Source organism: Paenibacillus sp. J2TS4, from assembly GCF_018403245.1.
Classification (GTDB): domain Bacteria; phylum Bacillota; class Bacilli; order Paenibacillales; family NBRC-103111; genus Paenibacillus_L.
In genome coordinates, this window is sequence record NZ_BOSH01000003.1 from 575,496 (window position 1) to 633,166 (window position 57,671).

Consider the following 57,671-nt stretch of genomic DNA (forward strand, 5'->3'; position numbering starts at 1 on the left):
CGCTTTTTTCATTTTTGGCAAAAGTTGAATATCCATGGAAAATACTTTCAGGAGGGTTTATTATGAAAACTACAATTTATATGGTGAGACATGCGGAATCCCCGTATATATTCGGACAGGAGCAAACGAGAGGGTTGTCTGAAGAAGGTTTGGCTGCCGCCAGAAAAGTAGCCGACATTTTAGAGGGAATGGAAGTTGACTACATTATTTCTAGTAATTATGCAAGAGCCGTTCAGACGGTTCAGAATTTGGCCGAGAGAAAAGGGCTTCCCGTTATAGAATATGAACAATTAAGAGAAAGAGCCATCAAAGGACTGGAATATGAGGCGGAGTGGGAAGATTTGGTGAAGGCGATTGAAAAATCATTCGTTGATCCGGATTTTGCATTAGAAGGGGGAGAAACGACGAGGGAAACTCAACAAAGGGCCATCCCGATTATCAAGAAGCTCCTTAAAGAACACCGCGGCAAAAATATCGTGATCGGTACTCATGGAAACATCATGACCATCATTATGAATTATTACAATAAAGACTTTGGATTTGACTTTTGGAACCGCACTTCAAAGCCAGACATCTATAAGATGACCTTCAGCGATAATCAATTAGACAGCGTTGAAAAGATCTGGGATTAGCGATTTGTTTACTGGAGGCTATCCGAGCGGGCGGGACGGAAAGCTTAATCATCAAGGGTAAAGGAGGGTTCAGATGTCCTGGGAGATTAGACCGTATCAGCCAAAGGATCAGGAGGCGGTCCAAAGGCTGCATTGGGCAGGTCTTAATCAATTCAACGCAAGGCTGGAGGGCCCTGATTTAGATCAAGATCTGGAAAACATCGAGAAGATTTACATAAATAACAACGGGGATTTTATAGTAGGACTCATGGATAATCGGGTAGTATGTATGGGGGCTTTGCGCAAATTTACGGAAACCGTTGCAGAAATCAAGAGAATCCGGGTCGATCAGGAATTTCAGAGAAAAGGGCTTGGGCAGAAGATTTTATCCGCATTGGAAAAATCGGCAAAAGAAAAAGGCTACCGGAAACTTAGGTTAGATACGACAAGCAAGCAACGCCCGGCTCAAATATTGTTCGAAAGAAACGGTTACCAGGTGACCGTTCGGAAACGATGGGACGATCTGGAAATCATATTTTATGAGAAGGAACTTGAATAAGGATGAGATAGAATCATCTTATAAAAATGAATCGGATACTGCAAGAGCTGAACGACGAGAGAAGAGAGGTTATTATCAACTTAAAGAGAGAATTAATGGAAACGAAGCAATACGGCAACCTTTTTTTTCAGCGTTGATATTTATGAAGGGGTAATAAAACAAGGTATCCGTTCGAAAGATGATTTTTTGAGCTGGCATCACTCAAGTGGAGCAAATGAAATGGGATAGGATAACTTCTCTTTGTTAACAAAAAAAGTACGATATATATACACGGCACTAAAGATTTCAAAGCTCATGAAGTGGAGAAAGAAAGATGCTTCCAGGGCGAGTTTTGGCTTTGTATTCCTACCATCCGAAGGCCCATCCAATAAATAAGGAATCTGTTGTTTCGGGGTCCCCGAAAAGTACCTGGAATCGCTTCGAAGCCCATCTTCACTTTTTGGGGAGATAGTTTAGATGTTTGAAGCTTCGGAGGCACTTTCCTTCGGAACGGAATGATCGCTTTCTTTAGTGCCACTTATATAGTATATGATTTTCTGTGTCAGGGGGAATAAAATGGCTTCAAATTGGGAGAAAAGGTTCATGAAAGCAGCATTGGAGTTCGCTGAGGAGTCTAAGTGTGCGGCTAAGAAGGTCGCGTGTATTTTAGTTAAGGACAATTCGATTATAGGAATTGGGGTTAATGGATCTGCTCCGAAGGCCGTTAATTGCTGCGATATTTTCAAGAAAATAGATGGGAAATGGTTCAGGGCATTAGATCTGCCCAATAACCAAAATACGTTAAAAGATGGATTTGTGGAAGGTAAAAAATATTGGAAGCTTTGTGAGAATCAGAGGGAGCATTTTGAGTGGTCTTCTGAGTATGAGACACATGCGGAGATCAACGCCTTGCCCAGGGCTGGTACTAGAGCCAGAGGAGCTTCGGCTTACATAACTCATTCGCCATGTTTGGACTGTGTTAAGGCTCTGGGCGCTTTTGGAATTGCCAAGGTCTATTATTATAAAGAATTCGACAACTTCCAGAGAGCTGAGCAGACTCTTGCACGTTACGGAGCCACCATAGAGCAGTTAGTCCTATAAATGGTGCACTACTGATTTAATGGAAATTCTCAGAAAGTAGGTCGTTATAAATGAAAGGTGCTGTATTGTTCGATCTTGATAACACTTTAGTCAATAGAAAGCTGGCCTTTCGCGAATATAGTGAGAGATTAATGGATCGATACCTGATCGTTAGCAGTCCTGAAGAAAGAGAGAGTATCCTTGATTACATACGTGAAGCAGACCGGGATGGTTACAGGCGAAAGGCGGAGTTGTACAACGAGCTTCTGGAACAATTCAACTGGAAGAAGGAAACGAGTCTGGATGAACTGCTGGATTTCTGGAGTTCAGAATTTTATAAATGTACGATATTGATGGAAGGAGCGCTAGAGGTTATTCATCATCTTAAAGAGAAGCAAATCAAGCTAGGTATAATTACTAACGGCGCCGTCTATTCTCAACATGCCAAAATTGATCAGGTCGGTTTGCGCAAGTATTTTGATACGATTGTCGTCTCCGATGAAGTCAAGCTTAAAAAGCCGGATCCGCAAATATTTGAGCTGGCCCTGGAGCGATTAAATGTGGAAGCTGAGCATAGTTTTTATATTGGCGATCATTCCATTAATGATGTTGCGGGAGCGGAGGATGCAGGGCTTACAGCTATATGGTTCGAAGGGTTTCGCGAATGGGAAGTGGATGCACGCAAGCCGCAATATCGGATTGGTCATTTAAAAGAATTAATCGATGTCTTTGAACAGATTGGTTTGTAGTACCATGGCGGGAACGGAGGTCATACAAGACTAGGGATCGGACAATTAAAGGGATGTAATGCAATAGTGCAGTCGACGAGTGACTTTTGGCCCCATTTCGACAGATCTACTGCAAATATACAGTACATTCGGCCATTTAGGGCCGAAAATGGATGGATCGGAAGATTTGACTGTAGAATTGCAGTCGATGACTCTAAAGGAGCGGATTCCTGCCAAAAGTAATGTAGGAATGCAGTCAAATGCCGGCGATGCTCGTAAGCTTGAACATATGCTTAACGACCGCGGGTCACCGTACTTTGTCGGACCGAGGCCTTGCAGAAGGGGGACGGGACGCTGGCATTATCAAGCGGAGAGACTCTATCTATCGGGCTCTGTGTCTGGACGCTTGATCAGCTGCCCAACCCGATGCTGTGCAGGGTTGGTTGCCGCTCACTCCGGATGGCCAGTGAGGGTGGATGTTTGTTACCGGGTCCAGGGAGCACAAGGTGAAGTAATATAGTCCTCTTCTTCATGTCCAGTTAATGAGCATGTCTCATTATTAAGGCCTGTGGCCCCACTCCTTCAAGTGGGGCCACAGGCATTTGGTTCTCGGGTGGAGCTCTATTCCCATCCTCGGACACTCCGAAATTAGTCCTGTGGAGCTGAGGTCTTTTTAATAAATAAGGAAAGCAGCAGAGCCAGGATAGCGAAGCCAAGGCCGACCACGAAGGAATTATGAATCCCCGAGAGCAGGGATTCGGCCATTTGGACCGGCGTAGGCTCGGCAGTCAAGCGGCCAAGAAAGGCTTGTTGTCCGGAAGCCATAATACTGATGAACAGGGCAACGCCAATCGCTCCGGATATTTGCTGCAGTGTGTTTAATACGGCCGTTCCATGGGGATACATCCGGCGGGGCAGCTGGTTCAGCCCGTTCGTCTGTGCCGGCATCATAATCATGGCGATGGCGATCATAAGCAGGACATGCAGCACGATCAGGGTCGTCGATGTCGTATCTATAGAGATTCGGGTAAACAGCCACATAATGATTAACAGCAGGCAGGTCCCGGGAATCACCAAAGCACGCGGTCCGAATTTATCAAACAGGCGGCCTGTAATTGGAGAAATAAACCCGTTAAGCAAGCCGCCGGGAAGTAGAACGAGTCCGGCTGCGAATGTCGTCATCGCGAACACACCCTGCATTAGAAAAGGAAGCAGCAGCATAGTTGAAAACATCGTCATCATAGCAATGATGAGCAGAACGGTCGTCAAGGTGAACATCGGAAATTTGAAAACGCGCAGGTCAAGCATAGGTTCTTTCGAATTAATTTGTCTGATGACAAATAACAACAGAGAAATGCCTCCAATAATTAGAGGGAGGTAAACCTGCGGGCTGGACCAGGTCAACTCACTTTTACCCGCGTTGCTGAACCCGAACACAATGCCTCCAAAACCGAGAGTAGAAAGCAGGATCGACAGGACGTCCACTTTCGGCTTGGTGACGGGCGTTACATTTTTCAAGAAAATATATGAAACAATAATAGATAAGAAGGCAAAGGGAAGCACCAGAAAAAATAACCAGCGCCATTCCGCCACTTGCAGGATCAACCCCGAAAGCGTGGGACCGATGGCCGGGGCAAACATAATGACCAGCCCAATACTGCCCATAGCCGCTCCGCGCTTCTCCGGAGGATATAGCACCAAAATCGTGTTCATTAGTACGGGCAGCATGAGACCGGCTCCGCCCGCCTGAAGCAAACGGCCAATTAATAATACTTCAAAACCAGGGGCGATTCCGCATATTAATGTTCCTACAGTAAACAGGATCATGGCGCCCAGGAACATCTGCCTCGTCGTAAACCATTGGACCAGCAGAGCGGATACAGGAATTAACACACCGACGACTAACATGTAACCGGTAGCCAGCCACTGCAGGGTGGAGGCGGATACGTCCAACGAGATTTCCAATTGCGGCAGGGCGATATTCAACAGAGTCTCATTTAAAATCGAAAAAAAGGCGCCGATAATTAACGATATCAGAATCGGGAGTTTCTTAATCTGTTGAAGTTCATTCACTTCCGAGCTTGCTGATGAAGCAGCAGTATTCACTCTCTCTCATCCAATCCATATTTTATTTTTTGTTATAAGGGCGTTCTTTAAAGCGAGCTTTCTTCAGCGGCAGGGGGAAGACACTTTATTTTGCAATAATATTCATCAAATTGTCAACCTCTAGCAGAGAATAGCCTGCATGGGCCATCTGTACTGCAGGATCCCGGTGCTATAATAGACCGCAGCACTTCCAGCCACTGCGGATACGCCAATAAAAGGCAACCGCAGCTCCCAAGGAGAAGCTCCATGTAAGCGATAATAGAATCGGGCCTGACGCACCCCGATTATCGCTATGCATCGAGTCGTCCGCCATCGCCGCAATAAAAAGTTTTCAAAGAGCAACCTGTACAAGTTCATTTTATATTAGCACATATGTTCTGTTTTTGCCAAGCAAAAAGGCTAGTCATCTCATGATTAAAAATCACAAATTGATAATTATATTTGATGACGCTGCGTCACCTTCAATGAATAACTATCATCTATAAAAACTTTGTCAGCTGCGCCTGAAGCTTCCTCAATTAAAAGAGCGACCTGCCAATCAGATCGCAGATCGCTCTAATTACAAAGCTTTTATTCCACACGAATTCGGAGCCCGGGGTAGGCATCACTTAGCTCGTTGGCTTTCGCTCCAATCTCCGCTTTGTTCAACCGGCCGGCAAACAGCTCGGCTTCAGGCTTGAACGTGACGCTCGTGCCGGTCTCATTCGTCTCGCCAACTGTCATCAGTCCGGATTGCGGAATGCCGTGCCGATACTCTTGCCGATAAATTCCGCCATCTCGCCGGATCTCAACGCTTAGCGTGCGCGACAGCGCATTGACTACCGCGATGCTGATTCCTTTCTCCGCCCCGGGAGCGAAGAACGAAAGCTCGGGATCGCTGAATAGGTCGAGCTTGGTCATGACGGATTGCACCTCCGGCTGGCCGGTTTGTGGCAGCAGTCGGGTTGGAATTCCCCGGCCGTTATCTGCAACGGTTGCGCTGCCATCATCATGCAAGTAAATGCCCATCTCGCTGCAGTAGCCCGCCTGATGCTCCAGGATCGTATTGCTGACGACGGCCCACAGAAGCTGATGGGGATCGTATCCTTCCTTCGTGGCAGCCCCCAAATAGTTATGAGCCTCATTGCGCGCTTCGGTCATATCGATGTAATCGCTTGTGTCGATTAAATCTGCAACGGCCGACAGCAGAAACAGAACCGGAAACCGGCGGTGATCCGCAATCGTATAACGCCCGCCACGCTCTTCCTGCATCAGCAAATCGGCCCCGGTCAAAGCCTTTAAATGATGATACAGCTGTCCGGTTGTCCCCATGTTCAGCCGTTCCACAAGCTCCGCTCCGGTAAGAGGGCCGTTCCATACCTCCAGAAGCAGATCCAGCCTCTGCTTGTGTCCAAGCGCGGAAAGCACCTTAGCCGCCTTACCTCTGTTGAGGCCGAGCAGTTCATCGAATGGTCTTTGCTGCGGCTCACACCGGATCGTCTGATCCTCGCTGCGGTAAAAGCCCGAGAAGTAAATCGCGCCTGATTCCGCGCTGCCTTCCTGCAAAGGCGCATTCTGCTGCGAGCGGTCGATCCCTCTTGCGGACGCACCTGTGAACGCAGATTTTTCCCCCAGTCCAGCCATATTCCGGACCAACCTTTCGAGCTCCGCCATGCTTGCCTTCAAAGCATCCAACTCAGCGCCATAGTTTCGATCCATCGATACACACTCTCCTTAAGGCTTGAATTAAACACGCTGGAGAATTGTTTAATATTTAATTACGTAATTACGTGTTTGCGCATATTTTACTCTAAATTGGCATGGTTGTAAATGGAAATTTGCTTTCAAGCTCATGAAAGTGTACACGTTTTGTGAATGCACAATTCTCCTGCCGGCGTTACACCATTTTGGCAACAAAGAAGGGGATTAAGGGAAAATATAGAAAACTATCTATGCAGTTTTAATCAAAGTTAATATGTAAACGGAGGTTGGGATAACGATGAAATTGTTTATGTCCGCAGATATGGAAGGCATTACGGGATTAATAGATCCGACGTTTATCGATTCAAGCAAGCAGAACTATACTCGAGGTCAGCATTTGATGACCGATGAAGCGAATCATGTAATTACTGCGGCATTTCAAGCCGGCTGCAAGGATGTGATCGTCAATGACAGTCATTCCAAGATGAACAATTTGCTTATTGAACATCTTCACCCGGAAGCGAAGCTGATTTCTGGGGATGTCAAGCCGTTTTCAATGATGCAAGGGCTGGATGCCAGCTTTGATGCTGCAGTATTCATCGGCTACCACGCGCGAGCTTCCATGCAAGGGGTTCTTAGCCACACCATGATATTCGGCGTCCGTCATATGTACATAAATGATGTCGCGATCGGTGAATTTGGATTTAATGCTTATTTGGCGGGTTATTACGGTGTGCCTGTCGTTATGGTCGCAGGGGACGATAAAATCGCTGCAGAAGCGGAGGCGCTTATTCCAGGCATAACGACGGCTGTTGTTAAGGAACAAGTTTCGCGTACGGCAGCGCTCTGCCTGACTCCGCACAAAAGCGGTCAGCTGCTGCGCGAGAAAACGGCGCATGCTTTGCAAAATATAGCGAAGGTGAAGCCGCTCACCCCTCCGGATCATCCGCTGCTCCGGATCGAGTTTGCGAACTACGGTCAGGCGGAATGGGCGCATCTGCTTCCGGGAACTCACATAGAGGAGGGGACCACGGTCGTCACCTATCCCGCGAAGGATATATTGGAAGCCTACAAGGCGATGGTCGTCATGACGGAGCTGGCGATGAAAACACGATTTTGTTGAAATTTTTGTTGAAATGATTACTGACCGGTGAAAAAAATGCCAAAAGCTTGCAAAAATGCAGGCTAGCAGGAGGATACTGCAATGATAATACGAACGGTATCGTTATGTTTAATACGGAAGGAGGACCGGATTCTGGTTGAGCAGACGTTCGATGAAGCGGTGAAGAAAACCTTTTACAGACCGATTGGAGGGACCGTAGAATTCGGAGAAAACAGCAAACAGACGGTCATAAGAGAAGTTAGGGAAGAAATCTATGCGGAAATAAACGAACCGGAATTGGCATTTGTCATTGAAAATATTTATAAATACATGGATCAAATTGGACATGAAATTGACTTTATATATGAAGCGGAGTTAGTAGATAAGAATTTATATGAGAAGGAGGAAATCGACGGGATCGAAGGAAATAGTAAGTACAAGGCGGTATGGAAGCCAATAGAGGGCTTTGTGGATAACAAGCTGGAGAAGCTTGTGCCGGACGGATTGTTGGATTTACTGTTAGAACGTGATAGGGGAAGAACGAGCCGAGTTAAGCACAACAGAACTACTTGAGTCTTTGCGTATATAGGAGGAAGGATTTGACAACGGTCCAATTGGTAAAACCTATAATGAAGCTGGAAATCAATAAAGTCCTCGTAGTATGTGATTCAAATAATATTGCCTCCAAGAAAGTCATCCTTAAGAACGGAGGCATTCCAGATGAGGACTATATAGAAGAGGACGGCAGCGTTATAAACCGATTTTGGATAGAACCTTAAGGATTCGGCAGAGGGAGTCCATCCGAAAAATCATGGAGAAAGGAAAGTGCGCAGCATGGACAATAACCAAATTTATCTGGATAGCATCCAGAAACAGTTTGAGTACTACAAAGCATTGGGAGAAAAGGCGATCGATCAAGTAGAGGCGGAGCAATTATTTGTTACTTTTAACGAGGATACTAACAGTATAGCTACCCTGGTGAAGCACTTATGGGGGAATATGCTGTCCAGATGGACGGATTTTTTAACGACGGACGGGGAAAAAGCTTGGCGGGACCGAGATGCGGAATTTGAAAATGACATCCAGACGAAAGAAGAGCTCATGCAGAAATGGAACGAAGGTTGGGATTGTCTGTTTAACGCACTGCATTCTATCGAACCCGATCAATTATCCCAAATCATCTATATACGAAATGAAGGACATACTGTTATGGAGGCTATTAACAGGCAGCTCGCGCATTATCCCTATCACATTGGACAAATCATTTATGCCGCTAAGCTGCTGAAAAAAGAGGAGTGGAACAGTTTATCGGTTCCCAGGAATGGCTCGCAAAAATACAATAGCGAAAAATTTTCCAAAAAACGTTCTATCAAAAATTTTACAGACGATGAACTAAAAAAACTGAAATAAAACTAAAATGGTCGGTGGAATTACGTTTCAATAAAAGCATGATGTGCTAAATCGTCAAGTTTAGGAGATTATATGAAATTAACAACACACAAGAAATTTGTGCTGATCGATATCGCTTTAATAGCCCTATGCGTATGTTTTTTTATTCTGTACGGGAGCCGCTTTGCAGTTGTCTTTTTTTGCGCTCTCAGTCTCGGTTTTATCATTTTAAGAAGAATTGATTTTAAAAAGCATGTGGGATTAAGAAGAATCGTTGTCGCCTGCTTCATCATTTTTGGCGTTTCTTTTGTCATTATTGAGGGATGCGTCATATCCGAGATGGGAGCAAAGGCAGACCGGGTTTCGAATGCGGATTATGTGATTGTACTAGGCTCGGGTCTCAAAGGGGTGGACTTGTCAACCACCCTGAGGCAAAGACTCGACGCGAGTGTTAGCTACGTCAGTCAGAACACGCACGTTCCCGTTATTGTTTCGGGCGGTCAGGGACCAGGAGAACATATTCCAGAAGCGGTTGCCATGAGAGACTACTTGCTCAGCCTTGGCATCTCCGAAGATAGGATCGTGCTGGAAAGCCAGTCTACCAGTACTAAAGAAAACCTGTTATTCTCAAAATCGATCATACATGAGAACGGAATAGAAAATCCGAAGATCGTCATTGTGACAAGCGATTATCATATGTTTAGAGCGAAAATGCTGGCTAGAAAAGCAGGATTTGAAGCCTATGGAATATCCAGCCCGTCGCCTGTTCATCTTAAGCCGATTAATATGATTCGAGAGTACTTTGCCATGATTAAAGCATTGTTATAAACCAGTAACGATAAGGAGCCGCTTGTATGAAAAAAATATGGGCTGGAGGAATCCTCTTATTTAATGGAGTTATTTTATTTTTGGGAATATATATACCGGCAGCCATCTATGCTTCCCGATTAACAGGCTGGACAACACCTCCCGGAAGGCTGGGCACCGCTTTAGGTGAAATGGGCGGGACCATACCGTTCGTATGTTCTATCCTGATGATGATTCTAGGAATCATCTTCATTCTATGGGAAAGCTTTAGTCGCGGAATAAGCCATATAGTTAACCCTGCTTCTTCCCAGGAACCGCCGAGTGAAGTCCGCAGCACAGATAATCCGGCTAATTAATAACCATGAAAGCAGAGTGGGATAAATGAGACAGTAGGAAGTTGGTTGTGATACCAAGTATTCTGCCACGGAAAAGATAGTTCAATAAACTGCCTACCCATTGGTTACAAAAATAGCAATCGATAAGAAATCTGTTGTCAGGTCATGTGCTAAAATCAAAGCAATGGATGAACTAAGAGGTGATTTCAATGAAAATTACTACAAAAAACATTTTTGTCAATTTGCCGGTCAAGGATTTGCAGAAGTCGATCGATTTCTTTACGGCGGTAGGCTTTGAATTTAATGCCCAATTTACTGATGATAAGGCAACTTGCATGGTGATCCACGATAATATTTTTGCGATGCTGCTGGTGGAAAACCGCTTTAAAGATTTCACCAAGAAAGAAATTGTGGATGCCACGAAGAGCACGGAAGTAATAATCGCTTTATCGGCTGAAAGCCGGGAACAGGTGGATGCAATTGTCAATAGGGCTCTGGCCGCTGGCGGAAAGCCTTCCAACGATCCGATGGACCATGGCTTTATGTACGCATGGAGCTTCCAGGATATCGACGGTCATCTCTGGGAAGTCTTGTATATGGATGAAAGTGCCCTCAATTAGTAGTAAAATGGATAATATAGACCGATTATCCAAAGGAGAAAGCTATGTGCCGAAACATCAGAACGTTATTCAACTTCGACCCTCCGGCCACTGATGAGGAGGTTCAGGCGGCCTCGCTGCAGTTCGTGCGAAAGCTATCGGGGTTTAACAAGCCGTCGCAGGTTAATGAAGCGGCGTTCCATCGCGCGGTGGAAGAGGTCACCCTGGCCGCCAGCCGATTGTTGAACTCTATGGTCACTCATGCCGAGCCTCGCAATCGCGAGGTCGAGGCAGAACGGGCGCGAGTTAGAGCCGCAAAACGGTTTGGGAATGGGAATGCCTAGTTTTCAGAGAAGTTATGGAAGAAAGAGGGAGAACGGAATGGTTCTCTCTCTTTCTTTTTTGTTGGATGTTTCTTGCAAGATAAATCAAGAGGCAGCAGACATGTTGACTCTTAAAGACTTTTATTGATCATCACAGAATAAACCACATAAAACAACAATAATATATTGACAACGGTCATAATCAGTATGTAAAATAGGTAAAAAAAGAAGAACAGTCATTGGCATGTGGTTCGGGGGAAGAATCTTCGCCGATAGGTTATTTCAGGAGGGGAAGGGATGTCACTAACCTTTGAAGAGCGGAAAAGGACGATTTTACAACAATTGATGAAAGACGAAAAAGTCCGGGTTCCTCAGCTGTCGGAACAGCTGAACGTTTCGATGGAAACGATACGCCGCGACCTGGATCGTTTGGAGAAGGAGGGTCTGCTCAAAAAAGTATACGGCGGGGCCGTTAAAACGCGATTGATTATGAACGAGCCGCCCTTTTTGCAAAGAGCGCAAATGAACCGCGAGGAGAAAGAAGCCCTTGGCAGATGCGCTGCCCGGCTCGTCAAAGACGGGGAGACGATCATGATCGACAACGGAACGACTACGGTCGAAGTGATCCGTTATTTACGCGATCGGTCTGATGTAACGATTGTCACGCATTCCATCTCGGCCATGCTGCTGGCGGCGGAGCTGTTTTCCGGACGGATTTTTTTTGTTGGCGGCGAGGTTGACGTCAAACTGCAGTCGGCGGGCGGATCGCTGACAGAACGTATGCTTGAGCAGTTTAAGGTTCATAAAGCGTTTATTTCCGTCGGGGGCGTCTCGCTTGTCGATGGCATTACGGACTACGATGTTAACGAGGCAAGTATTTCCCGCAAAATGATGGAGCGCGCGGAAGAAGCCATCGTATTGGCCGATCATTCCAAGCTGGGGGTATCGACGTTTGCCAAAATTGCAGATCTTCAGGAAGTATCGATGATTGTGACCGATCGGAATTGTCCTGCGGAATGGATCGGGCATTTGCGGGAGAAAAATGTTGAAATCATATTGTCAGAGTAGGAGATGGAGTCCGTGAAGGTTGATTTTCATTTTCATCTGGAGGAAGGGCCCTATTCGACAGGGTGGCTGCAGCGTACGGCTAAATCCTTGGAGAACGTATACAAGAACGATGAATTGTTATCCGGGGAAGCGCATACATTGTCATGGATCAACGAGCTCGGCGAGGTTTTGCAGCGGCGATTGCGGAACGGCTGTTTTCATGAGGAGTGGCTCTCGCATTATTTTCGGATCGGGACAGAAAGGGGCATTCAGCGGTTCGGGATGGTGGATCATCTGTACCGTTTTACCGAATTTCGTTCTTATTACGAGAATCATATGATTCTGGATCATACGCCTCTCGGACGAATGCAGCGTTATTGGCTCGACAGGGTATGCGTCGGCTCGATCCAACCGTTTATACAGTCGGTCCATGCTGCCAAGGATAGAGGGGTTCCCGTTTCGCTCGGGATCGAAGCCGATTATTTCCCGGGCGGGGAGGATGAGCTGCGCGGGCTGCTGGCCCGTTATGAGCTGGATTATGTCATTGGATCGGTTCATTTTCTGGACGGCTGGGGCTTCGACAATCCGGAAACGCAAGATCGTTTTCAAGGGCAGGACTTGGTCTCGCTGTACGAACTTCTGTTTGAAACCGTCAAGAAAGCTGCGGCGAGCGGAATGTTCCATATCATCGCCCACCTGGATAATTTGAAGGTGTTCGGCTACCGGCCGGATGAAGCTTTGCTGCTGCCTATGTACGAAGAGGTGGCCGCAGCCCTCAAGCGGGCGGATGTGGCGACGGAAATCAACACCGGTCTGGCTTACCGTTATCCTGTTAAGGAGGCGTGCCCGAGTCCCGGCTTCCTGCAGGTGCTGTGCAAACACGGGGTGCCTATAACGATGAGCTCTGATGCACATTTTCCGGATGATATCGGCACGATGCTCGATGAAGCGGCCGAGCGGTTATTGGCTGCGGGTTATACCGAAATTGTTTATTTTCAGGCAGGCAAGCGGCTTACCGCATCCTTGCGTGATTAAGAAAGGGGAACGGATTCCTATGAAGTCTGTGTTCACATTTCGCGAAAATAACACGTTTACGATTGCGCAGTTTACGGATGTCCATTGGAGTGATGGGGGAGAGCCCGGACTGGATAACGAACGGGAAAATGCCCGCTCCCGCAAGCTGATGCAGATGGTTCTCCGGGAGGAACAGCCCGATCTCGTCGTTTTTACCGGTGATGTCATTACCGCCGGCAGATGCCATGACCCTGCCAAGTCGTTTCACGACGCCGTATCCGTTGCCGAGGAACATCAGGTACCATGGGCGGTAGTATTCGGCAATCATGATACGGAGGCTCAGATCACGAGACAGGAACTGATGGAGGTGGTGACGGAACACCGCTATGCAGTTGCTGATCCCGGTCCGGCGGAAATAAGCGGAGTAGGAAATTATGTACTGCCCATTCAGGATGCGGATGGGCAAACGGGAGCGGTGCTTTATTTCTTCGATTCCGGAAATATGTCCTGTGTTCCGCATGTCAAAGGGTATGATTGGATCCGGCGCGACCAGGTCGACTGGTATGAACGCGAATCCCTTCGCATGACGGCACAGAATGGGGGCAGCCCGCTGCCGGGACTTGCTTTTCTCCATATTCCGCTGCCTGAGTACCGCGAAGTATGGGAACGCGAGGTGTGCTTTGGGCATAAGCTCGAGGAAGTGTGCTGTCCGCCGGTGAACAGCGGGTTATTCTCGGCCATGGTCGAAAGGGGCGACGTCATGGGAACCTTTGTCGGGCACGACCATATTAACGATTATACGGGCTGGCTGCACGGCATTAGGCTCTGCTACGGGCGGGCGACCGGGTACAACACCTACGGACGCGAAGGTTTTCCGCGCGGCGCGAGAATGATTCGCCTCCACGCCGGCAAACGGGGGTTCGACACCTGGCTTCGCCTGGATGACGGTTCTGTCGTGACCGAGCAGCAGGAACACCAACCGACCGGCTAGTAAACGGTTGGAAGCCGTACGGGACGGATACTTCATAAAGATTTCCAGTAATAACTCCTGGACAATAAGATAAGTAACAAAAGCAGGCAGACCATCCCTCGACAACGGGGCTTTGGCCTGCCTTTTGCGTACCGTTATGACATTAGCTGATCGCTCTAAGCTGGAAAACTATCGAACGAAACATCCCGGCGACATCCCGGTAGCTATTCCGAGCCGGTTCCAACAGTTGATGGTATTGACCGCCATGATCAGATCAATATATTGCTTTTCGTCAAAATGGGCACGTACCTGGCTGTACACATGATCGGGCACCCCGGCTTCCGAAATGTTGGTAAGATGCTCGGTCAGCTCCAGAACGGCTTTTTCCTTGTCTGAATAAAGGTCGACCTCACGCCATACGGTAAGAAGCAGGATGCGGTCGATGCTCTCGCCATTCTTAAGCATATCTTTGCCGTGCTTATCGATACAGAACGAGCAGCCGTTGATTTGCGAAACCCTCAATTTAATCAGCTCGTATAAGTCCCGATCCAGGCCGCTCTTTTTGACGAAGGCTTCCAACGCCATCATCGCCTCGTAGGCCGCAGAATTTGCTTGATAGTGATTAATTCTTAAACTCATTTCTAATTTCCTCCTACCCTAGATGATTTGCTTACATTAATAAGACAATCAAGCCCCCCGATTTGTGACATGAGGCTTAGGGAAAAGTATAATGAAACAGAAAGAGCAGAAGCTCATCATGATTCTTGGGGCTATTTGCCTCGAGGAGCGGGGGAGATGAAGGATTGCTAGAAGAGGTTTATTCCCGTTACAAAGGCCTGCTGTTCCGGATCGCTTACCGGATGCTGGGATCGGCAGCGGATGCGGAAGATATCGTGCAGGATGTATTTGTAAGTATATCCATGCAGGACTGGAATCAGGTCTTGAATCCCAAATCCTATTTAGTGAAAACGACAATTAACCGCTGTATTAATTTGCTGCAATCCGGTTCCCGCCGGAAGGAGCAGTATTTGGGCCCGTGGCTGCCGGAGCCGATGCTGGACAGCATTCATGGACAGCCGGAAGAGATGGCGGAAAGGGACGAGCGGGTGAGATACGCGCTGCTGGTCATGCTGCAAACCTTGTCTCCGCAGGAACGGGCACTTTTTATTCTGAAGGATATTCTAGGGTACAGCTATCCGGAAATAGCTGAGCTGCTGGAGAGGACCGAGAGCAACTGCCGGAAAATATTCAGCCGGGCCAAGCAGAAGATGAACCAGGCTTCGCCGGAGCTGGCAGAAGGCTCCGATGAAGAGGCAGGAGAAGAGGCGACTATTTTTGTTAAACAGTTTATACATGCTGTTCAAACCGGGGATGTTCAAGGTCTCGTCAAGCATTTGCGGGAAGAAGTGGCGCTCATCACGGATGGCGGCGGTAAAGCAAAAGCGGCTTACAGGCCGATCTTCGGCAATAACCGTGTGCTCGCTTTTCTGCGTGGCGTGAATGCCAAAGGCACTTTCGATGGAGAGATGTCCGCCGTCCTTTTGAACGGGGAGAGCGGAGTGCTATTAACGCGCCAAGGACGAACCGTCCTGGCCATTTGTTTTCACTGGGATGCGTGTTCGAGACGTATCATGAACATTTATATGGTCATGAACCCGGATAAACTTCGACGCTTTCAGCAGATAGAACACTAATGCAGAAAGCTATTAGAGGATTAGGAGAGTTTATATGGATGCGGATAAAAAGCTTAGGCGAACGGACGATGAGTTCACCATTGAATGCAGCGACATTATTTTACGAGAATACAGAATTGAAGATTTGGATGAACTGTATGCTCTGACCCAACAACCTGAAATTATGGAGTTTTTGCCGGATTGGAACGTTTCCAAGGAGCAAAGGCTTCATTGGTTGATCCATTATGAAACCGTTGAAAACAAAAAATTCATCCAAGCGGTTTCGGAAGGAGGGCATATTGAGCAGCTTCGTCTTCGTCTAGGAATTATTTTGAAGGAAACCAACGAGTTTATAGGCTGGTGCTGTACGGGAATAAAGGAGGAATTATCACCGCCAAACAGAGAGATTATGTTTGCCATATCCAGAGATCATAGAAGTAAAGGTTATACTACCCAAGCCGTACAGGCCGTGATCAAGTGTTTATTTGAGCGCACGAATGTGGAGGAGCTTAACGCCGTAGCCCTGATCCATAACATACCTTCCAATAGAGTGATCCAAAAATGCGGGTTTGACCTTGTGAACAGGATTGAGATCGACCACGAGAAGTACAATCATTACAAAATTCACAAGAGTAAGTGGCTGAATGGAAATATAGCTGATCTTTACCTTTTATAGTGTGCGGGATTATTATAAAATCAAGCCAATAAATGTGAATTTCGCAATGCCAAAATTATATAGAATGGTAGATTCAAACAAACAAGCAGAGTACAGCAAGTCGAGATCGCCTTAGCTCTAAGATTAATATTAGGGGTATATCTATGAAAAATGAACCATTGAGCTTACCAAGCAAATTAATAAACACGGAAGAAATAATAAAAATAACTCCAATAAATCAGGGCAGACATTACCAAACTCTGAATATATTAGAGCTTAACAATTCACAGAAGTACGTGTTAAAAGCAAAGAGTGTGGAGCAACCGGGAAGTTTGTATGACGAGGCTGCAAGGTTGAAATGGATAGAGGGCAGACTTCCAGCTCCGAGATTCGTAGATTACCAAGTGGATAATGGATATGAACATTTAATTATGACATTTGTGGAAGGCTGTTCAGCGGATCAATATGAGCCGGAAGAAGGGCAAAAAAGCTTAGGTTATCTGCTAGGAGAAGGATTAAGAACTGTACATAGTATTGGTATAGAGGATTGTTGCTTTAATGATTTTGCCCCTGACAAATTAATTAACATGGTTAAACGTAACATTCAGGAGAGAAGCGACGAGGTCATGGAGATCATTAACAGGTCCTTTCCTAATCATACCCCGGAACAACTTCTTGATTTTCTTGAAAAGAATAAAGCGTCCGCAGATCAATTGGTTTTCACCCACGGCGATTACGGTTCCGCAAATATTATGATAAATCATGGCGAAATAACCGCTTTTATCGATCTAGGCGAGGCCGGGGTTTCCGATCCGTACTACGATATTTATTATTTGGTAAAAAGTCTGACCTATTATAACAATAGGGCCGAAGAAGTAGAGAACTTCAAGAAAGGCTATGGCATTCAAACTTTAGATGAAAATAAATTGAAATTCCATCAAATCATCGATACCTTATTGTTGTGATACACGTTTCAGGCAATGACAGATGTGCAGGGCAACTTTCCCGCCTTAGAGCCGTATTGAAAGATATGGATCGAGGCAGGACATTCAACAAATTTATTGTGCTGTAGAACCCTAGGACCAAGGATGCACAATGACTCAAATTTATGGAGATGATTGCGGATGGGGACGGTAACTTTAAAGCGGTTTAACGGAATCGAGAAGTTCAGGCTGGCGGAATCGAGAGCTTATGTCACCCGCAAGCTGGATGATCCGGGAACAATCATCATGTGGTTTGAGGCAGAGACCGAAGAGCCTATCGAGACTGTACCGGATACCGATTTGGTCATTGAAGGTGAGTTTGTGTTGGAAGATTATGAGGAATGGTGTGGTTAGCGAGTTCATTACTGCCAGTTGTAACATGTCTGTAAAAGGTTGACAAATCCACCCCATTCAGAGTAGAATCCACTTGTACTCTCCGGATGGTGAGAGGGATCCCGTATAAATGGATGACTTAGAAGCTCTCTCTTTTCAGGAGGAGCTTTTTTAAATTATAAGGATCTATAAACTTCGTACTTATAATCTAGCGTATAAATCACCGCCCAACGTTAATCCGCCGTTAAAGGATGGCTGCAGCCGCTTCGTTTACGCTTGTTCAGTTGCGAGACTACCTACTCGTTTTTAGGAGGCCTTCATGGAAACTTCATATCGTTATCAAGTCCTTGTAGTGGAAGATGACCCCCATATAAGACGTTTTGTATCGATCAATCTGGATCAGAACGGGTTCGCGGTCACGGAGGCCGCTCTAGGCGCGGAGGCTCTGCAATCGATCTCGAGCCACCGCCCCGATGTTGTGGTGCTGGATATTATGCTGCCGGATATGGATGGCTTTGAAATTTGCAGAAAGATCAGGGAAAGCAGTCCCGACATTGCGGTTATCTTTTTGACTGCGCTCGGTAAAGATTTGGAGAAAATAAAGGGACTCGAGCTCGGCGCAGACGATTACATCGTTAAACCGTTCAATCCGCTGGAGCTGATAGCTCGCCTCAGATCTGTACTGCGCCGTACCCGGAACAGGGATGAGCGGTCAAGAAGGGTGCTGAAGTCCGGCCCGCTTCGGATCGATCTGGATTCCAACAAACTATATAAGCACGAGTGTTATATCGAATTAACACCGAAGGAGTATCAGTTAGTCAAAGTGTTCATGGAGCATCCGGATAAAGCGATGGATCGGAATGAACTGTTGAACCTTGTCTGGGGGGAGGATTTCGTCGGAGATCCGAAGACGGTAGATGTGCATGTCCGCAAGCTAAGAGAAAAAATTGAAGACGATGGCTCCAAGCCGGTTTATATCGAAACGGTTTGGGGGACAGGATACCGCTGGAGAAAGGACGGGTAACGGTTGGGAATCAAAAAAAGAGTCGTCGGCAGCAATCTCATCGTGATGATTATGACCGTTTTTATCCTGGAGTTATTTGTCATTTCCTTTGTGCATCATTATTATTATCGCAATGTCGAAGGGATTCTTACGAATCAGGCCGAATTGAGCGCTTCTTTCTTTCATCGCTATTTAACCGCTGATGATCTGGATAATCATTCGGATCGATTGTTGGACAGCTTTGCGCAAAATTCCGCCGCACAGGTTCAAATTATCGATTCGTCCGGACGCCTTCTTCAGGACTCTGCCGGAGTCCCAAGCGGAATGATTCTGATCGAATATCCGGATGTCCAAGAAGCCCTCAGCGGGAACACAGGCAAGTGGAGAGGACGCCTGCCTTCCACCCATGAAGCTGTATTGGCGGTAGCCTATCCCTTACAAGTGAATGAGGCTGCGGTCGGGGCGGTCCGATTTATGACATCTTTAAGCGAAACCGACCAAGCTGTGAAGCAGATTTCCACCATTTTTATATTTGCCGGGATCGCGGTTGTTGTTATTGTTACTGTACTTAGCGTCTTGCTGTCAAGCACCATTACTCGCTCCGTCACGGAACTTAAGCTTGCGGCAGAGCAAATGGCTGAGGGGAATTGGGAAGCAAGGGCCAGGAAGCGTTACAAGGATGAGTTGGGTACACTGGCCGACACCTTAAATATGATGGCAGCGAAGCTGGCACACAACGAACAGCTCAAAAATGATTTCATTACATCGGTTTCCCATGAACTTCGTACTCCGCTAACGTCTATCAAAGGGTGGGCTTTTACGTTGAAAGCGAACCAAGGGAAGGACAAGGCCTTGCTTGATGAGGGTCTGGAGATCGTTGAGATGGAAAGTGACCGATTATCCCAAATGGTTGAGGAATTACTTGATTTATCCCGATTGAATAGCGGGAGAATTTCATTACTTATCGCCCCCCTTCATCTGCCCAAATTGCTGCGGTATATCGGCAAACAGCTCGCTCCCAGGGCAGCCCGGCAGGGTGTTGCGCTGGAGGTGCGGGCAGACGATTCGCTTCCCGTCATCCAAGCCGACGAGAACCGGTTAAAACAGGTGTTGATTAATGTCATCGACAACTCTCTTAAATTTACAGATTCGCAAGGTAGCATTACTATTCAAGCCCGAAGGGCAGAGGATAGGGTCACCATAACGGTGAAGGACACCGGAGCGGGAATTGCGCAGCATGAATTAGCTCATGTTATGCGCAAGTTTTACAAAGGAAATCATCAGGTGGCGGGCAGCGGCCTGGGATTATCCATATCGGAGCAAATCATCGGGCTGCATGGCGGACGCCTGTTAATAGACAGCAGAGCCGGAGAAGGAACGAAGGTCGAAATCGTTCTCCCTATCCGCTCCGATCCAATTTAACTTTTTCATAACCCTTTTTATTTCTCTGCAAGATAGAATAGATAGAGTACGCCGAAGAGGTGAAGGAGAGCATGATTTTCCGCAGATGGACTTGGACGGGACTTATTGTTTCCTCGTTATTCTGGACGGGAGGCTGTGAATTTCCCCCGGCTCCTGCTGATACGATCAAGCCTCCGTTCCAAGCGGATGGCTATCTGCATACCGATGAATTCCTGACGATGGTCCGAGCTTTGCTGCCGGACGGAGCGCGGCTTGTGCTGCCGATCTCTGGCACCGGGAAGCATCCCGTTACGTTCGGGGATATGGATGGAGATGGCGTGGATGAGGCGGTCGTTGTATATGAGGAAAGTCTCTTTACTGGCAGAGAGCTCAAGGCGGCGCTTCTGAAGCAGCAGGATCGGCAATGGCACATCGTATCGGATTTGAAAGGGATCGGCTACGACATCGATTATGCAGGCTTTGTAGATACGGATAGAGACGGAAATGCCGAAATGATTTTGGGATGGTCTTTAGGGGCAGGGGTTAATGGGCTGGACGTGTACAGATGGAACAACAATGCATTGGAATTAGTGGATAATAAAGGTTATTATGGAAAGTTTAAAATGGAATGATACAGCATCTATCGCTATACTAGGCTTGGAGGATTACTTGAATGCTTGGAACTGCTAAGACTGGAAAATTCAAATGGGTATGGATCACGGGGCTTTCCCTGTTCGTCATCTTGCTGCTCATCGTTATTTATTACAGCTATTCTTTAATTCATTTTGGCCAACAAATTCAAAAAAAGACTGGAAATGTGCCCCTGAATGAAGGCAGGGCCGAGCATCAGCCGGAGCCCAACCCCATTCCAGAATGGGAGGGGCAGGAAAGATTGAATATATTGCTTCTGGGCGGAGACGGAAGATTGGACGAAGACCCCGGACGCGCAGATACGATCATGGTCGTTTCGATCGATCCTGTAGCCAAAACCGCTCATCTGTTTTCCATCCTCCGAGATACCTATGTGGATATTCCCGGACATGGTCAGAATCGGATCAATGCGGCCCTCTCTTTTGGCGGGCGTGAGGGGCCGGAGCTGACACAGAAGGTTGTCGGCGATTTACTCGGAATTCCCATTCATTATTACTTTTTTCTGGAGTTCGAAAGCTTCATCCGCCTGATTGACGCCATTGGAGGAATAGAGTATTACGTTGAGAAAGATATGAAATATACGGATACGGCAGATAAAGAGGATTACCAGATCGATCTGAAGGAAGGGCTGCAGCTTCTGGACGGCAACAAAGCTCTTCAGTATGTCCGATTTCGCAAAGATGCTCTGTCCGACTATGCGCGAACGGAACGTCAGCGTCAATTTTTGAAGGCTGTAGGTCAAAAAATGCAATCGGTCACTACCCTGGTCAATCTTCCAAATATATTAAACCAGATCGCTCCCTACATGGAGACGAATATGGATTCCAAGACCATGCTCAAGCTGGCTTCGCTAGGTTATCGCTTGAACCAGGATTCCATATACACCCTTCAGCTGCCGCCAATGGAGCTGTTGCGGGAGGAGACGATTAACGGAGCCTCGGTGCTTACCGTCGATAAGAAACGGTTGAAGGCTTATGTCGAAGAGCTGTTTTCCTCCGATTCGGCTCAGGCAGAACATAGCATTCCGTAAAGCCGGGGGGATAGAATATTCGAAGGTTTCCGTTCTATGCTGAAAGATTCAATAAGGGGAGAACTAATGACAACAACAGAAATCGAATATCGGATTTTTAAATCTATTAATCAATGGGCAGCAGGAGACAGCTTCGTTAACCAGTTAATGATATTTTTTGCGGAGTATGCTGAATATATTTTTGTTATTGGACTGCTTGTTTACTGGTTTACCCGCAAACAGCGAAATCGTCAGATGGTGCTGCAAACGGCGCTTGCGGCCTGCACCGCTCTGGCTGTAAACAAAGTACTCGGCCACTTATTGTATCGATCTCGGCCATTCGTCGATCATGACGTGATCCAATTGATCGCACATGATGCCAATGCTTCTTTTCCGAGCAACCACGCTGCGGCCACATTTGTTATTGCAACCGCCATCTGGCTGTTTAGGAAGAAGGAAGGACGGCTGTGGTTGATTCTGGCATCCATCGTCTCGTTATCCAGAATATGGGTCGGAGTGCATTATCCGTTGGATATTCTAGGCGGCATGATGAATGGAATTCTTTGCGCGGTCGTTATTCATATCATTTTTACTAGATGGGCCTGGGCCAATCGGGTGCTTTACGCCCTGCTTCGCGTATATGAACAATTAGAACAGCGGATCTGGGTTAAAAATGAACCATCGCAGACAACCAAGCCTTATCGGTAAAAAACCAACCCCCTCAAGTCTAGCGCTTGAGGGGGTTAAGTTTCATATCTTTAGCCGATGGGTTGAAGCTCCTTATCCTTGGGCAGCCATATGGCCAGAATGCCCAGAAGAGGCAGGAAGGCGGATAGCTTCATAATAAAGGCGATGCTGGTTCCGTCAGCGACCCAGCCGAGCACGGCTGAACCGAGACCGCCGATACCGAAGGCGACGCCGAAGAATAAGCCGGAGACGAGGCCAATGTTGCCCGGCATCAGCTCCTGGGCATAGACGACGATGATGGAGAACGCCGAAGATAAGATAAAGCCGGCGAGAACGGCGACTACGCCGGTCCAGAACAGGTTCGCGAACGGCAGCAGGATCGAAAAGGGCGACGTGCCCAATATAGAGAACCATATGATGCTGCGGCGTCCGAAGCGATCTGCGAGCGGTCCGCCGAAGAAGGTGCCTATTGCGGCCGCAGCGAGAAAGGCGAACAGGAACCATTGGGCCTGGCTGACCGTTACGCCGTAGTCATCGATCAGATAGAACGTATAATAGCTGGAAATACTCGCCATATAGACGTTCTTGGAAATGACAAGCAGGATCAGAATGGTCATGGCCCCGACTACTTGCCGGTGGGATAAGCGGCTTACGGGCTTTTCCAGGATGGCGATGTTTTTCGGCTTTTTGTCAACTCGGGGCACTAATAGCTGTGCACTGTACCAGCGAGCTACATAAGCTTGAATGAGTATAGCCGCAATTGCGGCAAAGGCGAACCAGATGACGCCGGATTGGCCCAGGTGTACGAAGACGACAGCAGTCATGATGGGGCCGAGCGAGCTTCCTATATTGCCGCCGACCTGGAAGATCGATTGGGCCAGCCCGCGCCGGGAGCCGGCCGCCAAATAAGCGACTCTGGAGGATTCGGGGTGGAAGATGGCCGAGCCAACCCCCATCGCCGTAACCGCCAGCAAAATAATGGCATAATATGGGGCCAGCGCCAGCGCGATAATTCCCGCCAGCGTAAAACAGACGCCCAGCGGGAGAAGAAGCGGCATGGGCCGAATATCCGCGGAGCGCCCGATGAGCGGCTGCAGCACCGAGGCCGATATATTCATGACGAGAGCAATGATCCCAATCTGCGTGTAGCTGAGACTGAGCTCGCTTTTCAAAATAGGAAAAATAGCGGACACGGTAGACTGCATCGTGTCGTTCAACAGATGGACAATGCTAATGGCGAACAGGATTGGAAAAACCGTTGCTTTTGCCGAATCCGTAATAGAAGATGGTTTAGCCTCAGTTTGAGTACTCATGGTTAGTTTATCTGCACTTCCTTAATAAGATCATCGATAGGGGACCCATTTAATATATCACAGAAACCGGGGAAACGGATGGGATATTTTTTTGTAAAACGGAGGGTGACCCCATTGACAAAAGAAGGGTTAAATGGAAAAGTGGAAATATCCTGCGGAAATAAAAGCCTTTATGAAGGGCACGTTACCGGCCAGCAACAGCTTCATGTGGTTGATTAGCGTCAGGAAGAGCCACAACGCGAGCCGGGAGCTGCGCAAGGCAAAGATAATCCTCGCAGCGGTAGAATCGGACTTCAGTCGGAAGACTATCGATAGCTATTGACATTTTTATATAAAGGAGGCGAAAGCGATGGAAAATCAATCTCTCCATAATATGGAACAATATATCCCGCATTTGAAAGGTTATCAGGACATTTCACCCATCCATAAAGGCTATTCGAGTGATCATAAATATTGTGTTTCGTTTCAGGATGGCTGGAAATATCTATTAAGAATGTTTGATTTAAAGCAGCGGGAAGCCAAGAAAGCGGAATTTGATGTTTTACAAAAGATGGAGCTGTACAGCGTTAAATGCTCGAAGCCGATTGAGTTCGGGTCCGTAGAGCCTCTGGGTAAAGGGTATATGTTACTTTCCTATATTGAAGGGGAGGATGCGGAGGAGCATATTGGAAAACTTCCCGAAGAGGTGCAATATAAAATAGGGGCGGACGCCGGGATAGAGCTGCTGAAGATGCATCAGTGTCCGGCTCCTGAGCCTGTCTCCGGTTGGTTTGACCGCAAGTACAAGAAGCACAGACGCTACATGGATCAATATCATGCCTGCGGATATAAGCTGAAAGAGGATTCGAAGCTGCAGTCCTTTATTGATGACCATATAGAACTTATGAAATATCGCCCTAACGTCTTTCAACATGACGACTTTCATGTGGGGAACCTGATTATTAAGGATCAGCAGTTGGCCGGGGTCATTGATTTTAACAGCTACGATTGGGGAGATCCCATCCACGAATTTTTGAAGGTAGGTTTTTTTAGCAGCGAGGTCAGCATCCCGTTTGCTATCGGACAAATGACGGGATATCACAAGGGCGGTCAGCCGGATGAACGGTTCTGGACCTTGTACTCTCTCTACCTCGCCATGAGTATCTATTCTTCCATCGTCTGGATTTTGAAGGTGAAACCAGAGGAGTTGGACTCCATGCTTGAGAAGATCTACAGAGTTCTGGAAGATCACAATGGCTTTGAAAGCGTTAAACCGAAATGGTACAGCAGGTAACGGGGTCTTGCTATCGTCATATTGCCAAGGGGGGAGCCTTGTGAGGAAATTAGTCGTTGTGTTCACGGTCATTGCCATTCTGCTGGTTGGATGCAGCAGTCGCCCGCCCATGCCTGTTCTGAAAGCGGGGAAAATCGAAATTCCAGCCGTCTTGGGCACGTATTCCTGGAAAACCTTCAACAAGCAAGTCATTGCGGATGCGCCCGGGCCGGATTATCTGGTCAAGGACTTAACCCCAATTGCGGTTAAACCGAAGGAAGAAGTGCTCGTCAAATTCTCGAGCAAGCCAAGCAAAATGATTCTGTCCAGATGGGTGGGACAAGAAACGGTTGAACAGGTTGAGCTGGATTCAAACCAATTTACCCTTCCACAGGAAAAAGGGGAGCATATCTTCTCCATTCGAGCTGAGTGGGGGGAGCATAAAAGCGGACTGTATGCTTTTATAGTGAAGGTGGAATGAACATAATTTGGCCATCACTACCCAAGCATCACTGCACTGGAGAAATTCTAAGGAAGTGGTGACGGCTTACGCTTGCGGGATATACATGTCCCGCAAGCATTTTTTTGGCTATGGAGGCGTAAACGAGGCTTTTGTGTGCGGAATCAGAATATATAGAAGACCTTCATTCCATTTATGGTAGTGACTGCTCTTCCCTCACATCACACTTTCTTTTCCATAACCTTATCGTCCATTACAAAGCCGTTGCCTATATCCGCTACTTGAGTTCGTACCGTTCGAAATCCTTTTTTCTCATAAACAGCTATCGCTGCATGATTATGCCGGTTAGCTGTAAGCCATATAACTCCCAACCTTCGATCTTTACATATGCGTACCAACCATTCCATGGCTTGGCTTGCATAACCTTTTCCCCGATGCTCTTGTTGGATATAAAATTTGCTTAGAAACATTTTGCCTTCTTCTTGCTTGATCGCTAGATAACCGATATGGCTGCCATATGCATTCATTAAATAATATTCATAACCCTGATTGTTCATTTGCCCGGCAATGGCCTGAACAGATTGAAATTTGCTGAGCATATAGTCGATTTGTTCTTTCGATAGGATGCTTATATAATATTCATTCCAAATTTTCGATGCCAACTGAGCCAAAAGCTCGACTTCTTCCTCTGTCTCCACTCTTGTAATGACAAGTTCCATTAGATTTGCTCTCCTTTTTCTACACCAATCAGAGTGTAATGCATCGTGAGTCTCGCACTCGTTTACGGATCACACTCCAAGATTCATAAGCTTCTCCATGGATTCTATTATAACTTTATTTTTCGGTTTTTTGTGCAGCAGCTTATAGTTCATAAAGAGGACACCGTTATTTTCAATTTTCAGACATAGAAGATTTGAGAGAATAGCAGGTGGTTCTTTATGCAGTTTTCCATCTCCGAGGGCATCATGCCCGGGTACGGCCAAGCGAATGTAGAGACATAAACTCCAAAAAGCCTTGCCCCACAAGGCACGTACAAAACTGATCGCTCCACTGGCAGCGATGAGGTCAGGGGTTCGATCCCCCTAGGCTCCACCAATACATAACACAAACGGCAGAGATGCCGTTTATTTTTATATATAAGTTATTATAACGGCACCTTTTTTATTTATCTTCAGATTAACTGGAGGATTCCAGAATTAAAGATATCCATAAATAAGGCAATGCTATAAGAATTAGGCCTATGCTCAGAAAGCGGAAGGAAGAGGTCGATTTGATAAGCCTATCGACTTTGAATCACATTGCACATCTAGAACTTGGAGCGCATTTGAGAAAAGTGGTTAGTTAAGAGAGAAATCCTTTTGCTCTTTCGTTCTGGAAAAGGTGATGATGAAAATTACACCTATAACTTACCGGGTGACCTTTTAATCGACTTTCCATTCCCTTAATGGTGGATTTCTCAGTTTTCATATTGGATGTCAAAGCAGAGAACGGATTAGTTGTTCGCGTAGTGAGGAATTTTTATTATTTCCACAGTTCAAATGAAATTCAGCACAAATAAGATTACGATAAATGACGGGCATCCACTGGTAAGAAAAGCAACGAAGCATTGAATTTATTGAGCGATGCAATCGAAGGTATGTCGTCAGAAGTATATGAGCAGTTTGAGGAAGAGTACGGTATCGAACCGGATCTTTCCAACAGCGACTTCTGGGAAAAAGTTAATAGACTTTATAATTAATAATCATGGCAATTAATTCTTTGAAAAAAAGAAATAGGTTTAGATATTCACAAACTTCAACACACCGTTTTCAAAAAATGGGCAGTGAAAACAACCGTGGTGGGAGAGTATGTCGCTGGCAGCGACAAGGTCAGGGGTTCGACCTCCATGGTTCCACCAAAAAAGACATGGCTTTCCGCCAAGGGGAAGCTATGTCTTTTTTTATGTAGTAAAGCGAGGTATTATGGATTCAAGGTTTATTCAATCCCACAGACAAACAGGAATTTGTAGTACATATTATTTATATAACCTTCTGCGTGAAAAGGAGAATCTGCTAAATGAAAAAAATATTGAGCCTTATTTTTTCTGTGGCTTTATGTGTGACACTTGCCGCTTGTAGCAACAATGAGGCAGTAAATATAGATGGTAATAGTGGAAATTCGCCTCTTCCTGCTTCGCCAACGGCTCCGGCAACTGTGACAGACACACCGGAAGTACCTGATAAACCCGTCGATAATCTTGATGATATGTATAATGCATATTTTACTGCACTTGAAAACCTGATCCAAAACCATATACTTCCCGACGGTGTCGACGACAGCGGGGAACAATTAGGTGATATGGCTGAAAACAAATTCGCTGTTTGCGATGTGGATAACGACGGGAGAGAAGAACTGATCCTGCTTTACACCACTACATATCAAGGTGGCTGGGCAGGATACGTGCTTGCTTACGACGCAGAGACAAAAAAACTGCAAATGAAACTTCGTGAATTCACTTTGCTGACGTTTTATGATAACGGAATCATCAAAGCTGGATGGCACCATAATCAAGGACTTGCCGGTGACTTTTGGCCCTATAGCCTATATCAATACGTGCCGGATTCGGACAGCTATGTATTAGTTGGCATGGTGGACGCATGGGACAAAAACTACTTTCGCTCAGAAACAGACAAACAAAATAATCCGTATCCAAGTGATATAGATAAAAGCGGGACGGGGTTTGTTTACTATATCATGGAAGCTGAACAATATGACAATACGCACCCGGTAGATGCATCCGAATACAATGAGTGGGTCAACGCTCACATTGGAGACGCTTCGAAAATTCAAATCCAGTATATGGATTTGACGGAAGAAAACATCTCGCAGATAAGAAATGGATCATGAGTATAATGCGAAACTGACAAATTCCAATTTACCAATGTAATATGAACAAAATTTGTACAGTATGTCTAACAATCTTCAATCTATTTATAAGACTTGGGCTTTTTCATGATCTGCGTAAAGGATACTCGCGACTTGAGTCGTGAGAGGAATTTACGCCCTTCTCTTATTAGTCACACCCCTTTACTCCTCCTCTTTTGATTAGATAAGTGATCTTACACTTATTTCTGAATTTCTGCTTCAAACAGGAACATATGTTTGATATAATGGAGTGTGTAGGATGTAGGGTGAGTAACTTACAGCCTAGCTGATCATATTAACACGAAGCAAGGTGACTTGAGTTGAAGATCACTTTAACCGCCAAAGTGAAAATCTTGCCCACTCCTGAACAAATCGATGGGTTACGACAGACTTTACGAGCTTATCGTCTGGCAAGTGATTACCTGTCCAAGCTTGTATTTGAAGAGAAAATTCTCTCCAAGACGAAGCTGCATCAGTTGATGTATCGAGAGTTGCGTTCTGCCTTTTCCTTGCGATCTCAAATGGCCCAATCGGTCATGCGAACGGTGATTGCTCGATACAAGTCATTAGTCGGCAACGGCCACCTCTGGACATTCGTCCGGTTCAAGAAACCGGAGCTCGACCTCGTTTGGCGTCGAGATTACTCGTTTACACAACGGATGTTTTCCATCAACACCCTGCACGGTCGCATCAAGGTGCCTTATGAAACGAAAGGCATGGAAACGTATTTGGATGGATCCTGGTCCTTCGGGACCGCCAAGTTGGTCCACAAGCGAGGGAAGTTCTTCTTACACCTTCCAATGACCAGAGAAGTGGAAGAAGTCTCGGATCCATCTTTGAATCAAGTGGTTGGATTAGACATGGGCGTCAATTTTATCGCGACCAGCTATGATTCCCAGGGTCAATGTACGTTCTTTCACGGTAGACCCATTAAGAATAAGCGCTCGAAGTACAAGCATTTGCGAAAGCAGCTGCAGCAACTGGGGACAGCCTCCGCTCGCCGTAAGTTAAAGCGAATCGGGGGACGAGAAAACCGCTGGATGACAGATATCAATCACCGGATATCCAAGGCACTCGTCCTCCGATATGGGGCCCATACGTTGTTTGTACTGGAAGACTTAACGGGTGTTCGAAACCGTACAGAGCGGGTTCGGGTCCAGGATCGTTATGAAACCGTCTGTTGGTCCTTCTATCAGCTGCGCCAGATGATCACGTACAAGGCCAACCTCCATGGAGCCAAAGTAATGGCGGTTGATCCCCGTTATACATCACAAGCCTGCCCCAAATGTGAGCATACAGAGAGAGCCAATCGGGATAAGAAGAGGCACTGCTTCTGTTGTCAGAAGTGCGGGTATCGCTCGAATGATGATCGCATTGGCGCTATGAATCTTCAGCGCATTGGAATCCAGTACATCGCTGAAGTGGCTGTGTAGGTATACCTATGCAGTCGGGCAGCAGTCAACCTGCCTATGGTAACGCCACCCCAAGGAAGGAGGCTAACCGCCGTACTCACTTCCGGGCAGTTACAAGCTCGTGACTTGAGTCATGAGTTGTTGACTTGGATACTTCCTTGAAACATTGATAAAATATGATGTTTCAAAGGTCAAGCGGATGGCCTTTTTTTACTTAAATTCCCATATTTATATATAATCAGGGATTGGCTGAGATGAAAGTAATGTTGAAGAACGACTTCGTTATGCCCTCCCCAGCGATACTTACAGCCTTTTTATATGGAAAAGGAGTCTGATTAAGGATGTATACGGTAATCAGAGCGGATCAAACGGATTTGAATGTAAGATCGCAAATGTCCGAAATATTTGCAGATGGATTCACGCAGTGGCTTGGCTTTTTTTCAACAGACAGACATAAAATTGCCAAAGCCTTCGCTCATATGTTTGTTGAGAATCAATTCTATTTAGCCATGTCTGGCGACAAAGTGGCGGCTATGGCTGCTTGCACGGACGGCACAGAACTTTCGGTGAGACTTAATACGAAACAGTTGATCAATCATTTGGGCTTTTATAAGGGAATTCTTGCAGGGGTCCTACTCAAGAGAGAATTTCAAGTCTCGTTTGAAAATCCTAACGGTGATAAATGTTCAATAGAGTTTGTCGGAACAGCACTCGAATTCAGAGGTCAAGGAGCGGCTTCGCAAGTGATTGCCCATATACTTGAAAGTAAGTCTTATAAAGAATACTTGATCGAAGAGGTTGCGGACACGAATATACCGGCTATGAAATTATATGAAAAGTTGGGGTTTAAGGAGTACAAGAGGAAAGCACTTCCGAAAAAGCTAGCCGAAAAAAACGGTATAAATCATCTCATATCGTTGAAATATGTGAAATGAATTTTTTAAAAAACAAAAACAGCCTTTTTTAATCCTGACAAGCAAGCTGTCATAATTCATCATTTAGACTATATACAGATGCACCGAACGAGCAGATCAATGAAGAGGAGGAGGAATAACGTGAAGCTGATTCGTGCGCTTGGCATAACGATGGAGTTGTTGTCCAAGCGAAGAGTGACGGCTGCGGAATTGGCCGACCGGTTTGAAGTGTCGAACCGTACGATCTATCGCGATATCGAGTTAATTAGTCAAGCCGGTATTCCCGTCGCTTCCTATACGGGTACCGATGGCGGATTTGAAGTTATGAGCGGCTTCTACTTGACGAAACAGCACTTCTCCTTGGAGGATCTATCGGTGATCTACAACCTGTTAAGGGGTATGGAAGGAGCGATGGGTGCCAAGCCGGTTTCGATTATGGGCAAGCTTTCCAGCTTGCAACCTGCCCTGCTGAATGGAGGGAACGTCAATAAGATCATATTCGATATGAGCACCTCAGAATTGGAGAAAAACCTGGTTCATCCGCTTCTTCAGGCGATTAATGATAAACGGGTCGTGTCGTTTTCCTACATCAGTTCAACGGGCAGCAATACTGATCGAAGCGTGGAGCCCGCCGCATTGTATTGGGGGCGAGGCGCTTGGTATTTGAGCGGCTACTGCTTATTACGCCAGGCCAGTCGGATGTTTCGGTTATCGAGACTATCCTCGCTCAAGATTACAGATGACAAATATCAGCCCAGAGAGGAGGCCCCTGCTTCGGATGCTGAAGAAGTTCAGGGTATGCAAGCCCATCTCCGATTCGATTTGAGCGCCCAGCCGCGCGTGTTGGAGCAATTTCCGGGGGAGTGCATTCGCGCAGACGATCATATTGACGTGCATACTGTTTTTTATAAGACAGAGTATGCGGTATCCGTCGTATTAAGCTACGGGCCGAAAGTGACCATCATTTCCCCGGACGAGTTGAAGCATCAAGTGTTGAACACGATGCTCGAAATTCAAAAGCTGTATCATGTAGAAGAAAAATAACAGGAAGAGAGGGGCACGACAAATGATCGTTTATAATCATGAGCAACCAAGTCAATCGCAACAAATCGGGGATCTCATCCAGCCGTTCCTGATCGATGTATCCGAGGAGAAGCTGGACGATCTGAAGGAGCGGCTGGCTCGCGTCCGCTGGCCCGAACAACTGCCGGACCCTGAATGGGAACGGGGCGCGCCGCTGTCCTACGTGAAAGAACTGGCCGACTACTGGCTTCACCATTATGATTGGCGCGTGCATGAGCAGCAGCTCAACAAGCTCCCACATTTTTTAACCAATATAGAGGGTCAGAACATCCATTTTATTCACGTCAAGTCACCCGAAGAAGATGCGACACCGCTCATGCTGCTTCATGGGTGGCCGGGATCATTTATTGAGTTCCTGGATACTATAGACTGTTTGACCAACCCGCGCGCCCACGGCAAAGAAGCGGATGATGCTTTTCATTTAGTTATTCCATCGATACCTGGCTTCGGCTTCTCCGCTCCGTTGACTGCGCCAGGCTGGACACCCGGGCGGATGGCAGAAGTTATGGTTCAACTAATGGATCGTCTCGGGTACGAACGCTACGGCGTTCAGGGCGGCGACTCCGGTGCGTTTATCGCACCAGAGATGGGGCATCTGGCGCCCGAACGTATAATCGGCATTCATTTGAACGCGTTTATCACTTTTCCCTCCGGCGAAGCACATGAACTGGATGGCTTATCAGAGGAAGAGGAGGGTCGCTTAGCAAGACTCGAAACTTTTAATGACGGGTATATGCAAATTCAATCCAAAAGTCCACATACCCTTGCATACGGACTTCATGACTCACCGACGGGTCAACTCGCGTGGATCATGGAAATTTTCAAAAAGTGGACGAACCCGACAGAGCATTTACCTGAAGAGATCATAGATCGAGACCGGCTGCTGACTAACGTTAGTTTGTATTGGTTCAGCGGCACCGCTGGATCTTCCGCTCAAATCTATTATGAGTCTGTCCATGATGAATCCGCCTGGGCACCGAAGGAAAAGGGAACCGTGCCAACGGGTGTTCTGGTATCGCTCTCCCATGATACGACGATCAGGCGGCTTGCAGAGAAGGATCACCATATCGTACACTGGAGCGAATGTTCGGAAGGCGGCCATTTTTACGCGATGGAACAGCCTGAACGCTATGCGGAAGAGGTTCGGTTGTTTTTCCGCGGTCTTACATCATAACAGTAATCAGGGGAATGAATAACTGCGGTCATCGCAGACCCGTGAAAGTTCCAACGGTTAAAACTTTCCATGATGACATTATCGCTGCAGTGAAATATGCCGGCCAAAGGGAAGATATCGATCCTCAGCGGATTATGGCAAGCTATTGATATTTTTTTGTTATAGTGTATAATGTTGGAAATTGAATACAATAAAGGCATTGACGAGGAGGAGTACATGCTTATCCGATGCAAAGAGAGAAGGCGGCTGGTGTAAGCCTTCGTGAAGAAAGTATGGAAGTAGCCTCTGAGCTGTGAACCGAACGGAAAGAAATTTCTTAGTAGACTTCAACGGGATTTCCGCCGTCATTGGAAAACGATATCGGATATACATGAACTATCCCGCATCGGCAGAGTGCAGAGAATATTCTCTGAATTTGGGTGGTACCACGGACGTAATGTTCGCCCCAAAGCAATGGAAATTGCTTTGGGGCGTTCTTTATTGTGTTCAATCACTAATTTTGGAGGTATTCAAATGGAAAAGCGTTACAATTTTGCTCAAATTGAAAAACAAATGCAGGAGTTTTGGGAGAAAGAACAAATTTACAGGTTCGATCCCGATGTACAAGGAGAGATTTACTCGATCGACACTCCGCCGCCGACAGTCAGCGGAAACCTGCATGTCGGGCACTTGTTTTCTTACACACAGGCTGAAATGATTGCACGGTTTCGCAGAATGCAGGGCTATAATGTATTTTATCCCTTTGGCTTTGATGATAATGGATTGCCGACCGAGCGTTTGGTTGAACGCGACGAAGGTATTCGTGCCAAAGATCTCTCCCGAAGTGAATTTATAAATAAATGCAAACACATAACCGAAAAATATGAAACGGAATTTAAACATTTTTGGAGAACGCTGGGATTTTCGGTGGATTGGTCCATGCAATATGAAACGATAAGCGATGACGTTAGAAAAATATCACAGTCATTATTCCTGGAGCTTGTTCATAAAGAAAAAGCATATGTGAAAGAATCTCCTGTGCTTTGGTGTACCGAATGTCAAACCTCCATTGCTCAGGCCGAGCTCGATACAGATGAGATGGAGTCTACCTTCAACTATATTCCCTTTATGGTTGAGGGCAAGCCGCTTTATGTTGCAACAACACGCCCTGAACTGTTATATGGCTGCGTCAGCTTATTCGTTCATCCCGATGACGAACGGTATACACAATATATTGGGAAAACCGCACAGGTTCCGCTTTATAACTATGAAGTACCCATACGGACGGATCATAAGGTTGGAATGGATAAAGGCACCGGTGTTGTTTTGTGTGCAACATTCGGTGACAGCACTGATGCTGAATGGTATCTTAAACACGCTCTGCCATACCGCAAAGTGATTTTGGCGGACGGGACCATGGTCAAGGATGTTCCGTTTATCGGCGGACTTAAAGTCTTTGCTGCCAGAAAAGAGATTATTCGATTGCTTGATGAATCCAATCTGCTGCAGAAATCCGAAAAAATATTACACGCTGTTGCCGTTCATGAACGTTGCAGAAAAGAAATCGAAATCATTCCGTCAAGGCAGTGGTATATCGAGATTTTATCTGAAAAAGAGCGTTTCCTGGATGCCGCGAACAAAATAAACTGGTATCCCGCCTATATGAAAAACCGCTATATTGCATGGGTTGAAAATTTGAAGTGGGACTGGTGTATTTCCCGTCAACGCTATTTCGGTGTTCCTTTTCCGGTATGGTATTGCAATAATTGCGGAAAAACCGGTTTCGCAAAATCCGAACAGCTTCCAGTCAATCCGCTCGAAACCCCATACATGGGCACATGCGACTGCGGATGCAAGGAATTCACGCCCGAAAGCGCCGTATTCGACACATGGGCAACGTCATCGCTAACGCCGCAAATCCATGAACGGCTCGGCTTTAAACTAACTCCGATGAGCATGAGAACGCACGCTCATGAAATCATACGGACATGGACTTTCTATACCATGGTCAGAAGCCTGTATCATACAGGCGATATTCCGTGGAGAGACTTGATGATCAATGGATTTGTTCTCGCCAAGAAGGGAGAGAAGATCAGCAAGTCACAAGGCAATTCCGAGATGGAACCTGCAGCGTTAATCGCCGCTCACTCTGCGGATGTTTTGCGCTATTGGTCAGCCAACGCGCGCCTTGGAACCGATACCTTTTTCGCCATCGAGGAGCTTGTGATTGCCAAACGGTTTATTACGAAGCTGTGGAACGCTTCCAAGTTTGCAATCTCTCATTTGAAAGACATTGATTTATCTGATAAGCCTCAGCTTCTGCCGGTGGATAGGTGGATAATCGAACGTACGAACGAGACGATTACAAAGGCTGCCGTATGGTTGAATGAATATGAAATCGGATCGGCAAGACACGAAGTGGATGAATTGTTCTGGAAAGACTTTTGCGATAATTATATAGAAATCGTCAAGTCCCGGTTATATGAGCCGGAGCTTCACGGATATGTTGAAAGACGTTCGGGGCAGTATGCGCTCTATTATGCATTGCTGAATATCCTGAAAATGTATGCCATCTATGTTCCGCATATCACCGAATATATTTACCAACAATTTTTCAAGCAGCATGAAAAAACGGCATCTATTCATCTCTTGAAATGGGAAAAGAGTGAGCATACAAACAATGATCTTCTGGAGTTTGGAGAATCGATTAAAGAAGCCTTATCCGATATGCGCAAGTATAAGTCTGGTAAAAATTTATCCATGCGGGCCGAGATGGATGTTATGGAAATTAAATGTGAGTCTAAATATTTGGAGTGGTTTAAGCAAACCGAAAAAGATTTGAAAGCCTGTGCTAACGCCAAAGCGATCAATTATATCTCTGAGTAAGTAGGCGGATCAGCGGCCTTGTCTGCGTCGGTTCTCCAAGCGGCATAGAGGGGAACCGACGACTTTCATTCACATCATACTTTCTTTTCCAAAACCTTATCCGTCCATTACAAAGCCGTTGCCTATATCCGCTACTTGAGTCCGAACGTAGAGACATAAGACTCCCAAAAGCCTTGCTCCCTAAGATACCTACAAAACCGACCGCTCCACTGGCAGCGATGAGATCAGGGGTTCGTTACGCGCGTAAGGGAGTTCAAGTTAAAATCCACGGGAAACCGTGGTTTTTATATTGACTGAAAATTATGGTATACTGTTTATTAAGTAAACAATTTAATTATGGACATCGGTCTATCCAGTGGCGAATGGATATTCCCTAAGTTAGACCATTATGGAGGATATGAAATCATGCAGAAAGACGACCACATGGATCACGAAGCCATCAGCAAATTACCTCGCGCGGTAGCGCTGAGTTGGGGGATAGTCAAAGAATCGCAGAGGGGACCTAAGCGAGAAATGAGCATAAAGAAAATAGTGGACGCCGCTATCGCAATCGCCGATAAGGATGGGCTTTCCGCTGTCTCCATGAGCCGGGTTGCAGCTTCTCTTGGATTTACCGCAATGTCCCTCTACCGATATATACCCAGTAAGGACGATCTGCTGTTGCTGATGCAGGATGCCGTGTGTGCCATCCCTATTCCGCCGGAGGAGAAGGACATAGACTGGCGCGAAAGTATGCGTGAGTATGTTCGGGCTACGATTAACGTCTTCGTGGAGCATCCATGGTATGGCGACATTCCCATCTCCGGTGTCCCGGTTACACCAAACAACCTTCAAATTATTGACTGGGCGCTTAGACCGATGCGTGATTTTCCGCTAAATGATTATGAAAAAATATCTATCATCCTTTTGTTAAGCAGTTACGCGCGTTCGACAGGAATCATTCAAAGGGATATAGACCGGGCTATGCGGACAGGAGCAAGTCCTGCTGTCGTCAGTGGTCTAGATTATGGTGCAGCGCTTAGGCAATTGGTTACACCGGAACGCTTTCCAAATCTGGATCCCATCATCAGATCCGGTGCATATACCGAGGAGAACGTCAATGAAAATACTGTTGGCAACGACTTTGATTTCGGTCTGGAACGGATTCTGGACGGCATTGAACATTACCTTGCCTTCAGAATGCCTGTGGTTCCGGTGGCGAGTGATACATCGAAGAAGAAATAAGGGGCAATCCCCGCATGCCCAGTCAGGCGGCTTTCGCTGGCCCTGACCATAAACGAAAAAGGGTTGGTACAGAAATAGTCCCTGTACCAGCCCTTTTTCGTTTACCGTTATAGAACTTCTCTATTCGTGGACACCGCTCTGTATCAAATGATTGTTATTCCATTCTAACCTCTCGCTAACGACGTCCCGCTTTCCGGCGAAAAGCCCAAACGCTCCATACGAGGGACAGAAGAAGAATGAGCAGACACCATCCAATCGCCCACCAGGCACGATCATGAATGGGTGCGCCTGTGAGAAGTCCTCGGATGGTTTCGATAACCGGAGTGATGGGCTGATGATTCGCAACCCCACGCAACCATGCAGGCATCGTGTCTGTCGGGACGAAGGCGCTGGATAGGTATGGAAGAAAAAGCAGGGCGAACCCGTATCCGCTGGCGGCGGAAGGACTGCTGGCAACAAGCCCGATGGCTGCGAAGAGCGAGGTGAAGGTAAGAATGAACAGAGTAATGACGGCTATCGCTCCAACCCACTCCAATACATTGGCAGTTGGCCGAAAGCCAACGAGCAGTGCAACGCCAATGACTATTCCGGTGGCCAACAGGTTGCGGGCAACGCTTGCGACGACATGCCCGGTGATAACGCTCAGGCTACGAATCGGCATCGTTCGAAATCGGTCAATGATGCCGTTGGTCATATCATTGGCCACATCCACAGCCGTACTGGACGAACCAAAGCCGGCACACAGCAGAATGATACCTGGAACTACATAATTCACATAGTCGCCGCTCGAGTCAATGGCGCCGCCAAACACATAGGTAAAGAGCAGCATAAGCATGATGGGAAGCATAATGGCCATTATTAATGAATCGGTATTGCGTAAACTGTGGCGAATACTGCGCCCAATGAAGACGGCGTTCGTAACACCGAACGATGCCGACTTGGTTGGTCTTGAAGGGGTTATCATGATACCGATTCCTCCATTTTTTTGGTCGTCAAAGCAAGGAACACATCATCCATGCTTGGCTTACGGATGTTTACCTGGGTCCCCTGTGGGACGGTATGGCCCAGCTCATGGAGTGATTGGCTGATGTCGTGGATATTGCCGCTGGTAGGGATAGATCGAATTATATCGTCTTTCGCATTGCGCAGCTCGAGCACGTTACCTCCCACGCGAGACTTCAGTTCGCCTGAAGTTCCGGTTGCGATGACGCGTCCATCGGCGATCACCGCGATGGTGTCAGCCAATTGATCGGCTTCTTCTAAATACTGCGTCGTCAGAAAAATAGTGATGCCTTGTTCTGCCAGTTGTAGGATGATATCCCACAATGCTCGTCGGCTAATCGTATCGAGTCCCGTCGTTGGTTCGTCCAGGAACATCACGGGCCTGCTAACCACCAGGCTAATGGCGAGATCCAGACGACGGCGCATGCCGCCCGAGTATGTCTTCACGCGCTTGCCAGCGGCCGCTAAGAGGTCGAAGTGCTTTAGCAGCTCAGCTGCCCGAGTACGGGATTGTGCTGCTGTAAGCCCGGAGAGTCTGCCGATCATGCACAAATTCTCTTCGGCGGTTAACATTTCGTCGACAGCGGCGAACTGTCCGGTGAGGCTGATGGACCGCCTGACCTCGTTCCTTTCCGTTACGACATCGTGCCCGGCTACGCGTACGGATCCTTCATCGAGAGCTACCAGTGTAGACAGGATGTGAATGAGTGTGGTTTTACCGGCACCGTTCGGGCCAAGCAGGGCAAATACGGTGCCTGATGGCACCGCCAGATCGATGCCGTCCAGCACAACTTGGTCACCGAAACGCTTTTGCAGCCCTGCAACTTCAATGGCTAATTTACTCATGCTACGCCTCTTTTCTGTGTACTTAATATAGTATATGACATAAACAGTATATTAAATAAACAGTTAAAATGCAACGAGTAATTTACATAAAGAGAAGACGGTACACGCGAGAGAGGCAAGAAAGGGACATTTTTGCGGGATTGCAAAATTTTTGCCTAGACTGTGAAATTATTGTACAATAAAGAAAACTTTACCTTAGTCTCCGTGTTTGATGCTTGGACAGGCCTATCTGGATTCGTCGCTGATCCCTTTCTCTCCGGATCGATACGGCGAGATCGTCCCCTGCTTGTTCTAAGCGTCAAGTACTGGCTCCGTTGTGAGCTATTAAGAAAATGATTATCGGATTGATACCAAGCCAAGTCCATCATTCTATGAATAAGGAAGGAGAAGCATTATGAACAAGGAACAAATGGAGCGAATTCATACGGGAAAGGGTTTCATCGCAGCGTTGGACCAGAGTGGGGGGAGTACTCCAAAGGCGCTGCTGCAGTACGGAATTAAGGAAACCAGCTATTCCAATGAAGAAGAGATGTTCGGGTTGGTCCATGAAATGAGAACACGCATTATCACAAGCCCGGCATTCACTTCGGAATATATTTTGGGTGCTATTTTGTTTGAAAACACTATGGATCGTACGATTGACCATCAATTTACCGCCGATTATCTTTGGGAGAAGAAAGGCATTGTGCCTTTTTTGAAGATCGATAAAGGGCTCGCCGGACTGGAAAATGGAGTTCAGCTCATGAAGCCTATTCCGGATTTGGACGATCTTTTAAAGCGGGCGATAGACAAAAACATTTTTGGGACAAAAATGCGTTCGGTGATCAAAGAAGCCAACCCGGAAGGAATTAGACAAGTAGTGGAGCAGCAGTTCGATATTGGCAAACAAATCTTGTCGATGGGACTCGTACCGATTATCGAACCTGAGGTCGATATTTATAGCGCGGATAAGAAAAAATCGGAGCAAATTTTAAAAGATGAGATTTTCAACCAATTGTCTTTTTTAGATAAAGACGTAAAAATCATGCTGAAGCTTTCCATACCGACGGAAGATCATTATTATCGCGATTTGATAGACGATCCACATGTTGTAAGGGTTGTAGCTTTGTCGGGCGGATATGATCAATGGGAAGCCAATGAAAAACTGGCCCGGCATCACGGCCTCATCGCGAGCTTTTCCCGTGCCTTATCGGAGGGGTTGACCGCCCAGCAAACAGACGAACAATTTAACGCGATGCTGTCCCGTTCTATTAAGTCCATTTATGAAGCATCCATCACCTGATCCCGGCTAAATATTGCCGCCTGTTTCAAAATGAGGTCAGGGGCTCTGTTCCGTCCCCTTGTAGGACTGTTCGACCAGGGACGGGTCATTATCGAGAGCAGCGAGCCGCTGCAGGAAGGGGACAAGGTTCGGATGAAGTAATCAAGCTTAGAATCCGATCATGTTCCCAACTTTGTTAAGGCATTTGCGGCTGAGAAGAGATCCTGTTTCAGAAGCTCTCTTTTAATTTCGTCGCGAAATACGGCGGACGGATGATAGGTCGGCAGGATACGGATTCCGTGCTTCTCCAGCCACTCTCCGCGAATTTCGGTTATTTTCGCTTTTCGATCTACAATCGCCTGTACGGCTATGCTTCCCAGACAAACGATAATCGCCGGATGAATCAATTCGATTTGCCGGAGCAAAATCGGCAACGCTTCTTTAATCTCCGATATTTTCGGTTTCCGATTACCGGGCGGCCTCACTTTGATTACGTTCGTCAGATAAGCTTCCTCCCTGAGGATGTCCGCTTCCTGCAAATATTTATTCAGCAGCCTTCCCGAATTGCCGACAAATGGCCGGCCGGTCTCGGCTTCTTTTTCCCCGGGGGCCTCCCCGAGCAACAACAGACGGGCATGCTCCGGTCCTTCACCGAATACAAGCTTCTCACCAGGCTCCGGTAAAAAAACACGATGACAGACAGCATCCAATGCTTCCAGATTGCGGATCGCTTGCAAATCGTAAGGGGAGACTGTTTCGACGATCATGTGGAAACGACCTCCTCCTTCAGCATTTCTCGCAGCATCCGTCCGTTGATGACAGCCTGCGCCCGGTAATGGTTATTCATACTGATGAACGTCTTTTCCGTTTTCTCGGCAAGTTTGCGAATATTCGGAACCCAATCCGTAAGTTCGTTCTCGCTGTACAAATAGTCATATCGTTCGTACGCCTCTTTGTGATGCCACCATTTCTTATAATTCCGGCCGTGAAACCGGATATAACCAATTGGGCCGGTTGCTCTGATGATCGGCGGAACGAGTGTTTTAAACTGCGGCTCGTCCACACAAACATAACCCAATTGCTCTTCTTCCAGCAGGTCGAATATTCGTTCATCGATCCATTCTTCGTGGCGAAATTCGACAACGACCGGAATATCGCCCATCAACTCTTTAAATTCCTTCAAATAATCCCGGTTTTCATCCCGATTCCGGAAGCTGGTTGGAAACTGGGCCAGTACACATCCCAGTTTGCCCGCTTCTATTAATGGCTTCAACGCTTCCTTAAAATCGGAGAAGTGTTGTTCATTATCTTCCCGTTTATGCGTCATCCCCCGATAGGCTTTGATGACGAACTGAAAGTGCTCGGGTGTTTTCTCCCGCATATGATACAGCATAAATCGGTTGGGCATCGCGTAAAAAGATGAGTTTACCTCTGTAAACGCAAATTCCCGGGCGTAAAAGGAAAGCCTTTCTTTTTTGTCCAAATCTTCTGGGTAAAAGATCCCGCGCCAATCCTCATAACTGTAACCAGCCGTTCCGATTAGTAGCATATTCATCCTCCAAGCGCCTTGATTTTGTCCGCAATGACGTGCACCTGCCCGTTCTTCATCCGGACGTCGCCTTCAAGTAATATGCCCTGTGGATTCAATTCGTATAAGAAAGCCTTGTAAGTTTTGGGATACAATACGACTTCGATCATATCTGTATGATCCTGTAAGACGAGCATAAGCACGTATTCTCCGCCATTTGTCGGATACCGTCTGCTGTGGATGACTGTTCCGCATATGCGGACACGTGTATTATCGTTGAAATCAGATAATTCTTGGATTGGAACGATGTTGAAACGCTGCGAAAACTCTTGCCATTTTCGGGTAGGAGACCGCGAAAGCGAAAACCCGAGCAGCGCCTTTTCCATCTTTCTTTTTTCCGGTTCGGTAAAATCGGGAATCGTTACGGTTGCCGAATTAATGCCGGCTGACTTCGGCAATCCGTTCAAGTATGCGATCATCTCTTTCCGATGTCGGCCAAAACGATCACAGGCACCCGAGGCGATCCAGGCTTCGAGTACCGGTCTTTTGATCCGGCTCGCTTTCATCCGATTAACCCATTCGGGAAAAGTTTGAAATTCTCCGTTACGACGGCGAGAACGCAACATAGCGATCACCGATTCCGGCCCCGAGCCGTGGATGGCATCCAGTCCTAAGCGTATACCTTCCTTTTCAGCATGAAACCCGAACCCGCTCCGGTTAATATCGGGACCAAGCAGGGAGAGTCCCATTTTGGAGATCTCCCTAAGATATACTTGCTTGTCATAGTACCCTCCGTCCATGCTTAATAGGGAGGCCATATAATCTTTGGGGAAATGCGTTTTTAAATAAACGGTCCAGTAGGCCAGATAAGCATAGGACACGCTATGGGCTTTATTGAAGCTGTACCCGGCAAACCGGACCAAAAAATCGAATACGGCCAGAGCTTCCTTGTCCGCCACGCCTCGTTCTGCTGCTCCCCGAAGAAACCGAAGCTGGTGATTGGACAGCGCTTCGACTGATTTTGCAGATAGCGCACGTCGGAGCGAGTCGGCTTCACCCATGGAGCATCCTGTAACTGCTTGAGCAATGGCCATCACCTGCTCCTGATACAGGATCAAGCCGTAAGTCGGCGAAAGAATAGACTCCATTTCAGGCCGTATAACCTTGAAATTCTCTTCCCCCCGGTGCCGGCGTAAATACGTATCCACGATTCCCTCATTCCATGCTCCAGGCCGGTACAAAGCGAGCAGATCGGCTAAATGGCAGATACTGTGCGGCTGCATTCTGCGCATCAACCGGCGGATTCCCATACTTTCCAGCTGAAAACATCCCAGCGTATTTCCACTGCTGATCGCGTGAAACGTGTCCGGATCGTCCAGGGGGATAACACTCATATCGAATTGATTGCCTGTTTGTTCACGAATCGAAGCGAGGGTATCGTGAATGATCGTCAGGCTGCGTAAACCGAGAAGATCGATTTTCAATAAGCCCATTGTTTGGATATCTTCCTTATTGAAGGGAGTCATCGGTTCCCCGTTCGGCCTTCGCTGCAGAGGAATGGTCCGGGCCAAATGTTCATCCCCGAGTATAATACCCGAAGGGTGGGTGGAATGCTGGTGAGGCAATCCTTCAAGCCGTTCGGCGAGTTGAAACAACGACTTGAACGGCTCTTGATCGACCGGCAGTTTGTGCAGTTCCGGCAGGGTCTCAAGACTGTGGCGGACACCGCCTTTCCCGGAAAAAGAGGGGAGCAGCTTGGCCAGCACATCGACTTGTTTTTTTGGCAAGCCTAAATAAGTCCCGGCTTCCCGAACCGCCCCTCGCGTCCCGAACGTGTTCAGTACACCGATATGCGCAATCCGGTCTGTTCCGTATTTGTCTTTGACATATTGCAGCAGCTCGTGGCGCCTTCTTTGACAGACGTCCACATCGATATCCGGCAAATCAGCGCGATCCGGACTCAAAAAACGTTCAAAGGAAAGGTCGTGCAGGAGCGGATTAATCTCTGTTATGCCGAGCAGATAGGCAACCAGACTTCCGGCGGCGGAACCTCTTCCGGGTCCGACGGGAATGTTCCGGTTTCGCGCATACCGTACGATATCCCACACAATTAGGAAATAGTCGGAGAGCCCTCGTCTCGTAATGATCTCAAGCTCTTGTTTCATTCGTTCTGTCCTTCTGTGCCCTTCCGAATCATCGAGAGCTGGGACAGACGAATCAAATCGGCTCCTCATCCCTTCCAGGCATAACTGGTACAATGCTTCATCCGCGCTTCGCGGGGAATTCGCAGAGTCTATTCCTTCCGTATCGGATCGATTGCACGAATGGCGATCTACGCTCCACACTTGTGAAACGGGGAAGCTTGGAAGCCTGTACGCTCCTCGTTCCAGTTGAAACCGGCATCGCTGCGCGATTCGGACCGTATTGGCCAAAGCGTCCGGAAGATGACTGAATTTAGCCTTCATTTCTAGGGGGGAAGGGAGATAGAACGGCCCTGTCGTGAAAGGGGCAGCCGACCTCGGCTTGTTTTTTCCATGCCGGATCATATGAAGCAAAGGCGCGTCTTCCGGAGCGAGGTAATGCACGTCGTGGGTAGCCACTAACGGAATCTTCATTTCCCGGGAAAGATGAACGGTCCTCTCGAGCCACACATCATCATCTTCAAGTCCGTGATGCTGTACCTCCAGAAAGAAATGTTCCTTCCCGAACCACTTTATATATTGAAGTGCTTGCTTTTCTGCCAGATCCATCCGCCCGCTCGTGATCAGACGATGGATGCTTCCGTTTCTGCCGCCGCTCAGCGCAATGATATCCCCATGGAAGGCTGGGGGACGGAAATAAGCGCCGTTCAACTGCTCGACGATCTGTTCGTAGCCCCGATAGGTAGCGGCCAATAAAATGAGAGTTTCTCCCGCATCGCCGACTAGCATTTCACAACCGACAATCGGGTGAATGCTGTATTTCTCTGCAAGCTTGCAAAATGGAATCATCCCGTTTATTACACCCTTATCGGTTATGGCCAGCGCATCCATGTTCCACGATGCAGCAATTTGCAGGAGGTCTTCCAAGCGGCATGTCGCTTCCATCAAGCTATATTCCGTATGAACGTGAAGGTGTACGAAGCTTGTCCCTAACTTTTCCATGATAGTCCTCCTTTAAATGGGAACGTTTGTTTCTATCATACCAGTAGGGACGATTTGTTGTCCATTGGAGGTTATTTCCGGTTACGGACGTTGAACTGACGCCGGAGGAATACGGCAAAGAATTCTTTGACCCGTCCTACGGAATAGCGGCTTAATCCACTCCTACAAAAAATAAAAAAACGCCCCCAATCCGTCAAAAAGATGGATGAGGACGTTCTTCGTCACTTAGCCCAAATATACATCAATATATGAAGATGTAGCTCCACACCCACGCATCATCGCTCATGAACGGGATTAAGGCAACTAAAGCAGCTAAGGCAAGATCGCGAAGGATCGGACGGGAAAGCCGGAGGCCTTCTCTGGTTTGGGGACGATATTTAGGATGATGGCGCCGGTGGCCGGAACTTTGTCCAAATTCGTTAACAGCTCCACCTGATAGGTGTCTTGCTCAAGCACATAATATTCGCTTAGGAGGGCTCCGTTTTTTTGAAAGTCCAGACTGGAGTCGGTATCGTACGTTTCATGTCCAATGGCCTTTATTTTTCTCTGTTCGAATAAAAATTTCAAAGCATCCAGCGACCAGCCGGGAATCCGGTTATGCCCCTCGGCATCTTTGTTGTTAAAGGCTTCCACATCGGGCCAGCGCTTGCTCCAATCCGTACGCAGGGCGACGAAGGTCCCCGCCTCAATTCGCCCGTGCTCCGCTTCAAAGTGCAGCAGATCATCCACGGTTAAAGAATAGTCGTTGTTTGCCTCGGCTTCTTTGGACTTGTCGATGACTACAAGCGGCAGGAGCAATTCCTTCAAATCCAATTCGTCCAAATATCTTGTATTCCGGACAAAATGGATAGGGGCGTCCAAATGCGTTCCATACTGCCCTGCAAACTTAAAGCTCTGGGCCAAGAAACCATCGTCATGAGTAAACAAGGTAGTAAATTCGGCTGCATCAAATGCTGAAAAATGTGGAGATTCCGGACCAAACGTATGGGTCAGGTCCACCCATTCTTTTTCCTTCAATAAAGTCATGGCTTGAATCAATTCATTCGACATCTGCACACCCCTCACCTCTTAAGGTAAACAAATCCAATTAACTATGATCACTACTTTATAGGCTGCGGCGAGGGGTGTCAAGAAAGAAAGGATAGGTCCATGGCTTCCATGGCGGGGACTCCTAAGCTCTGGCTCGTCGGGGCCAAATAAAATTGGATATCGTAATGATGAGATCAATGCCAAGCGCAAGCGTCCACAATTTTAATATTCCGGACAGCGATTCGGTGCGGGCGGGGTCATTAATAAAATAAATAAGCGCAACTAAACATCCCGCCCCAATGAGATAAGCGAGCACATGCTTCAACCAGCTTTTGAAATATTGGATGGCATATTTAATTCCATAGAGCTTCTCCGGCTTGGGCCCTTGTTTGGTCACGTAATAGCGAAAATGCTCGTCTGCCCATTGAATCATACTTTTGCCGAAAGCAATCGAGACTCCGATATAGACGGCGGCAATAGCATGCGCTGTAGTGGCGACAGCTCCGCGGTACAAATCCACGCTCGTTGTAATTAACAGAATCAAGTCTATGACAGGAGTTAAGGCAAGCAGGACTAATCCTAATTTGTTTTGCTTTAACACATATCGGGCAACTAATCCTAACAGGATAACGACCCAGAACGCAATTTCGCAGGCTACAATCATCCAGGCTACAAAATTCAAACTAACCTCTCCTTTTATAACGTTGGTATGGCAATAAATAAAAAATATTATAACAGCCTTTTTTAAATAATACAATTGTGCTGTTTAAATTGTGCATTTGTTTTTTGTTCGATATAATTAAAGCATGCCAAAAATAGTGGATCATGAAGAAAGAAGAAATCAAATTGCGGAAGCGACATGGCGAGTCATCTTAAATCAGGGGATGAAGGGGGCGACGGTAAGGAATATTGCGCAAGAAGCGGGTTTATCCTTGGGCGCATTGCGCCATTATTTTTCAACTCAGGATGAATTGCTCGCTTTTGCAATGAAACTCGTAAGAGACCGGGCGACGGACCGTGTTCAGCAAATCGCGATGGGTGAACTGTCTCCCAAAGAAAAGATATTAAACATTTTGCTCGAGCTTGTCCCTGTGGATGATCAGAAGATGGTGGAGATGGAAGTATGGTTTGCCTTCACCTTCTATACCAGGCACCAGCCCGACGTGTTCGATGCGCAGCATGACGGGATTTATAGCGCCATGCATAAGCTTATCGAATATTTGGACCAGCACCATATGCTGCGGAAGGATCTGGATAAGGAGCTTGAGACGGAAAAATTATATGCATTAGTCGATGGAATAGCCATCCATGCCTTGCTCGAGCCTCAGCGTGTGAATAAAGAACGGATCGTTGCCGTTCTGACCCATTATCTTAACTCGATTTGTGTTGCAGCCCGATCCTTGTAGTGACTTAGCCATCATTAATGGCCAACTGTAGGGCCGACGTTATTGCTGGCTTCTTGACAGTTTTAAGCTTTCAAATTATAGTAGTTATTAACATAACGACTATCATTCTGGCAACGGTTCACATGGCGTTGAGCCGTTTTTCTTTAGTCGAAATATTAGTGGTTAGTTGTATAACGTCTAATGATATACGAACTCTGAAACGACGGCTATAGTTTGTCGTCACAATTGAAGGTCATTGGATGCAATACCGCGCCGGGGCTTACACTTGCCCCAAATACAAAAGGACGGGATGTGCGAATATGGACGCGATCTTTCAAGAACTGCAGAAGCTCGGCTTTTCGTCATACGAGTGCAAAGCCTATGTCGGATTGCTGAAGACTCATCCGGTAACGGGATATGAGATCAGCAAGCGCTCCGGCGTGCCCCGATCGATGATCTACGAAGTGCTGGGGAAGCTGATGGATAAAGGAGCCGTTCATCTCGTTCCCTCCGAACCGGTCAAATACTCCCCGGTGCCCGCAGAGGAATTAATAGCCCGGGTAAGAAAGCAGTTCGAAGAGTCGCTCTCCTATTTAGAGAAAGAATTGACGATGCTGCAGCAGGAGCGGGACATAGACGTGATCTGGCATATTCGCAGCGACGAATCGGTCATGAATGAAATGACAGAGATGATCGGCCGCACCGAGAAGGAGCTGTGGCTCTCTGTCTGGAAGCCGCAGGTCCCGATGATTCAGGAAGCCGTGGAAAGTCATCTGCGGGAAGAGGCCCATGTTTTCTCCGTTATCTTCGGGGCCCCGGAGGCGACTATTGGGGCTACGTTCCACCACGATTACATGACGCCGGATGTTGTCAAGGGCCGGACAGGAGGGCATCTGACCATTGCTGCCCGGGACGGGGAAGAGGTGCTGATCGCCAATTTTACGGACCAATCGACTTCCTGGGCGGTCAAAACCTGCGATCCCGTACTTGTTCTTGTGGCGACAGAATATATTCGCCATGACATCATGATCGAAAAATTAACGGCCGAGCTCGGTCCCGAACGGCTGGATGCCCTCTGGCGCAACAACCCGGATCTAATGCATGTCATGACAGGCCGGCGGTTCGACTAACCCGGCTGCTTGAACCTGCGGTACGTTCACTCTTTAACCATAACCGAAAAAAATCAGCTATGGAGGAATCATGAGCAAGACGGAAGTTTTATTGCGGCACTCTGTCAGACAAGAGGAGAGCTTCATGCAAGGGGTAAAGGATTGCCTGCCCACCGTGATGGGGTACTTGAGCATCGGATTTGCCGCTGGCGTGCTGGAGAAAACAGCGGGCTTATCCTTGGCGGAGATTGCCCTTATGTCTTTGTTGCTTTATGCCGGATCGGCTCAGTTCATCGCGGCCGGAATGCTGGCGTTGAGCAGTCCGGCAACGGCCATTATTTTCACTGTCTTTTTCGTCAATTTGCGCCATCTCCTGATGAGTGCGGCCGTTGCGCCCTATTTTCGGCATCTGCCGGTATGGAAAAATGTCCTGATCGGCTCCCAATTAACGGACGAAACGTTCGGCGTCGCCGTGACCAAGCTGTCCGGGAAGTCCAGGGGAAGCGCCCGCTGGATGTTCGGACTCAATCTGACCGCCTATATCAACTGGCTGCTGGCTAATCTGGCCGGTGGAATATTCGGGCAATGGATAGCTTCGCCGGAGGCCTATGGGCTTGATTTTGCCTTGCCGGCCATGTTCATCGGCCTGTTCATGCTTCAACTGACAGAGCGCAAAAAATATAGGCTGGATCTTGTCGTTGCAATCAGCGCCGTCGTGATGGCGGTTGCCGGATCGGTCTTTCTGTCCGAGAGCGCCGGTGTACTGATTGCCATTGTGATCGCCGCAAGTATAGGAGTGTGGGTGGAGAAATGGAAGTGAGATGGAGTTTTCTATGGATGCTATTGGGGGCTTCCGCAGTAACCTTCCTGCCGAGGGTGTTGCCGCTTGTCGTGCTGAGCCGGATTCAACTGCCGGAATGGGGGCTGCGCTGGCTCCAGCATATTCCGATTGCGGTCATGTCCGCTTTACTGGCTCAAGAGCTGCTGGTGTCGAATGGCTCCTTCCTGCCGTCATGGCTTGGGCTGCTGGCTGCCCTTCCGACCTTGGTCGCGGCGTATTTAACTCGAAGCTTGCTCATTACGGTAGTGACCGGCATTGCAGCCATGATGCTGATTCGTTATTTATCCGCGTTTATTTAAAAGTGCATTTATATAAAATGAACTAATGATTTGGATAGCTCATGAAGTGGAGAAAGAAAGATGCTTCCAGGGCGAGTTTTGGCTTTGTATTCCAACCATCCGAAGGCCCATTCATATAAAAGGAAAACAGAACAAGATGTTTGAAGCTTCGGAAGCACTTTCCTTCGGAACGGAATAAGAGCTATTCTTTAGTTCAAATTATTTAGCAGCAATTTTCTTAACAGGAGGAGATGAAAAGATGGCAACGATAGACGATTTTATGAAGCTGGATCTGCGTATCGGGACAATAAGGAAAGCAGAGCCGTTTCCGGAAGCGAGGAAGCCGGCGATCAAGCTGGAGATCGACTTCGGTCCTCTGGGGCTTAAGCGCTCCAGCGCGCAAATTACAACGAGATATTCTCCGGAGCGGCTGGCAGGCCGGCAGGTGGTGGCCGTGGTCAACTTCCCCCCGAGACGGATAGCCGGATTTGTCTCGGAAGTTCTGGTTCTGGGGGGAGTACCCGAGGAAGGGGATGTTATTCTGCTGCGGCCGGATGAGGCTGTGGAGGCAGGCACTCCCATCGCCTAGTCGGATGATTTTTAAATGCAGCTTTCCAATTTCTACAAACGAACTATTATTGTAGGCAAGACTCCGGATTTAGGGGGCCTAGCTGAAAAACGAAGCCTGACCGGACGAGGAGATGCAGGGGCAAAGAATGATATGCACTAAATATTCTCTTAAAATTTCTCATGATCATCATTGAACTGTAAAGCTAAAGTTTGCTTTGCAGTTTTTTATTTGGGTGCGTGTAAAAAAATAGGATAATATTGTTGATTTCGGGGATAGGAGTGAAGGGTGAAAGCGGTTATAATTTGACTTAGAAGTGAAATCCAAAAAATGGGAGGGTAGTGACAAATCAAAATCGCTGCAAAATATTGCCGGGACGACAGCCGGGACATACAGTGGAGCAACAGAAACATATCATAGACAGATAGCAGCTTGCCAAACAATTAGACTAATGGAATGCAAGAGAGGAGACATGATCATGAAAGTATCGGTTGGAGGCTATTCGTTCTGCAACACTTTTCGCGCCGGCATGATGGATGTATTCGGCTATTTGGAAACGGTCCGGTATCGCTATGGTCTGGATGCTGTCGATTTGTGGAACGGTTTTTTTACAGACAGCCAAGGAGAGCTTTGCCGGGTGCCCGACGAGGAGTATATCCGCAAGATCAGGCAGGCGCTGGATGAAAGGGAAATGACTCTGGTTAACTTTGCGATCGATAAAGCGCATATTTGGGACCCCGATCCGGTAGAGAGGGAAGCGCTGCATAAGAGTGCGCTGGATCATCTGAAGATGTCCGCGGCACTCGGGGCCCGGACGGTCCGTATCGATACGGGCATCTACGATACGACGGAATTGAGCGACGAGCAGTTCGAATACATCGTCAACCGCTTCCGCGAATATTGCGAGTTCGCGCAGGATCATGGCTTCCTGATTGGTCCCGAGAATCATATGGGCCCCTCGCTGGTGCCCGCAACTATGGCAAGGATCGCCGAGGCGGTCGATCATCCGAGCTACGGGATCTTGCTTCATATCGGCAGATGGAGAGAGGATGCGGAGCATGGGGATGCGATGGTGGCGCGCTGGACGGTACATACGCATTTCTCCGGCAGTACGTTGACTGGTCCGGAAGCGGTAGAGAAGATCCGGATGCTCCAGGCGGCCGGGTATGACGGTTACTGGGCGGTAGAGCATAACGCACCGAGCAACCAATACGGAGAAGTGGAGTGGCTGCTGGCTTCGATGAAGCGGGTGCTGGCCGCAAGCGAGGCGGAGTGAAGAACGTTACCGAAACGGAGGAATGGAGCATGAAGACGATTCGAATAGGAGTAATCGGTGTCGGGCTCATCGGCAAAAATCATATGGAAAACTATTCGAAGCTGGCCGGAGCGGAGGTCGTTGCCGTATGTGACATTAATGAAGCCGAAGCGAAAGCGGTGGCGGCCAAGTACAATGTGCCGCATGTATACACTGACTACAGGAAAATGCTGGAGCGGGACGATCTGGATGCAGTGGATGTGTGCCTTCATAACAATTACCATGCTTCCGTATCGATCGCCGCTATGGAGGCCGGGAAGCATGTCTATTGCGAGAAGCCGATTGCGGGCTCCTATGTAGATGGGAAACAGATGGTTGAACGTGCGCAGGAACTGGGGACCATGCTGCATATCCAGTTGGGCACGCTGTACCGCAAGGAGACCAAAGCGGCCAAGGCGCTGATTGACGGGGGAGAACTCGGAAGCCTCTACCATGCCCGGGCAACCGGATTCCGCAGGAGAAACCGGCCGTTCGTGGACGGCTTCGGAACCGCCTATTTCACCCGCAAGGAGACGGCAGGGGGCGGAGCGATCTTCGATATGGGCGTCTATCATATCGCCCAGATGCTGTATCTGCTCGATTTGCCGAAGGTTGAGCGAATATCCGGCAAGACCTATCAGGAGATGGATATGGACGCTCAACGTAAAGCGGCCAGCGGCTTCGATGTCGAGGAGCTGGGGCTGGGCTTCGTCCGCTTTGCCGGGGGCATGACGCTCGATATTATCGAAGCTTGGTCGGTTCATCTGGGCGGTTTCGAGGGCGGCTCTGTGGTCGGGTCCAAGGGAGGAATCCGGCTGCCTGCCTACGGTCCCGGGGATCAGCGGTTTTCATATTACACGACCCGCTGTGATATCGATCTCGACAGCACGGTCGATTTGAACATGATGGATCTTCGCTGGCACCGGCTGCGCGACAACGAAGATGCTTATGATTCTTCCCAGCACCATTGGATCGCCGCGCTGCAGGGAAGAGTTCCGCTGCTGCCCACCGCAGATATTGCGCTGCAGACGATGCTGATCAGTGAAGGGATTTACTTGTCGGATTCGCTCGGTCGGGAAGTAACGGCCGATGAGGTTGCCGAACGTTCCGTTTCCCTGTCTATTCCCGTATGAGATTCGGGAAGCGGGCAATCCTCTCCTGCGGATGGCGGCGGAAAGGAATGAATAGCATATGACGGACTCAGTTCAGCCGGCCAGCGGTCGTTCGTTGGTCCAGTTGAAAATCTATAACTTTTTCGTTTATGGTTCCATTGCGGTTTTGTTTGCCTTTTTTCCTTTCTATTTCATGAAGGCGGGATTGAGCCGGATGGAAATCGGCATGCTGATGGCCGGCGGTCCGTTCGTTTCGATCATCGCCAACCCGATGTGGGGCTACTTGAGCGATCGGTTCCAGAATCTGCGGCGAGTCATCATTATTCTGCTGCTGGGCAATCTGATTGCCGTGCAAGCGGTATTCCATACGACATCATTTGGAGTTATTTATCTGGTCATGATCGTCTTCTTTTTCTTCCAGACTCCGCTGTTCTCGCAGAGCAACAGTCTGATCCTTAATACGATCGAAGGAACACGCTATAAATTCGGTACCTTCCGATTATGGGGATCTCTGGGCTGGGCACTCATGGCGGTTGCGGTCGGACCGGTGATCGAAAGGACGGGAATCGATCAGCTGTGGATTATTTACAGCGCGATGCTGTTAATCACGTTGGCGTTTACGATCGGACTGCCGCGGGGGCAGGTCCGTGATGTTCCGGCCAAGTTCGACGGCCGCGGGTACGGGAAAGTGTTCATCAATCCCCACTTTACGATTTTCGTTCTGCTGGGGGTGCTCGTTTCCGTTCCGAATTCGATGAACTCGACTTTCGTCTCCATCTATATTTCGGATTTGGGCGGCTCCGAAACGCTCATTGGCTGGTCGGCCTTTTTCTCCGCCATTTTCGAAATCCCGGTTTTTCTGCTGTTTGACCGTTTTCTTAAGAAAAAGACGAATACGATGGTCGCCTGTCTGGCTGCGGTCAGCCTGCTGTTTGCTTTACGATGGCTCCTCATGGCGGTCGCGGTAGGACCTTGGCAAATTATATTCATCCAGGTGCTTCACTGCATTACATTCGGCGGCTACTATTACGTCGGAACGAGCTTGACGGCACATCTTATTCCGAGTGAATATCGTGCAACCGGGCAAGCGGCATTTGCTCTGACTTGGGGAGGCATCTCCGGCATTATGGCCGGATTTATCGGAGGGTGGATCTTCCAGGTTCTCGGGCCCGCCCCGATGTATACGATCAGTGCAGTCGTCTCCTTGGTCGGAGCTGCCGGGTTCGTCTGGCTGTGGCGTCTGATCCGCAAGACGGAATCGCGAACGAGTAGTTCTCAGAGCGCGGCCGTATAACGAGGGCGGTTTTGGGTTGACGGTGAAAAAGCGAATGAGAATAGTTCATCACGATACTATTATTGTTCAATAGGATTGGATAATGAAGGAAGGCAAATCCATTATGGATTTGTCTAGGGTAAATGGGACATAAAATGTCTTACAAGGACTTATTGTGTCCCTAAATACAGCCGGCTGGGCCGCTTAAATTGCCCGTTTCAGCACTGCTGTTGTTTAGAAAGAAGGATGATTTCATTCGTTTGTTGAAAGTCCTCGGATAATAGAGTGAAAAGCGGCATTTCCCGCCATATTGCCGTAACACTGTGGGCCTCAAACTGACTGGCCAGGTATATAAATGGAGCTCGAGTCCGGTTCGATGAAAGGATTCCAGATCTAAGGAGGATAGGCTTATGAAAAAGAGGATGATCCCGGCTTGCCTCGCGTTCTTCGTGCTGCTGCTGACTGCGCTGACCGGCTGCGGAGGGGGAAGCGGTACCGGTACGGAGGGAGGGAAGGGCGGACAAGATCAGGTCGAGATTACCTGGTTAGTCGTATCTAATCCCTATAAGCAAGCCTGGTATGAAAATACGGTCAAGACGTTCGAGGAGAAGCACCCGCATATTAAAGTGAAATTGATGACCTTGACCCAGACGGATGTGCCGCAGAAGCTGCCGACGATGGTTGCCAGTAATACGATGCCGGACGTCTGGTCTGCCAACTGGGGCGGAGGATTTGCGACCTGGAAAGGGATGGATCTGCTGATGGACCTGACTCCATATATAGACAAAGATCCGCAGGCGGTCGAAGGGATTGACCCCCGGCTGTTGGATGTGTACAAGATCGAAGGCAAAATATACGGGGTTCCGATGCTGCATTACGGGTTTTTCCTGTTCTACAACAAGGACTTGTTCGATAAAGAAGGCATTCCGTACCCAACGACCGACTGGGATGATCAAAGCTGGAACTGGGACCGGTTCGTCGAGGTGGCCAAACAGCTGACGAAGGACACGGGCAAATCGAGCGACAAGCAATTCGGCTTCTATTACGATCTGCATAACCATACGCGGGTGTGGCAGTGGGGAGGAGATTTCTTCAAGGATGAGGATTATGTCAAAGGCGAAGTGAGTGAGCCGGCGGTTCTCGGCAACCCAAGGAATGCGGAGGCGCTGCAATTTAATGCAGACATGATCTTCGAGCATAAAATTTCTCCTTCTCAAGGCGAATTGGATGCCGTCTCGCAGCTTGGCGATCCGTTCATGACCGGCAAGGTGGCCATGGTGCTTAAAGGCGGCTGGGGCTTCCAAAACTTCACGCAAGGCGTGAAATTCCGCTGGGGTGTGGCCGCTGTTCCTTATGCGGAAGGCCGTCAGGTTCCCAATTATGTGGACCCGTGGAATATTTACAAGAAGAGCAAGTATCCGGACGAAGCGTGGGAGTTCGTGAAATTTCTGATCGATTCCAATGGAGCTGCCAAAGAATTTACCGAGAACTCGGGTGCGACTCCGGTCCATTCGGTACTCCTCGACCGGTGGTATGAACAAATGTCCGAAGCGACGGAGATGTCGCCGGAGCAGTTAAGACAAGTCAATGAGGGCTCGCTAAAATACGGGCGGGAGGATGCCGGTCATCTCATCAAGGAATTTTCCCCGGTCAGCAATATGATCAAGCAGACGATGGATGGCGTCTACAACGGCAACAAAACGGTTCAGCAGGCATTGGAGGAAATCGACAAAAACTTGCGCAATCTGAAATCTGGCAAATAGCGGGTGAGCGAACATGAATGAGATGGAAATCTCCGCTCGTACACCGGAGCGGCAATCTCCGGGGCCGAAGCGGAATATGGAAAGAATCCGGGAGCAGAGAGCGTTCTGGCTGTTTATATCCCCGTGGCTCATCGGATTTCTATGCTTTACGGGGGGGCCATTCGTCGCCTCCCTGCTGCTCAGCTTTACCGACTATAATGTCGTTCTCGCACCTAACTTTATCGGCTTGGGCAATTACGTCAAGCTGTTCCAGGATAGTCTGTTCTACAAATCACTCCGCGTCACCGCCTATTACGCTTTGCTGAACGTTCCTTTTTCCATCCTGTGCTCCTTGCTGCTGGCGGTCCTGCTGAACCGCAAGGTGAAGGGAACAGCGCTGTTTCGCACGATTTATTACGCCCCGTCCATCGTTTCCGGCGTTTCCGTCGCCTTTCTCTGGTCCTGGCTGTTGAATCCCGATTTCGGGATCGTCAATAACGTGCTGCACGATGTGTTCGGCATTCAGGGTCTGGGGTGGTTCAACGATTCCAAAACGGTCGTTCCGTCCATGGTGCTGATGCATTTGACCTCGCTAGGGTCGACGATCGTCATCTTCCTGGCCAGCCTGCAATCGCTTCCTTCCGAGCTGTACGAGGCTGCCGATATGGACGGCGCGGGAAGTGTGCGCAAATTTTTCAGTATTACCGTTCCGTTGATCTCGCCTGTCATTTTGTTTAATTCCATTATCGGAATCATCAACTCGTTCCAGGTATTCACTCAGGCATTCGTCATTACCAAGGGGGGGCCGGACTGGAATTCCTATTTTTACGTGTTGTATCTGTACGATACGGCCTTCGGGCAGTACCGGATGGGATACGCCTCGGCACAGGCCTGGATTTTGTTTATTATCATTTTCGTGCTGACGATGCTGTCGCTCTGGTTCTCCAGAAGGTTCGTCCATTATGAATACGGTGATAACCGATAGGGGGGAAAGTTATGCTGCGCCTTAAAAAAATATACGGGCACGGAGAGCTGAACCCGCTCCAAAAAATCGTCACTTACGTGCTGCTGCTGGTCGGTACCATACTCTTCGTCTTCCCGGTCTACTGGATGATCATCACTTCCTTGAAGCATCTTCCGGATGTGTACACGATGCCGCCTTCCCTGCTTTTTTTCGATATCCGCTGGGAAAATTACAAGGAGATTTTTACGATCGCACCGATGGGCAAATATTTATGGAACACGGTATGGTACAGCGCCGTATCGATTTCGATCCATGTTGCCGCTTCATCGCTGGTCGCCTTCGGCTTTGCGAGGCTGCGGGCCAAGGGCAGCGGCATTCTGTTCGCCATCGTGCTGAGCACGATGATGCTGCCGCCCCAGGTGACGATGATTCCGCAATATCTCGTCTTCAACAAGCTGGGGCTGATCGACACTTATTACCCGCTGATTATCCCGGCTATTGGCGGGGGAGCCTTCCTGATCTTCCTGATGCGGCAGTTTTTTCTCGGATTGTCCAAAGATTTGGACGAAGCAGTGAAGATCGACGGAGGCAGCTACTGGACAGTCTATTTCCGGATTATTCTGCCCTTGTCCATACCGGCGCTGGCTACGGCTGCCATTCTCGACTTCATGTACCGCTGGAATGACCTGATCGGGCCGCTCATTTATATCAACTCGCCGGAAAAGTTCCCGCTGTCTCTCGGCTTGGCCGGATTTACCGCCGCCTTCGGGGGGACTCCCTGGAATCTGCTGATGGCAGCGTCGGTCGTCGCTGTCGCACCTCCGCTCGTTCTGTTCTTCTTCACCCAGAAATACTTCATCCGCGGCATCGTCATCAGCGGAACCAAAGGATAGCCGGCCCGGCGGACGATCGTTCAGGTTCAGGTCGGCCCAATCGGCACACGGTGTAAATATACCGACTCGCTTCATCTT

General features: G+C 47.9%; 58 protein-coding genes and 1 other annotated feature. Of the genes, 46 read left to right on the plus strand and 12 right to left on the minus strand.

All coding sequences use genetic code 11. The annotated features are described in order from the left end of the window. Window positions 1-62: 62 nt before the first annotated feature. The 4 genes from KJS69_RS09820 (at window position 63) to KJS69_RS09835 (ending at window position 2,978) form a co-directional block, all read left to right on the plus strand. Window positions 63-632, plus strand: coding sequence for a histidine phosphatase family protein (locus tag KJS69_RS09820; RefSeq protein ID WP_213583536.1), 570 nt, complete (start codon window positions 63-65; stop codon window positions 630-632). 73 nt (window positions 633-705) lie between these two features. Continuing rightward, complete coding sequence (locus KJS69_RS09825; RefSeq protein ID WP_213583537.1) at window positions 706-1,170, plus strand: GNAT family N-acetyltransferase; 465 nt, start codon at window positions 706-708, stop codon at window positions 1,168-1,170. Between the two features lie 555 nt (window positions 1,171-1,725). Further along, a complete protein-coding gene (locus tag KJS69_RS09830; RefSeq protein WP_213583538.1) occupies window positions 1,726-2,250 on the plus strand; it encodes a deaminase in 525 nt (174 codons plus the stop codon). A gap of 50 nt (window positions 2,251-2,300) precedes the next feature. Beyond that, window positions 2,301-2,978, plus strand: a complete 678-nt coding sequence (locus KJS69_RS09835) for an HAD family hydrolase (protein WP_213583539.1) — start codon at window positions 2,301-2,303, stop codon at window positions 2,976-2,978. 627 nt (window positions 2,979-3,605) lie between these two features. Here KJS69_RS09835 and KJS69_RS09840 read toward each other — a convergent pair. Beyond that, entirely contained in the window at window positions 3,606-5,030 is a 1,425-nt protein-coding gene (locus KJS69_RS09840) for an MDR family MFS transporter (protein WP_374706626.1), read from the minus strand. Between the two features lie 603 nt (window positions 5,031-5,633). Further along, window positions 5,634-6,761, minus strand: a complete 1,128-nt coding sequence (locus tag KJS69_RS09845) for an ATP-binding protein (protein ID WP_213583541.1) — start codon at window positions 6,759-6,761, stop codon at window positions 5,634-5,636. 280 nt (window positions 6,762-7,041) lie between these two features. On the opposite strand from KJS69_RS09845, the gene KJS69_RS09850 reads away from it, so the two are divergent. The 11 genes from KJS69_RS09850 (at window position 7,042) to KJS69_RS09900 (ending at window position 14,350) form a co-directional block, all read left to right on the plus strand. Beyond that, window positions 7,042-7,866 (plus strand): M55 family metallopeptidase, encoded by an 825-nt coding sequence (locus tag KJS69_RS09850; protein WP_213583542.1) that lies wholly within the window; start codon window positions 7,042-7,044, stop codon window positions 7,864-7,866. 81 nt (window positions 7,867-7,947) lie between these two features. Continuing rightward, window positions 7,948-8,418, plus strand: coding sequence for an NUDIX hydrolase (locus KJS69_RS09855; protein ID WP_213583543.1), 471 nt, complete (start codon window positions 7,948-7,950; stop codon window positions 8,416-8,418). Window positions 8,419-8,444: 26 nt separating this feature from the next. Then, window positions 8,445-8,624, plus strand: a complete 180-nt coding sequence (locus KJS69_RS09860) for a GNAT family N-acetyltransferase (protein WP_374706621.1) — start codon at window positions 8,445-8,447, stop codon at window positions 8,622-8,624. A gap of 55 nt (window positions 8,625-8,679) precedes the next feature. Continuing rightward, window positions 8,680-9,255 carry a DUF1572 family protein gene (locus KJS69_RS09865; protein ID WP_213583544.1) on the plus strand — a complete coding sequence of 192 codons (576 nt, stop codon included), beginning with the start codon at window positions 8,680-8,682 and terminating at the stop codon, window positions 9,253-9,255. Between the two features lie 72 nt (window positions 9,256-9,327). Next, on the plus strand, window positions 9,328-10,062 hold the full coding sequence (locus KJS69_RS09870) for a YdcF family protein (protein WP_213583545.1): 735 nt from the start codon (window positions 9,328-9,330) through the stop codon (window positions 10,060-10,062). A gap of 26 nt (window positions 10,063-10,088) precedes the next feature. Beyond that, window positions 10,089-10,397: a hypothetical protein gene (locus KJS69_RS09875; protein WP_213583546.1), complete on the plus strand. Its 309-nt coding sequence runs from the start codon at window positions 10,089-10,091 to the stop codon at window positions 10,395-10,397. 188 nt (window positions 10,398-10,585) lie between these two features. Continuing rightward, window positions 10,586-10,996 carry a VOC family protein gene (locus KJS69_RS09880; RefSeq protein WP_213583547.1) on the plus strand — a complete coding sequence of 137 codons (411 nt, stop codon included), beginning with the start codon at window positions 10,586-10,588 and terminating at the stop codon, window positions 10,994-10,996. Between the two features lie 44 nt (window positions 10,997-11,040). Next, entirely contained in the window at window positions 11,041-11,319 is a 279-nt protein-coding gene (locus KJS69_RS09885; RefSeq protein ID WP_213583548.1) for a DUF2277 domain-containing protein, read from the plus strand. Between the two features lie 276 nt (window positions 11,320-11,595). Beyond that, window positions 11,596-12,366, plus strand: a complete 771-nt coding sequence (locus KJS69_RS09890) for a DeoR/GlpR family DNA-binding transcription regulator (RefSeq protein WP_213583549.1) — start codon at window positions 11,596-11,598, stop codon at window positions 12,364-12,366. Window positions 12,367-12,369: 3 nt separating this feature from the next. Then, complete coding sequence (locus tag KJS69_RS09895; RefSeq protein ID WP_306434402.1) at window positions 12,370-13,380, plus strand: PHP domain-containing protein; 1,011 nt, start codon at window positions 12,370-12,372, stop codon at window positions 13,378-13,380. Window positions 13,381-13,399: 19 nt separating this feature from the next. Continuing rightward, complete coding sequence (locus KJS69_RS09900; RefSeq protein ID WP_213583551.1) at window positions 13,400-14,350, plus strand: metallophosphoesterase family protein; 951 nt, start codon at window positions 13,400-13,402, stop codon at window positions 14,348-14,350. A 168-nt stretch (window positions 14,351-14,518) separates the two neighbouring features. Here the strand turns inward: KJS69_RS09900 and KJS69_RS09905 are convergent, their stop codons facing one another. After that, window positions 14,519-14,968, minus strand: coding sequence for a carboxymuconolactone decarboxylase family protein (locus KJS69_RS09905; protein ID WP_213583552.1), 450 nt, complete (start codon window positions 14,966-14,968; stop codon window positions 14,519-14,521). Window positions 14,969-15,132: 164 nt separating this feature from the next. Between KJS69_RS09905 and sigJ the strand changes: the two genes are divergently transcribed. The 9 genes from sigJ (at window position 15,133) to KJS69_RS09950 (ending at window position 22,745) form a co-directional block, all read left to right on the plus strand. After that, window positions 15,133-16,023 carry an RNA polymerase sigma factor SigJ gene (gene sigJ, locus KJS69_RS09910; protein ID WP_213583553.1) on the plus strand — a complete coding sequence of 297 codons (891 nt, stop codon included), beginning with the start codon at window positions 15,133-15,135 and terminating at the stop codon, window positions 16,021-16,023. Window positions 16,024-16,057: 34 nt separating this feature from the next. After that, a complete protein-coding gene (locus KJS69_RS09915; protein ID WP_213583554.1) occupies window positions 16,058-16,678 on the plus strand; it encodes a GNAT family N-acetyltransferase in 621 nt (206 codons plus the stop codon). Window positions 16,679-16,821: 143 nt separating this feature from the next. After that, window positions 16,822-17,622, plus strand: coding sequence for a phosphotransferase (locus tag KJS69_RS09920; RefSeq protein WP_213583555.1), 801 nt, complete (start codon window positions 16,822-16,824; stop codon window positions 17,620-17,622). Window positions 17,623-17,781: 159 nt separating this feature from the next. Continuing rightward, window positions 17,782-17,994, plus strand: coding sequence for a hypothetical protein (locus KJS69_RS09925; RefSeq protein ID WP_213583556.1), 213 nt, complete (start codon window positions 17,782-17,784; stop codon window positions 17,992-17,994). A 298-nt stretch (window positions 17,995-18,292) separates the two neighbouring features. After that, window positions 18,293-18,997 carry a response regulator transcription factor gene (locus KJS69_RS09930; RefSeq protein ID WP_213583557.1) on the plus strand — a complete coding sequence of 235 codons (705 nt, stop codon included), beginning with the start codon at window positions 18,293-18,295 and terminating at the stop codon, window positions 18,995-18,997. A 3-nt stretch (window positions 18,998-19,000) separates the two neighbouring features. Continuing rightward, on the plus strand, window positions 19,001-20,398 hold the full coding sequence (locus tag KJS69_RS09935) for an ATP-binding protein (RefSeq protein ID WP_213583558.1): 1,398 nt from the start codon (window positions 19,001-19,003) through the stop codon (window positions 20,396-20,398). A gap of 71 nt (window positions 20,399-20,469) precedes the next feature. Then, window positions 20,470-21,009, plus strand: coding sequence for a hypothetical protein (locus KJS69_RS09940; RefSeq protein WP_213583559.1), 540 nt, complete (start codon window positions 20,470-20,472; stop codon window positions 21,007-21,009). Between the two features lie 41 nt (window positions 21,010-21,050). Further along, window positions 21,051-22,058 carry an LCP family protein gene (locus KJS69_RS09945; RefSeq protein WP_213583560.1) on the plus strand — a complete coding sequence of 336 codons (1,008 nt, stop codon included), beginning with the start codon at window positions 21,051-21,053 and terminating at the stop codon, window positions 22,056-22,058. Window positions 22,059-22,124: 66 nt separating this feature from the next. Further along, window positions 22,125-22,745: an undecaprenyl-diphosphatase gene (locus tag KJS69_RS09950; RefSeq protein WP_213583561.1), complete on the plus strand. Its 621-nt coding sequence runs from the start codon at window positions 22,125-22,127 to the stop codon at window positions 22,743-22,745. A gap of 50 nt (window positions 22,746-22,795) precedes the next feature. On the opposite strand, the gene KJS69_RS09955 is transcribed toward KJS69_RS09950, so the two are convergent. After that, complete coding sequence (locus KJS69_RS09955; RefSeq protein WP_213583562.1) at window positions 22,796-24,037, minus strand: MFS transporter; 1,242 nt, start codon at window positions 24,035-24,037, stop codon at window positions 22,796-22,798. A 133-nt stretch (window positions 24,038-24,170) separates the two neighbouring features. On the opposite strand from KJS69_RS09955, the gene KJS69_RS09960 reads away from it, so the two are divergent. From KJS69_RS09960 to KJS69_RS09970, 3 genes are read left to right on the plus strand one after another with little or no spacing between them, the layout of a single operon-like run. Continuing rightward, window positions 24,171-24,359, plus strand: coding sequence for a hypothetical protein (locus KJS69_RS09960; protein ID WP_213583563.1), 189 nt, complete (start codon window positions 24,171-24,173; stop codon window positions 24,357-24,359). A gap of 27 nt (window positions 24,360-24,386) precedes the next feature. After that, complete coding sequence (locus KJS69_RS09965; protein ID WP_213583564.1) at window positions 24,387-25,310, plus strand: aminoglycoside phosphotransferase family protein; 924 nt, start codon at window positions 24,387-24,389, stop codon at window positions 25,308-25,310. Between the two features lie 40 nt (window positions 25,311-25,350). Further along, window positions 25,351-25,770 (plus strand): hypothetical protein, encoded by a 420-nt coding sequence (locus tag KJS69_RS09970; protein ID WP_213583565.1) that lies wholly within the window; start codon window positions 25,351-25,353, stop codon window positions 25,768-25,770. Window positions 25,771-25,970: 200 nt separating this feature from the next. Here the strand turns inward: KJS69_RS09970 and KJS69_RS09975 are convergent, their stop codons facing one another. After that, window positions 25,971-26,468, minus strand: coding sequence for a GNAT family N-acetyltransferase (locus KJS69_RS09975; RefSeq protein ID WP_213583566.1), 498 nt, complete (start codon window positions 26,466-26,468; stop codon window positions 25,971-25,973). Window positions 26,469-27,804: 1,336 nt separating this feature from the next. Between KJS69_RS09975 and KJS69_RS09980 the strand changes: the two genes are divergently transcribed. The 7 genes from KJS69_RS09980 (at window position 27,805) to KJS69_RS10010 (ending at window position 37,325) form a co-directional block, all read left to right on the plus strand. After that, a complete protein-coding gene (locus tag KJS69_RS09980; RefSeq protein WP_213583567.1) occupies window positions 27,805-28,635 on the plus strand; it encodes an LptM family lipoprotein in 831 nt (276 codons plus the stop codon). A gap of 338 nt (window positions 28,636-28,973) precedes the next feature. Continuing rightward, window positions 28,974-30,086, plus strand: coding sequence for an RNA-guided endonuclease InsQ/TnpB family protein (locus tag KJS69_RS09985; RefSeq protein WP_213583568.1), 1,113 nt, complete (start codon window positions 28,974-28,976; stop codon window positions 30,084-30,086). A gap of 320 nt (window positions 30,087-30,406) precedes the next feature. Further along, a complete protein-coding gene (locus KJS69_RS09990) occupies window positions 30,407-31,000 on the plus strand; it encodes a GNAT family N-acetyltransferase (RefSeq protein ID WP_213583569.1) in 594 nt (197 codons plus the stop codon). Window positions 31,001-31,120: 120 nt separating this feature from the next. Beyond that, complete coding sequence (locus KJS69_RS09995) at window positions 31,121-32,023, plus strand: helix-turn-helix transcriptional regulator (protein ID WP_213583570.1); 903 nt, start codon at window positions 31,121-31,123, stop codon at window positions 32,021-32,023. Window positions 32,024-32,045: 22 nt separating this feature from the next. Next, window positions 32,046-33,236, plus strand: a complete 1,191-nt coding sequence (locus tag KJS69_RS10000; RefSeq protein WP_213583571.1) for an epoxide hydrolase family protein — start codon at window positions 32,046-32,048, stop codon at window positions 33,234-33,236. Window positions 33,237-33,426: 190 nt separating this feature from the next. Then, window positions 33,427-33,687, plus strand: a binding site (T-box leader). Window positions 33,688-33,749: 62 nt separating this feature from the next. Then, a complete protein-coding gene (locus tag KJS69_RS10005; RefSeq protein ID WP_213583572.1) occupies window positions 33,750-36,101 on the plus strand; it encodes a valine--tRNA ligase in 2,352 nt (783 codons plus the stop codon). A 405-nt stretch (window positions 36,102-36,506) separates the two neighbouring features. Then, on the plus strand, window positions 36,507-37,325 hold the full coding sequence (locus KJS69_RS10010) for a TetR/AcrR family transcriptional regulator (protein WP_213583573.1): 819 nt from the start codon (window positions 36,507-36,509) through the stop codon (window positions 37,323-37,325). 175 nt (window positions 37,326-37,500) lie between these two features. On the opposite strand, the gene KJS69_RS10015 is transcribed toward KJS69_RS10010, so the two are convergent. Further along, complete coding sequence (locus tag KJS69_RS10015; protein WP_213583574.1) at window positions 37,501-38,289, minus strand: ABC transporter permease; 789 nt, start codon at window positions 38,287-38,289, stop codon at window positions 37,501-37,503. Continuing rightward, on the minus strand, window positions 38,286-39,173 hold the full coding sequence (locus KJS69_RS10020) for an ATP-binding cassette domain-containing protein (RefSeq protein WP_213583575.1): 888 nt from the start codon (window positions 39,171-39,173) through the stop codon (window positions 38,286-38,288). The genes KJS69_RS10015 and KJS69_RS10020 overlap by 4 nt, the downstream gene beginning before the upstream one ends. A 394-nt stretch (window positions 39,174-39,567) precedes the next feature. On the opposite strand from KJS69_RS10020, the gene KJS69_RS10025 reads away from it, so the two are divergent. After that, window positions 39,568-40,455, plus strand: coding sequence for a fructose bisphosphate aldolase (locus KJS69_RS10025; protein WP_213583576.1), 888 nt, complete (start codon window positions 39,568-39,570; stop codon window positions 40,453-40,455). 158 nt (window positions 40,456-40,613) lie between these two features. On the opposite strand, the gene KJS69_RS10030 is transcribed toward KJS69_RS10025, so the two are convergent. The 5 genes from KJS69_RS10030 to KJS69_RS10050 all read right to left on the minus strand — a co-directional run bounded on the left by KJS69_RS10030 (window position 40,614) and on the right by KJS69_RS10050 (window position 46,816). Continuing rightward, window positions 40,614-41,201 (minus strand): uracil-DNA glycosylase, encoded by a 588-nt coding sequence (locus KJS69_RS10030; protein ID WP_213583577.1) that lies wholly within the window; start codon window positions 41,199-41,201, stop codon window positions 40,614-40,616. After that, on the minus strand, window positions 41,198-41,983 hold the full coding sequence (locus tag KJS69_RS10035) for a DUF72 domain-containing protein (RefSeq protein ID WP_213583578.1): 786 nt from the start codon (window positions 41,981-41,983) through the stop codon (window positions 41,198-41,200). Before KJS69_RS10035 ends, KJS69_RS10030 begins: the two co-directional genes overlap by 4 nt. A 2-nt stretch (window positions 41,984-41,985) precedes the next feature. After that, the gene (locus KJS69_RS10040) at window positions 41,986-45,105 is read right to left on the minus strand and encodes a DNA polymerase III subunit alpha (protein WP_213583579.1); all 3,120 of its coding nucleotides are present in this window, start codon (window positions 45,103-45,105) and stop codon (window positions 41,986-41,988) included. A gap of 312 nt (window positions 45,106-45,417) precedes the next feature. Continuing rightward, window positions 45,418-46,155 (minus strand): cyclase family protein, encoded by a 738-nt coding sequence (locus KJS69_RS10045; RefSeq protein WP_213583580.1) that lies wholly within the window; start codon window positions 46,153-46,155, stop codon window positions 45,418-45,420. A gap of 121 nt (window positions 46,156-46,276) precedes the next feature. Next, window positions 46,277-46,816 carry a hypothetical protein gene (locus tag KJS69_RS10050; protein WP_213583581.1) on the minus strand — a complete coding sequence of 180 codons (540 nt, stop codon included), beginning with the start codon at window positions 46,814-46,816 and terminating at the stop codon, window positions 46,277-46,279. 124 nt (window positions 46,817-46,940) lie between these two features. On the opposite strand from KJS69_RS10050, the gene KJS69_RS10055 reads away from it, so the two are divergent. The 11 genes from KJS69_RS10055 to KJS69_RS10105 all read left to right on the plus strand — a co-directional run bounded on the left by KJS69_RS10055 (window position 46,941) and on the right by KJS69_RS10105 (window position 57,593). After that, window positions 46,941-47,540, plus strand: coding sequence for a TetR/AcrR family transcriptional regulator (locus KJS69_RS10055; RefSeq protein WP_213583582.1), 600 nt, complete (start codon window positions 46,941-46,943; stop codon window positions 47,538-47,540). A gap of 299 nt (window positions 47,541-47,839) precedes the next feature. Beyond that, a complete protein-coding gene (locus KJS69_RS10060) occupies window positions 47,840-48,649 on the plus strand; it encodes a TrmB family transcriptional regulator (protein ID WP_213583583.1) in 810 nt (269 codons plus the stop codon). Between the two features lie 70 nt (window positions 48,650-48,719). Next, window positions 48,720-49,448, plus strand: coding sequence for an AzlC family ABC transporter permease (locus tag KJS69_RS10065; RefSeq protein ID WP_213583584.1), 729 nt, complete (start codon window positions 48,720-48,722; stop codon window positions 49,446-49,448). Then, window positions 49,439-49,768, plus strand: a complete 330-nt coding sequence (locus tag KJS69_RS10070; RefSeq protein WP_213583585.1) for an AzlD domain-containing protein — start codon at window positions 49,439-49,441, stop codon at window positions 49,766-49,768. Before KJS69_RS10065 ends, KJS69_RS10070 begins: the two co-directional genes overlap by 10 nt. 238 nt (window positions 49,769-50,006) lie before the next feature. Beyond that, window positions 50,007-50,336: a chaperone CsaA gene (gene csaA, locus KJS69_RS10075; RefSeq protein ID WP_213583586.1), complete on the plus strand. Its 330-nt coding sequence runs from the start codon at window positions 50,007-50,009 to the stop codon at window positions 50,334-50,336. 457 nt (window positions 50,337-50,793) lie between these two features. Further along, window positions 50,794-51,591 (plus strand): sugar phosphate isomerase/epimerase family protein, encoded by a 798-nt coding sequence (locus tag KJS69_RS10080; protein WP_213583587.1) that lies wholly within the window; start codon window positions 50,794-50,796, stop codon window positions 51,589-51,591. Beyond that, window positions 51,540-52,742 carry a Gfo/Idh/MocA family protein gene (locus tag KJS69_RS10085; RefSeq protein WP_306434403.1) on the plus strand — a complete coding sequence of 401 codons (1,203 nt, stop codon included), beginning with the start codon at window positions 51,540-51,542 and terminating at the stop codon, window positions 52,740-52,742. The genes KJS69_RS10080 and KJS69_RS10085 overlap by 52 nt, the downstream gene beginning before the upstream one ends. Before the next feature lie 58 nt (window positions 52,743-52,800). Beyond that, window positions 52,801-54,015: an MFS transporter gene (locus KJS69_RS10090; RefSeq protein WP_213583588.1), complete on the plus strand. Its 1,215-nt coding sequence runs from the start codon at window positions 52,801-52,803 to the stop codon at window positions 54,013-54,015. A 389-nt stretch (window positions 54,016-54,404) separates the two neighbouring features. Further along, window positions 54,405-55,757, plus strand: coding sequence for an ABC transporter substrate-binding protein (locus KJS69_RS10095; RefSeq protein ID WP_213583589.1), 1,353 nt, complete (start codon window positions 54,405-54,407; stop codon window positions 55,755-55,757). 13 nt (window positions 55,758-55,770) lie between these two features. Continuing rightward, window positions 55,771-56,721, plus strand: a complete 951-nt coding sequence (locus tag KJS69_RS10100) for a carbohydrate ABC transporter permease (protein ID WP_249730450.1) — start codon at window positions 55,771-55,773, stop codon at window positions 56,719-56,721. A gap of 11 nt (window positions 56,722-56,732) precedes the next feature. Further along, the gene (locus tag KJS69_RS10105; RefSeq protein ID WP_213583590.1) at window positions 56,733-57,593 is read left to right on the plus strand and encodes a carbohydrate ABC transporter permease; all 861 of its coding nucleotides are present in this window, start codon (window positions 56,733-56,735) and stop codon (window positions 57,591-57,593) included. The last annotated feature ends 78 nt before the right edge of the window (window positions 57,594-57,671 follow it).

Excerpts from the sequence above, each read along its gene's own strand:
- KJS69_RS09820 (WP_213583536.1), top strand. The coding sequence starts at position 63 with ATGAAAACTACAATTTATATGGTGAGACATGCGGAATCCCCGTATATA.
- KJS69_RS09825 (WP_213583537.1), top strand. The coding sequence starts at position 706 with ATGTCCTGGGAGATTAGACCGTATCAGCCAAAGGATCAGGAGGCGGTC.
- KJS69_RS09830 (WP_213583538.1), top strand. The coding sequence starts at position 1,726 with ATGGCTTCAAATTGGGAGAAAAGGTTCATGAAAGCAGCATTGGAGTTC.
- KJS69_RS09835 (WP_213583539.1), top strand. The coding sequence starts at position 2,301 with ATGAAAGGTGCTGTATTGTTCGATCTTGATAACACTTTAGTCAATAGA.
- KJS69_RS09845 (WP_213583541.1), bottom strand. The coding sequence starts at position 6,761 with ATGGATCGAAACTATGGCGCTGAGTTGGATGCTTTGAAGGCAAGCATG.
- KJS69_RS09850 (WP_213583542.1), top strand. The coding sequence starts at position 7,042 with ATGAAATTGTTTATGTCCGCAGATATGGAAGGCATTACGGGATTAATA.
- KJS69_RS09855 (WP_213583543.1), top strand. The coding sequence starts at position 7,948 with ATGATAATACGAACGGTATCGTTATGTTTAATACGGAAGGAGGACCGG.
- KJS69_RS09865 (WP_213583544.1), top strand. The coding sequence starts at position 8,680 with ATGGACAATAACCAAATTTATCTGGATAGCATCCAGAAACAGTTTGAG.
- KJS69_RS09870 (WP_213583545.1), top strand. The coding sequence starts at position 9,328 with ATGAAATTAACAACACACAAGAAATTTGTGCTGATCGATATCGCTTTA.
- KJS69_RS09875 (WP_213583546.1), top strand. The coding sequence starts at position 10,089 with ATGAAAAAAATATGGGCTGGAGGAATCCTCTTATTTAATGGAGTTATT.
- KJS69_RS09880 (WP_213583547.1), top strand. The coding sequence starts at position 10,586 with ATGAAAATTACTACAAAAAACATTTTTGTCAATTTGCCGGTCAAGGAT.
- KJS69_RS09885 (WP_213583548.1), top strand. The coding sequence starts at position 11,041 with ATGTGCCGAAACATCAGAACGTTATTCAACTTCGACCCTCCGGCCACT.
- KJS69_RS09890 (WP_213583549.1), top strand. The coding sequence starts at position 11,596 with ATGTCACTAACCTTTGAAGAGCGGAAAAGGACGATTTTACAACAATTG.
- KJS69_RS09895 (WP_306434402.1), top strand. The coding sequence starts at position 12,370 with ATGGAGTCCGTGAAGGTTGATTTTCATTTTCATCTGGAGGAAGGGCCC.
- KJS69_RS09900 (WP_213583551.1), top strand. The coding sequence starts at position 13,400 with ATGAAGTCTGTGTTCACATTTCGCGAAAATAACACGTTTACGATTGCG.
- KJS69_RS09905 (WP_213583552.1), bottom strand. The coding sequence starts at position 14,968 with ATGAGTTTAAGAATTAATCACTATCAAGCAAATTCTGCGGCCTACGAG.
- KJS69_RS09915 (WP_213583554.1), top strand. The coding sequence starts at position 16,058 with ATGGATGCGGATAAAAAGCTTAGGCGAACGGACGATGAGTTCACCATT.
- KJS69_RS09920 (WP_213583555.1), top strand. The coding sequence starts at position 16,822 with ATGAAAAATGAACCATTGAGCTTACCAAGCAAATTAATAAACACGGAA.
- KJS69_RS09925 (WP_213583556.1), top strand. The coding sequence starts at position 17,782 with ATGGGGACGGTAACTTTAAAGCGGTTTAACGGAATCGAGAAGTTCAGG.
- KJS69_RS09930 (WP_213583557.1), top strand. The coding sequence starts at position 18,293 with ATGGAAACTTCATATCGTTATCAAGTCCTTGTAGTGGAAGATGACCCC.
- KJS69_RS09940 (WP_213583559.1), top strand. The coding sequence starts at position 20,470 with ATGATTTTCCGCAGATGGACTTGGACGGGACTTATTGTTTCCTCGTTA.
- KJS69_RS09945 (WP_213583560.1), top strand. The coding sequence starts at position 21,051 with ATGCTTGGAACTGCTAAGACTGGAAAATTCAAATGGGTATGGATCACG.
- KJS69_RS09950 (WP_213583561.1), top strand. The coding sequence starts at position 22,125 with ATGACAACAACAGAAATCGAATATCGGATTTTTAAATCTATTAATCAA.
- KJS69_RS09955 (WP_213583562.1), bottom strand. The coding sequence starts at position 24,037 with ATGAGTACTCAAACTGAGGCTAAACCATCTTCTATTACGGATTCGGCA.
- KJS69_RS09960 (WP_213583563.1), top strand. The coding sequence starts at position 24,171 with ATGGAAAAGTGGAAATATCCTGCGGAAATAAAAGCCTTTATGAAGGGC.
- KJS69_RS09965 (WP_213583564.1), top strand. The coding sequence starts at position 24,387 with ATGGAAAATCAATCTCTCCATAATATGGAACAATATATCCCGCATTTG.
- KJS69_RS09975 (WP_213583566.1), bottom strand. The coding sequence starts at position 26,468 with ATGGAACTTGTCATTACAAGAGTGGAGACAGAGGAAGAAGTCGAGCTT.
- KJS69_RS09980 (WP_213583567.1), top strand. The coding sequence starts at position 27,805 with ATGAAAAAAATATTGAGCCTTATTTTTTCTGTGGCTTTATGTGTGACA.
- KJS69_RS09990 (WP_213583569.1), top strand. The coding sequence starts at position 30,407 with ATGTATACGGTAATCAGAGCGGATCAAACGGATTTGAATGTAAGATCG.
- KJS69_RS10000 (WP_213583571.1), top strand. The coding sequence starts at position 32,046 with ATGATCGTTTATAATCATGAGCAACCAAGTCAATCGCAACAAATCGGG.
- KJS69_RS10005 (WP_213583572.1), top strand. The coding sequence starts at position 33,750 with ATGGAAAAGCGTTACAATTTTGCTCAAATTGAAAAACAAATGCAGGAG.
- KJS69_RS10010 (WP_213583573.1), top strand. The coding sequence starts at position 36,507 with ATGCAGAAAGACGACCACATGGATCACGAAGCCATCAGCAAATTACCT.
- KJS69_RS10015 (WP_213583574.1), bottom strand. The coding sequence starts at position 38,289 with ATGATAACCCCTTCAAGACCAACCAAGTCGGCATCGTTCGGTGTTACG.
- KJS69_RS10020 (WP_213583575.1), bottom strand. The coding sequence starts at position 39,173 with ATGAGTAAATTAGCCATTGAAGTTGCAGGGCTGCAAAAGCGTTTCGGT.
- KJS69_RS10025 (WP_213583576.1), top strand. The coding sequence starts at position 39,568 with ATGAACAAGGAACAAATGGAGCGAATTCATACGGGAAAGGGTTTCATC.
- KJS69_RS10030 (WP_213583577.1), bottom strand. The coding sequence starts at position 41,201 with ATGATCGTCGAAACAGTCTCCCCTTACGATTTGCAAGCGATCCGCAAT.
- KJS69_RS10035 (WP_213583578.1), bottom strand. The coding sequence starts at position 41,983 with ATGCTACTAATCGGAACGGCTGGTTACAGTTATGAGGATTGGCGCGGG.
- KJS69_RS10040 (WP_213583579.1), bottom strand. The coding sequence starts at position 45,105 with ATGGAAAAGTTAGGGACAAGCTTCGTACACCTTCACGTTCATACGGAA.
- KJS69_RS10045 (WP_213583580.1), bottom strand. The coding sequence starts at position 46,155 with ATGTCGAATGAATTGATTCAAGCCATGACTTTATTGAAGGAAAAAGAA.
- KJS69_RS10055 (WP_213583582.1), top strand. The coding sequence starts at position 46,941 with ATGCCAAAAATAGTGGATCATGAAGAAAGAAGAAATCAAATTGCGGAA.
- KJS69_RS10060 (WP_213583583.1), top strand. The coding sequence starts at position 47,840 with ATGGACGCGATCTTTCAAGAACTGCAGAAGCTCGGCTTTTCGTCATAC.
- KJS69_RS10065 (WP_213583584.1), top strand. The coding sequence starts at position 48,720 with ATGAGCAAGACGGAAGTTTTATTGCGGCACTCTGTCAGACAAGAGGAG.
- KJS69_RS10070 (WP_213583585.1), top strand. The coding sequence starts at position 49,439 with ATGGAAGTGAGATGGAGTTTTCTATGGATGCTATTGGGGGCTTCCGCA.
- csaA (WP_213583586.1), top strand. The coding sequence starts at position 50,007 with ATGGCAACGATAGACGATTTTATGAAGCTGGATCTGCGTATCGGGACA.
- KJS69_RS10080 (WP_213583587.1), top strand. The coding sequence starts at position 50,794 with ATGAAAGTATCGGTTGGAGGCTATTCGTTCTGCAACACTTTTCGCGCC.
- KJS69_RS10090 (WP_213583588.1), top strand. The coding sequence starts at position 52,801 with ATGACGGACTCAGTTCAGCCGGCCAGCGGTCGTTCGTTGGTCCAGTTG.
- KJS69_RS10095 (WP_213583589.1), top strand. The coding sequence starts at position 54,405 with ATGAAAAAGAGGATGATCCCGGCTTGCCTCGCGTTCTTCGTGCTGCTG.
- KJS69_RS10100 (WP_249730450.1), top strand. The coding sequence starts at position 55,771 with ATGAATGAGATGGAAATCTCCGCTCGTACACCGGAGCGGCAATCTCCG.
- KJS69_RS10105 (WP_213583590.1), top strand. The coding sequence starts at position 56,733 with ATGCTGCGCCTTAAAAAAATATACGGGCACGGAGAGCTGAACCCGCTC.